The sequence below is a fragment of the Methylotuvimicrobium sp. KM1 genome (assembly GCF_044788715.1).
GTDB lineage: Bacteria > Pseudomonadota > Gammaproteobacteria > Methylococcales > Methylomonadaceae > Methylotuvimicrobium.
On sequence record NZ_CP173170.1, the window covers coordinates 2,652,166 to 2,709,836 of the forward strand.

Sequence of the window (57,671 nt, forward strand, 5' to 3'; positions counted from 1 at the left end):
ACCGGATTCGGAATCGGAGCCGGTAATCGCAAGGTAAACTCCTCCTGTATTGAGCCCCTTAAATGCCTGTCGAATCATGCTTTCGGTAGAAACTGTGCTTGACAAAATGCCTATAGGCGTTTGTGATTTTTCCTTCTTTGAGCGATAAATCGGTAACAGGAAATGAATATGTCTCTTAGCGGGTTCAATAATCGCTTTTACCAATGAATCAGAACTTTGAATACGAGCAAATTGATCAAGCCGACGCTCCGATAATTCGAGCGGTACCAAAATTGACTCATCTCGATGCTCGCTATAGACTGGAAGCAATTTGAAGTGCGCCTTCTCTTTTATGCGGTAACGCTGCCAGCGGATGGATTGTATTTCAGGAAATTCATCAAAACCTTGCCGAGCCGCCAATTTAAAATCATCGGGCCCAACAGTATAGTCGCCGATAAAAAGATTGCCCGTTGCATAAACAATACGCTGGTGCTGCTTGATTCGATGCTTAAGCGCCTCGGCTAACATTAGCGATTGATTTTCGAAATCCTGATCGTGCTGTTTGCGATCGAGTTTTTGCACATAAAAGAAAAAACCGATAATCAGCATAAAACTTAACAATAAAGGAATTCCGACAGGAAAGAAGCGTTTACGCCAAACCGACTTAGGGCTGGCAAAAACAATCAGTAGCAAGGGCGTAAACACAAAAACGCCGATACTGTCGCCAACCCATTTGATAAACCAATTGATGGGCATTTCCGAAGGCCCGAGGACTCCGCACAGCGTGAGCGCAGCAGCATCCAATGTTGCAGGAATCGAACAACTAACCGGCCCGCCGAATAACAAAAAGAGAATGATATGTTTGTCTTCCAGCAAAACGCTGGGAAACCCAACAATACGACCGATTAAATAACGACCGGTTAAAGCGCTAACTGAAGCACCGCTTGCCGAGACTAAGGAAACGGCCAACATATTGTTGTCGAAACCGAATGCCAGAACGGAAATAAAAAAATTGCCGATAAAGATTCCCGGCCAGACCCGATTACCAAGAAGTAAAAGTAAACCTAGTGCAACGCCTGCTGAAGGCCATACGGCGCTGGCTTTACTGGGTGATAGAGCCAATTCAAGGCCTAGTAGTCCAAACACAAAATAAAGAAGGCCAACCAGTATCATCAGCAAAAAAGACTGCCCTAAGTCAGCAATAGATAAACGTAGTCTCATTTTTATGTTTACAGGACTTGATTATTTTGTGTTTAATTAAAAGAAAGTTATGACTGGAGACTAACTATTCACCGCGTCTCTTGTAATATGTTACCTAAAGGGTTGTAACTATTCATTCCCCCTATCATTCCCTCGCTCTGCGTAGGAATGATAGGGGGAATGAATAATTACGGTTCGATAGTTATAGCTTCGACCGCGAAAAATGTAAGCGTTAATCTAAGGATTCAATTAAGGATTTCGTCTAACAAATATCGTTGCTCTTTTAATTTTAACTCATATCATAATTATCACCCCCCCTAATCCCTTGAACATCATCAAATTTATCAACGAAGACATCTGGAGAATTCAAGAGCATTCATTGAATCGCTATGAAGCCTACGGATTGCACGCCTTGAAAATCCTATTGCTATCTGCAAAAGGCTTCATCCGCGACCTTTGTATACTTCGTTCCACGGCTTTAGCTCTTTATACGTTGCTATCGATTGTACCGGTTTTTGCAATGCTGTTCGGCGTCGCCAAAGGCTTCGGTTTTGAAAGAATTTTGAAAGAAAAATTGTTAGAGCAAGTCCCGGAACACGATACGATGATCGTGCAATTGATCGGTTTTGCCGAGAACATGCTAGAGAATGCCAAGGGCGGCGTTGTGGCGGGAATTGGGGTGATTTTTTTGTTCTGGACGGTCATTAAGGTTATCGGATTCATTGAAGCATCGTTTAATGCCATCTGGCAAATCGATAGCGACCGGTCGTTGAATCGTAAGCTCAGCGACTATCTATCCCTGATGTTTCTCGCACCGATTTTACTGATAATTTCCAGTAGCATTACGGTTTTTTTGAAAACGCATGTCGGCTGGTTATTAGAGATCATGCATTTACCCGATTTCGGCGCCAATCTGGTATTGCAGCTATTAGGTTTGTCTCCCCTGGTTATCATGTCGGCGTTATTATCGTTTATATACATTTATATTCCGAATCATAAAGTCAAGCTAAAACCCGGATTAATCGCAGGTATTTTGGCCGCTATTGCCTATCAGACTTTTCAATGGGCCTATCTCACCTTACAAATCGGCGTCTCGGAATACAATGCGATATACGGCAGTTTTGCGGCCTTGCCGCTATTTATTCTGTCGTTACAGATCGGCTGGATGATTGTACTATTCGGTTGCGAAATCGCTTTTTATTTACAAAATTTCACCGAGTTCAAGGAAGATAAAAAATACAGCGAACCGAGCCTAATCATACAAAAGGCCTCAGCATTAAAAATGATGCAATTGATGATTCATGCATTTACCGAAGAAGCGCCGCCTTTGACAGAAGGCGAAATCAGTAAACGACTCAGGCTTCCGGTTTCAGTTGTTAGAACTGTTATAAAAAAGTTGAAAAATGGCGGCATCATTATCGAGCTAAACCGAGAGGAAGACGAAGAGACGGTATTTCTCCCAGCAGTCGACAGTCATCGACTTGATGTAGCCCGAGTCATCAAAACGCTAGAGGAATATGGCCAGCATAAACTGCCGGACATTCAAGGTATCGCAGAGAGCTTAAAGCTGATCGAGGAATCCGAAAAGCTAGTTGAATCCAGCAAAATCAATACATTAATTAAGGATATTTAAGTAGAAAATACCTTTTCCTAGCAATCTTTCGGCCTTTTGACTATGATTTCCAAAACTCATCCATATTCTGCTAGGAAGTAAAACCTTGTCTACATCTAACGATAAGAGAATTCATCCACGATTAATCCATCGAGCTCCCGTGCTGGTCATTATTCCCGCTTCAGGCAAAACCGAGCGATTACAAATGCAGGATTTTTCGGCCGGTGGCGTGTTTATCAATTGCCTCAACGAGACATTACCGCAAATCGGCGACGAAATACAAATTCAAACCTTGGAAATCGAGGATGCTCCGGTTTTATACGTCAAAGTCGTAAGAGTGATACCCCAAAAAGGCTTTGCGGTTGAGTTTATGTGAACACGATAATCCTAAATTCGGTAGTTTATCCATGAAGGACATGAAATTCATAAAGAATTTCAAGAAATAACCTAACGTTCATGAATGCCTGGCAATCGCCCCGGAAAATGAAAGTGCGGGTGAGTGGTGAAGGGTCCGGTCACTCGCCCGACAGGACGCCGTAAATACGTCCATGTAGGCTCGACGGCGGCGACTGATTGCCATGGATGGCATGAATGCAGATTTTGCAGGAGCAAAAATCTGCCCTGCCGCCGATGCCTGCCGGTCGAGCACCGCACTCTTCTCGGAACCGGCATTGCCGCAGCAGAGTTTTGTATATCGAAAAATTAGATAATAAGACTGGCTCCATGAACTTTCACAGTAAAAATTATCGCTGACCTTTCGGGTGAGGAAAAGTTATGCGCAACCGAATGACAAGAAATTAAATTAACTTCATGATCTTCATGGTTAAATGCTTTTTCTAGAATAATCGAAATTTCCAGCGTTGATGAAATTTAAGTTTCAGGATCAGTGTTATTCCTTGCCTCTCAAACGCAGCCAGCTTTTTCTAAATAAATGAGGGATCAATAGATACAGCGGCATCCTTAACCAATGCGAACGGATATACAGCAACCAGCGCGCTAATCCGGTCCACCGGTCGTTGCAGCTGGCATGATTCGGCATCAATGCTCTCAAATATAAAAAGTCCATGAAGTACCGATGAAAGCGCCCTTTCAAAAACCCTTCAGATTCATGTAATACGCTTTCCGGAATCGGGGTATCCAAAATAGCTTGGGTGTAGCGTAAAGCATAATAAAGAGGAATGCGTTGATTAAGTTCATCGGCTCTGAGCAGCAATTTATCCCAAAAACCGCTTTTTCCCGAGTGCTGTTGGATTAACGAATCCAAATCACATAAATCCCTGAAACCGTGATCCAGTTCGCCCTCATGAAACAAATGGGAAGCACTGTGTAACACCCTGTCTTCCGTAGCCAACACCCAGCAATTTCTATCGGCCACCCTCACGCAATTCGATAATAACTTAGCTGAATCGGGAGAATATCGACAGGTTTTTGGCAAGATATTATGGTGAACATCAAGCGTAGTTTGGCGCTTTAGATGCCGCATCGGCGGAATTTCGTGCATCCATTGCCGGTAATATTTTTGATCGTAGGCATCGAGCGTCGTTGTCATCCAGCCACCTTTGATCAAAGCCCGTTCGACTTCCGGTAAGCGATCTTCAGGCACTAGTATATCAATATCCGAAAACACCCTGCCATGAGCTGCTCGATCATTAGCCAGTTGGTAAGCCGCCCCCTTTAAAAACACGACGGGTATTTTTATATCCCCGAGAGCTTTGATGATGCATTCGATCTCCCTGTCTAAGGAAATCATAAAGCGCTCGGCATGAACTCGAGCCGAAATCAAGTGCCTGCGTGGTTGTTCAGGCACGGAATCATAAAGATTAGCCTGCTCTATTAATATATTTAAGGTTGCTAAAACATTGGCTTTTCGAGCCTGCCTAATGAGTAAGTCCCATTGTGGTAAATCTATTCCCAAGACTTGTTCCGGCAAGACAAGTACCGAGCTTAACAGTGGCTTAAAAACGAGCATGAAATGTTATACTCTTCGTAGATCATAATTCGGCACAGGGGTACCCGTCAAAGGGCACCGTGAATACGTCCATGTAGGCTCTATGCTGGCAAAGCTTTTGCCGCACACCTCGGCACCTCCTCGGGTACTGCAAAAAGTTGAAGTGCGAAACGTATAACTTCTTCAAATGTCGGAAAGAGGATTTGATGGTTCGATTTATACGGTCAACAGCAGGAATAGCGGTCGTCAAGCCTAGACGGATGTATTCACAGCGCCCTGTCAAGTGAATCACCGAACCATCACAAAGCTTACCGTTTTGGGAAGTTATTTTGTATAATCCCTTAATAGCCATCTGAATCAATTCGCCATATCTGTAAATAGACTTACCGCTTCATCTAAGCTGCTATATTCAAACTCATAACATTCGCATTGATCGATGAAGTCTCCCAAGCAGTTGAAGCCTTGAGCACCCAAAACATTATAGTTGAAACAGTCGCTAGCCGCGCGCACCATTGCCTTGCCCTTGCTCAAGGGCATCAACTTAGTCTCCGATGCTTGTTTGTATTTGGGGAAAATTAAAAAGCTTGGTTTAGCCTGTTTTTCAGCTAATTTCACACTACTCTCAGGCGGCTTCATATGCCCAACGGTCCCTTTTGCGGTATCCGCAACGATCCGACCAATCACAGCTTGATTCGAAAATGCTTGTATCAGTGGAATCGATTGGTTTTTAAGGCTGATTGGTCTAGGTACTGGGGAAATTAAACCATCATTTATAGAGATCAGCGCCATCTCATCGGAAAGAAGTCGCCATCCCCGGCAAACCAAAGCCGCGCATAATGTGCTTTTTCCACTTCCTGGCGTACCTGGAAAAATAAAGGCACGATCTTTCAATTCGACAACTGCGGCATGAATGATTAGATTGTAATTGGAATGGCTTGCAATACACCAATTCATTCCCCATTCGAACATTGCGGGAGCTTGCGCGTACGGTAAGGGTTTGAATGGGATATATCCGTCAAGCGAGAAAACCACTTGGCGTCGAAAGAAACGCCTAGAGATGGACGGCGAAGCTAATTGAACATGAAAATCGATAAAATCACTATCGGCCAATATTTCATAATTGCTATAAAGAGATTGAATGTGCTGAAGTACTTCGGGAATAGATGAAGAAAGAGAGATATTGAACGAGCCGATTCTAAATCTTGCGTGTTTAATAGAGCCCGGCACGATGGCATTAATAATTGATGTCACGTTATTTATAAATGGCTTCGTATTCCAACAAGCCTAACCTTTGTAATTCCGAGATCAATCTATCCAAATAGTGGCTTACATCATGATCGAGAACACCGCCTGAGTCGGCGACGATACATTCCAGTTGCTGCCCTGACTTGGGAGCTTTTTCAATTTCACCCAGAACATAGGCGGCTGTTTCATCTATAAGCAGAGTATTTCCAGAATTAATATCAAAAATAACAGCTTCATCATCCCATTGCCTAAAAATCAGCGAAACATCGCTTCGAAGTCGAAAAACTCGATCCTGGTGGCTATGGGGCTCTGGAAATCTCTGCACGCGTTATAAGATTTGCTTTGTGGAATTAGAGGTCTTCTTACAAACAACTTGACGCTACGGCCACGTTGCACTGAGAAAATGCTCCAGATTTGTATAGTTGGGAGGCACATTGATTGCGCCATTATAAAGGGCAATGACTTGATTTGGCTTGAGAATATAATTTGGATTCTGCAATGCGTTCAGATATGCCGCAATCGCATGAGATTCGATACTATCGGTAGATTCACACAAAAGCTTGCGCATAGGTTCGTCAATACCGCCGCCAAAGACCGCACTAAATGAAACACCATTCGAAAAATTGGCACAATCATTGGCTTCAGTGTTAGCACCACCATTGCCATTAGTTGTTGTTGTACCGACGGATAGTGTTTGACCCTCGGTAAGCGGATTATCGCTGAAATTAGTGCTGATACTGACGATCGTTACAATTGTCCCTTCGCTCAATGCATCATTGTTTCGTATTATTTCTATAATCGTGTCGATCTTGATTAAATCGCCATAATGAATATTGATACCTGTCCAAAGATAAGGCGTGGAAGTACTTTTGATCGTTTTCTTAATCGTAACCTGTTTGTTAGTAGTACTACCGCCACTCCCCCCCGGCCAAGTTGCATTTACTGTGGCAGAACTTTGTGATTCTTGTGTAATTAAGCTTCCAGCCGCTGACGAATCAGGAGATTTCCAATATTCAGGACTACTGCCCAACTCACAACTTCCAGCGCCGGTATACGAAGCATTACCCGACATTTCTTGCGACAAACAATTTGCGCCAAAACCCGTAACCGGACGTCCAGCCAATGTCATTATGACCGGTACCGTAAAGCCCACCTTGGTCAACGACCGTTTCGATTGATCCACTTTTTGATGATCGGAGACAACTGGCTTCGATTTTTCTGATTCTATCGTCATCACTAACACCGCCTGGTTAAATTTAATATTAGTCGAACTCTAACAAAACGCTAAAATTCTGTCTATTGTACTTTGGGACAAGATCGATCAACAGCCATTTCAGATTATTTAGCTACTTGGGCAAGGAACTAAATTTAATCAATTATTCCGCAAAAACGCCTCAAACATTAATAAAGACCAAATCGATGTGCTGTAATCCCGGATTCCGCTTTGGTGCTGATCGACGATCTTTTTGACGAACGCCTGATCAAAATAGCCGCTCTGGATCATCGTCTCGCCGAGCAGCGATTCTCGCACGCGATCTTTCAACGGCCCTCTAAACCAGCTCGCCAACGGCACCGCGAAACCCATTTTCGACCGATACAAAATATCGTCCGGTAAATAACTTTCTAAAGACTTTTTGAAAATATATTTGCCTTCGCGGCCTTTCAGTTTTAAATCCGGTTGAAAACTTGCGAACCACTCGACTAGCTTATGATCGAGCAGCGGCACGCGGACTTCAAGCGCGTGCGCCATGCTGGCTCGGTCGACCTTGGTCAGAATATCGCCCGGTAAATAAGTTTTAATGTCAAGATATTGTACTAGCGACTGAGCGTCATAGCTAGCGGCATTTTTGGCATGCCGTCTGAATACCTCGACCGCTTGATAGCCTTGCAATTCTTGTTTTAAAGTTTGGCTAAACAAAGCGTTGCGAATTTCGTTCGAATTAACCGAGACGCTGTGAAAATAACCTTCGAGCGAATCGCGCGCGATCGACTCGAATGTCGACTTGGCTCTGAATATTTTCGGCGCCCAATCGGCTTTTGGATAGGTTCTTCCTAAAAAACCGAACAGCGGCTTGCGCAATGCGTCAGGCATGATTTGCCGCATGCGGTCTTCGTAAGTATGCCAGCGGTAACGGCGGTAACCGGCCAGATTTTCGTCGCCGCCGTCGCCCGATAGCACTACGGTCACTTGCTTCTTCGCCAATTCGCAGACGCGGTAAGTCGGTAGCGCGGAACTGTCGGCATAAGGTTCGTCGTAAAGTCCGGCCAAACGATCGATCAAATGAAAATCGTCCGGATCGACTTGTTCGACGCGGTGCGCGGTATGATAGCGTTCGGCGACCAATTGGGCATATTTCGATTCGTTGAAAGCCGGGTCGCCGAACGAGATTGAGCACGTATTGACCGGCTGTTCGGAAAGCCCAGCCATCATCGCGACGACGCCGCTCGAATCGACGCCGCCCGACAAAAACGCGCCGAGCGGCACATCGGCGACCATTCTGATATCGACCGCTTCGCGAAAACGTTCGATCAGTTCTTCGGCGGTTTCCTGTTCGGTCTTGACTTGCTTCACGCCGAATTCGACATTCCAATATTGCACGGGGTGGTATTCTTGTTGACCCCGACGGATCGTCAGTTTGAATCCGGGTTCGAGTTTGTGAACGTTTTTGTAAATCGTTTTCGGATCGGGGATATAGCCGAAGCCGAAATAATCCTCGATCGCCGTGGCATCGAGCTCTCTCGGTAATTGCGGATGAACTTTCAGCGCTTTCAGTTCCGAGCCGAATATAAACTGTCCGTTCGGCAATTCGGCGTAATACAAAGGCTTTATGCCTAAGCGGTCGCGCGCTAGAAACAAAGTTTCTTTAGCCCTATCCCAAATCGCGAATGCGAACATGCCGCGTAAACGGTCGACACAAGACTCGCCCCACGCCTGCCAACCGATCAGAATCACTTCGGTATCGCAATGCGTCTTGAAGGTATAGCCCAGTCCTTCGAGTTCTTTGCGCAATTCGGGAAAATTATAGACTTCACCGTTGTAAGTCAATACGACATTGCCGTCTTGGCTGTGCATCGGTTGCTGTCCGCTCGACAGATCGATGATCGACAAGCGCCGATGACCGAATCCCAAACCGGGTTCGGTATGCAAGCCACCTTCATCGGGGCCGCGATGAAATTGCACCTCGTTCATCCGCCCCAACAACTCGCGGTCGATTTCGCGTTTTTCCTTTAGATCAAATATACCGACGATTCCACACATGGTTTTTCCTGGAAAATAAAAATTTTTGAATTGAGCGTGTTACTGTAATGAATCGTACACGCTCAGATAATTTTTAACCATCGCATCGATCGAAAATGCTTGCAAGGCCCGTTCGCGACCTTTGTTGCCGTGCTCGATGCACAGCTTCGGATCGCCGATATAGTCGCTTAGCCTACCCGCTAATTCGGACGGATTTTGTCTTTCAACTAAAAATCCGGTCTTTCCGTGTTCGACCAATTCGGGATTGCCGCCGACGCGTGTTGCGATCACCGGCAAGCCGCTCGCCATCGCTTCGAGTATCGTATTCGAAATGCCTTCGGCCTGGGACGGCAAGACGAAAATATCGAAACCGCGCATCAGTTCGGCAACGTCGCTTCGTTCGCCCGGCAGCCAGGCTTGATCGAGCAAATCGTTTTCATCCAGCAATTGCTTCACTTCCTCACGCAACGGCCCGTCGCCGATCATGATCAATCCGAGCGCATTTTTAGATTCGGGATGTCGCTTCAGCAATTCGACAAATGCCCGCGCCAACGTCATTTGATCCTTAACCCCGTGCATTCGACCGACCGTGCCGATGATCAACCTTTTTTCGGCATCGGTCCACGGACAATCGCCGGCAACGACTTTCGGACTTGCGGGCTGAAATCGCTCGGTATCGACGCCGTTACAAATGCGCCGGATTTTCGAGTCGGGTATGCCGACTTTTTCGCGCAGATAATTGTCGAGATGGCCGGAAAGCGGAATGAAGCGATCGATGATCAATCCCAGCATGCGCCGCAATAATCGATATTTTTTGTTGCTGCCGTCCGGGTCGAACACATCCCAGCCGTGCTCGCCATGCACTCTATGTTTGACACCGGCCAACAGCGCCGGAACCTGATATTCGATCGCGGCGAGATTGCGCGTATGAACGATCGCCGGCTTGATTTGTTTGAGCAAACGATACATTTTCACGAATGACTGCCAGTCCTGCCCTTCCCGTTTGTTCAATTCGTAAATTTCGATGTCTTTCCGCTGCAAGCGATTTTTGAAATCAGTGCTGTTTTTCAGGCAAATAATCGCATGCCGGTAGCGATCGGACGGCATGCGATTAATCAAATTCACCAAACCGTTCTCCAAACCGCCGACGCCGAGGCTGAAGATGATGTGGGCGATTAGGGGGGGAGCTTGATTTGGAGGCATGTTAGGTTAGCGGTTAGCGGTTAGCGGAATTAAACTGCAAGTAAAGCAGCTGTCAAGTCCTGATTTCATCTTTCATCTTTCATCTTTCATCTTTCATCTTTCATCGCTCACTGCTCACTGCTCACTAAAAATTATAATAACCCCCATACCACTCCACAAACCGCGCTATTCCAACTTCAATCGGCGTTCCGGGCTTATAGCCGACATCTTGCACCAGCGCTTCGACATCGGCATAGGTGTCGGGGACGTCGCCAGGTTGCAGCGGCAGTAATTCTTTCTCGGCGGTCTTACCGAGGCATTGCTCGAGCACTTCAATATATTTCATCAACTCGACCGGGCTTTGATTGCCGATGTTGTAAACCCGCCAAGGCGCTCTGCTGGTTCCGGGGTCGGGTTTTGCACCACTCCAATCCGGGTTAGGTTGGGCAATATTATCCAGCGTTCGGATCACGCCTTCGACAATATCGTCGATGTAGGTAAAATCGCGGCGATGCTTGCCATAATTGAAAACTTGGATTTTTTCGCCGTTCAGGATAGCTTTGGTAAACAAAAACAGGGCCATATCGGGCCGGCCCCAAGGCCCGTATACGGTAAAGAAGCGTAATCCGGTTGTCGGCAGGTTATAAAGATTGCTATAGGTATGCGCCATCAATTCGTTGGCTTTTTTCGATGCCGCATAAAGACTTAGCGGATGATCGACATTGTCGTGTACCGAAAACGGCATGCTTTCGTTCGCACCGTATACCGAACTGCTCGAGGCATAGACCAAGTGCTCGACGCCATAATGCCGGCAGCCTTCCAAAATGTTGATGAAGCCGACGATATTGCTGTCGATGTAGGCATGCGGATTTTCGATCGAATAGCGCACGCCGGCTTGCGCGGCCAAATTGACGACGCGCTCCGGACGATGCTCTTTAAAGACCTGTTCAATCCTATCTCGGTCGGCCAAGTCGGCACGGATGTCGGTATAACGCTCATGATCGAGTATGCGCGCCAAGCGTGATTTTTTCAGGTTGACATCGTAGTAGTCGTTCAGATTGTCGATTCCGATGACTTCATCGCCTCTTTCGAGCAGACGCAAAGCCAAATGATTGCCGATAAAACCGGCGGTTCCAGTTACCAGTATTTTCATAAATTACAAACGTGCGTCAGTCAGTTCGGTCGGAAAAACGTATTTCAAATCGTAAATTACCGAGTCTTTTTTACCCAGCGCTTTGATGGATGAAATATCCATTTGCTTGAATTGCTCATGCGCTACGGCTAATAGCATTGCATCGTAACGCCCGTCTTCCGGCTTGTCGATGGTCGTTATGCCGTATTCTTCAATCGCTTCTGCCGGATCGATCCAAGGGTCGTAAACATGCACGTTAACGCCGTAACTTTGCAGTTCTTTGACGATATCGACGACGCGGGTATTGCGTAAATCGGGGCAATTTTCCTTGAAAGTCAAGCCCATGATCAGCACATCGGAATCTTTGATATGGATGCGTTTTTGCAGCATCAATTTGATTAATTGAGATACGACATATTCGCCCATGCCATCGTTAATGCGGCGTCCCGATAAGATGACTTCGGGATTATAGCCGATCGCTTGCGCCTTATGAGTCAAGTAATAAGGATCGACACCGATACAATGTCCGCCGACCAATCCGGGCCGGAACGGTAAAAAGTTCCATTTGGTGCCAGCCGCCAACAACACTTCTTCGGTATCGATGCCGAGTTTATTGAAGATGATCGCCAATTCATTGATCAACGCGATGTTCAGGTCGCGTTGCGTATTCTCGATGACTTTGGCCGCTTCAGCGACTTTGATACTACTGGCCTTGTGCGTGCCGGCCGTGATGATGCTTTGATAAAGCCGATCGATGCGGTCGGCGATTTCGGGCGTTGAACCGGATGTGACTTTTAGAATATTGGTGACTCGATGTTCTTTGTCGCCGGGATTAATCCGTTCCGGGCTGTAGCCGACAAAGAAATCTTGGTTGAATGTCAACCCCGATATTTTTTCCAGAATCGGCACGCAAACTTCCTCGGTCGCGCCGGGGTAAACAGTCGATTCATAAATGACGATATCATTGGGTTTGATCAGTCCGCCCAGCAGAGTGCTGGCTTTTTCCAATGGACTCAAGTCGGGCTGTTTATATTCATTGATCGGCGTCGGCACCGTAACGATGTAAATATTGCAGGCTTTGATTTCCTCGACCGATGAGGTGTAGGTCAAATAAACGGCTTCTTTTAATTCTTCCTCGTCAACTTCAAGCGTGTGATCGCTCCCGTTTTGCAATTCTTTGATACGCTCTGCATTGATATCGAAACCGATTGTCGGGTATTTCTTGCCGAATTCGACGGCTAAAGGCAGACCGACATAACCGAGACCGATCATTCCCAACTTGACATTTTCTAACATAGATTTTTATTCCTTTTGTCTAAAAGTCGAATATTAAATATTTTACTAAGGATTTTGAACAAACAACCTCACGACTTATCATCGTTCCTATGCTCTGCATGGGAGCGATAAACTTGCGTGGGATGCTTATAAAGCGTGAGATCCATTTAGGGAAGTTATTTTTTAGCGTATTCTAAGCGGTAAAAGACTCACTTTACTAATTGTTGATAAAGCTTAGCAGAGCGTAATTTAATTTTAAGCGCGATTTATTACAGTTTCGTAATTTTTTTGACTATTAAAATAATCGAGATGGCATCTGTTATTCATTGAATTCGCTAGAGGAACTTACAATCAATTTATGAACTCATAATATTCGACACTATGTAAGGAGATACCTTATGAATAGTAATGAAACCGATAATAATAAAAGTAACGCCGAAAAAATGGAAAAGCTTAAAAACCTGACCGGCATCGTCTATTTATGTCAAGTCCTGGCATTCGGTTTTGCGGGCTTGCCTATTTTCATCGGTGTCGCGATTAACTTAATCAAGCGAAACGATGTTCGGGGCACTTGGTTGGAATCCCATTTCGATTGGCAAATCAAAACTGCTTGGGTCGCTGTCGCATTGTTAGCGGCAAGCGGTTTAACCTTTGCGATGGGCTTAGGTTGGTTTTTATTGCTATTTGCCGTGTTGTGGCTGGTTTACCGAATAGCCTTGGGCTGGCATACCCTATTCGATAATAAACCGATGATTCCCAAAGATTTCAAATAAACCAGAGCGCATTCGCCTAAACAGTAACACTCAAGTCCATTGACTTCTGAGTTTATCGCGATTCAATGCCAACCATTGAATCGCGACGATCGGAATGCCCGAGTTAATTTTACCCTGCTCCATGAGCCGATAAGCCTCATCGAAGCTCACGACCGAAACCCGAATATCCTCTTGCTCATGATCCAAACCATGAATTCCGCCGACGCCGGTACTATCGATCCTGCCGCAATACAGACTAAGCCACTCCGACGAACCACCGGGAGTCGTGTAAAACGCACTGATCGGCAGTAATTCCAGAATTTCGCAGCCGGCTTCCTCGACTGCCTCTCGGTAAGCGACTTCCTCCGGCGATTCGCCCTCCTCGACTGCCCCTGCGACGATTTCCAGTAACCAAGGGGCTTCCGGTCTTAAAATCGCGCCGACCCTGAATTGTTCGATCAAAACCACAGTATCTTTGATCGGGTCGTATAACAAGACCGCGACACAAGAACCGCGTCTGAATAATTCGCGTTCGACTTCCGGGCTCCATCCGCCGGCAAATAATCGATGTTTAAGCCGGTATTTTTCCAACCGAAAAAAACCGTGATAAACCTCATGCTTATCGAGAACTTCAAAATCCTTAGGAACAAACATGAAATAACTTCGACAAATGTAGGAAGGGGGTTCGGTGGCTCGATTGACAGGTGTCGGCGGCAGGGCAGATTTTTGCTCCTGCAAAATCTGCATTCATGCCATCCATGGCAATCAGATTCCGCCGCCAAGCATGGACGTATTCACGGCACCCTGTCAAGCGAGTCACCGAACTGCCACAAAGCGTAATGCTTGTAGAAATTATTTTGTGCATATTCCTTATCCATATTATTTTTGATAGGTTACTTTATAAATGACGCCTAAGTTATCGTCGGAAATAAACAAACTACCGTCCGGCATTTCCAAGATATCGACCGGACGCCCCAAAACCTCATCGGACGACGTTAGCCAACCGGAAATGAAAGAATGTTCGGATACAGGCCTGCCGTTTTTAAATTTAACCAAAGCAATTCGATAACCGTGAGGTTGACTCCGGTTCCATGAACCGTGTTGGGCAACGAATAGCTGTTGTTTAAAGCGTTCGGGAAATTGCTCGCCTCGATAAAAACGCATACCCAATGGCGCTTTATGAGCCTTGAATTGCCATGCCGGAGCGACGAATTCGTCGCAGCTTCGTTGCTTGCCGAATTCCGGGTCGGCAATAGTGCCGCTGTGGCAATAAGGAAAGCCGAAGTGCTGACCAGGCTCCGCCCATAGATTCAATTCATCAGGCGGAATATCGTCCCCCATTAGATCGCGGCCGTTTTCGGTAAAAAACAGCGTATTCGTTCCGGGCTGCCAATCGAAACCGACGGTATTTCTTATCCCATGCGCTAAAATTTCAAGATCGGAACCGTCTGGGTTCAAGCGAATCAACGTTGCATAGATTTCTTTATCCGGCTCGCAAACATTGCAGGGCGCACCGACCGCGGTATAGAGTTTGCCGTCCGAGCCAAAACGTAAATATTTCCAGCCGTGGTGCCGATCGGAAGGTAAACCGTCTAATACAACGACCGGCTTAGGCGGGTTCGCCAAATTGTCGATAATATTGTCGAAACGGATAATCCGGTTAACTTCTGCAACATACAGCGAACCGTTTTGAAACGCCACGCCGTTAGGCATGTATAAATCGGTCGCAATTACATAGCGTTTATCGGCCTTACCGTCGCCATTAGTATCCTGAACGGCATAAACAGCGCCTTGTTGGCGGGTACCAACAAAAATAACGCCCTTTTCGCCTCGGGCTAACGACCGGGCATTCGGAAGATCCTCGACAAATAATGAAATGGAAAAACCGACCGGCAACTGTAATTGTTTTAAAACTTCATCGACGCTTGCGGCTTGGATCGGACACGATACAATTAGCGATAGTATTAAAAAGATTTTGGCTTTCATACAGAGGCCTCCAACAAATAAACTTTTCGGTATGGTAACACTCTAAAAAGCGCTTGAAATAAAAAAATTATCCCTTATATCGTAATCAACATTCAATAAACTCAAGGTAATACACTTATGATGCGTATACTTCTTTTTTTAGCAACCAATGCCGCCATATTGGTCGTTATCAGCGTTATCTTTAATATATTCGGCATCAGCGGCGTATTGGATGCTCAAGGTGTCGATCTTAATCTGAACGCCTTACTACTGATGTCGGCTATTATAGGCGTCACAGGCTCGGCGATCTCGTTGGCGATATCCAAATGGTCGGCTAAGAGCGCGATGGGCGTGCATGTCATCGAACATCCGCAAAATCAAACCGAAAAATGGTTAGTCGATGTTGTCGCCCGTCAAGCGAGAGCGGCCGGTATCGGCATGCCGGAAGTCGGCATTTTCCAAACACCGGACCCGAATGCATTTGCGACCGGCATGAATAAAAACAACGCTTTGGTTGCAGTCAGCACGGGTTTGCTACAAAACATGAGCGCCGAAGAAGTTGAAGCAGTTCTCGGCCACGAAATCAGTCACGTCGCCAACGGAGACATGGTCACGATGGCTTTGATGCAAGGTGTGGTTAATACCTTCGTGTATTTCTTCGCGACAGTGATCGGCCATACGGTCGACCGAGTCGTGTTCAAAACCGAACGCGGTTACGGTCCGGCTTATTACATCACGCAGATAGTGATGCAAATAGTCTTGTCGATTCTGGCATCGATGCTGGTCATGTGGTTCTCGCGTTACCGCGAATACCGTGCCGATGCGGGTGGAGCTAAATTGGCCGGGCGCGACAAAATGATCAATGCATTGCGCGCCTTGCAACGGGCTCATGAGCCCGAAGAACTGCCGGGCCAATTGGCCGCATTCGGTATTCACGGTAGCCGCATGCATCGTTTGTTCATGAGCCATCCACCTTTGGAAGAGCGTATAGCCGCATTGCAAAATAGCCGCTAACCCGCAACAGACCACCGGGCCAGCCTGCTGGCCCGGTGCCTTTCGATGACCCAGTCGATTTTCATACGCTTCAGGCTCAACCTGAGCTACGATCAATATCTCGGCGTCTATCAAGGCCTGGCCAAAACCATATCGGTCATCGCCGACGACGGACGGCGCATTCAATTTCCTGCCGGCAACATACAGTCTTTTTTGACTCGACAAGGTATTCACGGATATTTCGAAATGGAACTGACGCCACAAAACAAATTCGTCGGGATCAAGAAGTTATTGAATTAACCTCTGATTCTTAGACGGTTTTTCAATCAAAAGGGAGTAGGACAAATCACCCCTCTTCTAAACTTCTCCGACGACGCTCGGGGATCGCGTCGAACTCAATGTTTTCACTGCCGTTCAATACTAAAAAGTGTTTGCCTTTTGCCCTTGAAATCATCGTAACGCCGGCTTGCCTGGCCATTTCCAGACCCATTTGGGTCGCTCCGGAGCGCGACAATAATATCGGTATACCCATTTGGGTGACTTTAATCACCATTTCCGAGGTTAAGCGTCCGGTCGTGTAAAAAACTTTGTCGGCGCCGGATAAATCATTCAGCCACATGAAACCGGCAATCGCATCGACCGCATTGTGCCGCCCGACATCTTCGACAAAAAAATCGATCCGGTCGCAGGTACATAGCGCGCAACCGTGGACCGCGCCGGCTTTTTTGTAAACTTCGTTATAATTTTTTAACGCATCGAGCATTGCGTAAAGCATCGATTGTTTGATCGACACATCCGGCACTCGGATTTGCGTGAGTTTTTCCATCAATCGGCCGAATACCGTACCTTGCCCGCAACCGGTCGTCACCGTGCGCTGCGCCATACGCTCGGAAAAATCGCTGCCACCTTGCCGAGTTACAACAGCAACCGCCTCGGTTTCCCAATCAACCTGAACGACTTTAACTTCAGCGATATCCTCGAAAAACCCCTGATTTTTTAAATACCCGAGCGTCAATAATTCGGGATGCGCGCCAATCGTCATCAAGGTTACGATTTCCTGCTTGTCCACGTAAATGGTTAATGCTCTTTCACCGACCAGTTCGATAGCTTGAGCTTCTCCTCGCTCGTCAATCGCGACGGACGGCATTGAAAAGCCTAAACCGGCATTAGTCATATCAGGCCGATAAAGGTTATTCATTGCTCTGCTCCTCCAACTCGGATAATTCAGCTAAGGTATTCACGTTGACAAAAACCTCGGGGTCGTCGCTAAAATCGACCTGAGTCATTCGATGTTTAATCAACCAACGGTCGATCTTACGCTCACCGCTGCCTAGATAATTTTTCAAGCTGGATTCGAGCGTTGTCTTGATGGCCAAAAACACCGGGTGTAAGCGCTCGCCATCGAACGCAACCGCCACATCGATTTCGGGGTTTAGACCTGCTTTTAACAATCGTTGCAAATGATCGGTCGTAATCAACGGCGAATCGCAAGGCAATACCAACAATAGTTCGGTATCGGCATATGTCATCGCGGAAAGAATGCCGGCCAAAGGCCCTTCAAAATTACCGTTTTGATCGGAAACGACCGGCAAACCGAATTGTCGATAGGCGTCGAGATTGCGATTGGCATTGATAATGAGTTGGTCGACCAGCGGCTTAATTGAATCGATCGCATAGGAGACCATTGGCCTTCGATGAAACAACACCAGCCCCTTATCTTGGTTATTCATGCGTCGGGCCAGTCCGCCGGCCAAAATAACGCCGGTCACTTTTGTTGGATTGCTCATGATGTTAAGCTGTTAATAGTGAATGGGAATAAAACTGTATGACAAGATTGATCGTTATTTTCGCAAGCCTGATGATTATTGCAAGCTGCGACACCGTGCATAAAAACGGTGAATTCATCGAATATTACCGGGTCGAAACGCTCAAACCTTACGATGATGTGCTGGCGGAGATCAAAATTGCCATTGCAGAACACAATTTACGAATTACCGCACATAGTCGTATCGGAAAAGTGATCAGAGATCGAGGAACGGTAAATTTTCCGGATTACGATACGATACAATTTTGTAACCTGACTCACGCTGAAACGCTATTGACTCTGTCGCCCCACGCGGTCAAACATATGCCTTGCAATGTCGTGCTCTATGCGTTTGAGGGTAAAACCGTCGTCAGTACGCATTTATTGTCCACCGACACAGGTAATCCTGAACTCGATGCATTCTCTGATAAAATGAACGGCATGCTCAAACAAATTGTCGATTTTGCCGTCGAAGAATAGTTTTCCGGTCGATATCCGATATTGCACCTCAATAGAACATCAATATTTCACGCACTTTACGTAAATCAATAAATTGAACATGCTTTTGTTTTATTAGCATATTTTTTCACTTAATCAAAACAGGAACTAGAGACCTTCTCATGAAAATCAAACTTCTAATCGGTTCAGTCTTTCTCTCCGCTCTTGCCGGCTGTAGTGCAACTCAAGAAAAACATGATGAAGACGCGCCTTTTGTCAGCGATTTCCCGACTCAGGAACGCGTTGATTATGTGCTGAGCTGCATCGCTCAGAAAGGCGGACTGACCTACATCACCCAATACGGTTGCGGATGCAAAATAGATAAAATTGCCGAGAAAATAAGTTTCGCCGATTACGATCAGGCTAGAACCTTCGGCTTCATGCGTAAAACGCCGGGCGAGGCCGGCGGCGTATTCCGCGACCCGCCGGAAGCTAAACGATTGAGGAAACTGATGGAAGAAGCCGAGGCTTATGCCGAAAAAAGTTGTTTCGTGAAATAACACCCTTACGATTCTCTGTTGAAAAGAGGCTTTTGACGAATCGGATGAGCTCAGACAAAGGAGGCTGTTTATGTCTGCTGTACTCAATAAAAAGTATTACTCCCAAGAAGAATATTTAGCGATCGAACGCCAAACGCAAATCAAAAGCGAATACGTTGACGGCGAAATGTTCGCGATGACCGGCGCAAGCCGCGAACATAACCTGATTAATATCAATATTGCGAGTGAACTAAGAACTCAACTGAAAAACCGCCCATGCGAAGCTTACATCAATGACATGCGGATCAAGGCTAAAAAGGCACGCAGCTATCATTATCCGGATATCGCGGTGGCTTGCGGCACGCCGCAATTCGAAGACAACCATGTCGACACATTGATCAACCCGTCGCTTATCATTGAGGTGTTATCTTCTTCTACCGAAGCCTACGATAGAGGCGCTAAATTTTCGCATTACCGCAAGATCGAATCGCTTCGCGAATATGTGTTGGTCGCTCAAGACCAGCCGTTGGTCGAGCGCTATATCCGGCAAGGCGAAGCTTGGCTTTTGACCGAAACCGCCGGCCTTGATGCAAGCGTTCACCTGGAAAGCATCGACTGCGTGTTAAGCCTAAAAGAAATTTACGACAAAGTCGCTTTCGAATCCGATCCAAGCAGCTAGACGAAACCAAGCCATGTCGGCTTTGGTTTAGGATTTCGTAAAAAATAACTTCCTGGAGCTATGAGTTTTGTAGCGGGTTCGGTAACTCGCTTGACAGGACGCCGTGAACCCAGCACCTAAATTATGCGAGATAGTTATCATAGCCAAAGGGCTATGGAATTTAGGTGCTGGGTGAATACGTCCGTGTAGGCTTGATGGCGGTTTCCCTGCCGCCGACACCTGTCAATCGAGCAACCGAACCTGCCTGCCGTGCATTAAAAATAAAGAAGTTATTATGCCTAAATCCTTAGTCAATGCCAGTCATATACTTTTTACGGTTTTACAGCCAAAGTTTCGGTAAAGCTTTGGCCTGCTTTACAATTCGCACGGCTGGTTGGACTTTGACAAGACATATCGGTAAATTCCGCTTTCAAAATGCCGCTCTTTTCCGGTATGAAATAAAACCGGAAATTCGGATCGGCACTGATCGCGATATCGGTTTTCGCCGTCAAGATCGGCTTGTCATTGAATGACACATTAACCTGATTGACGAAATGCGATTTTTTGACGAAACGCGTCACTTGATCCATCTGCATGCCGGTGATGTTGGGATGGCTAATGAATAATTGCGCCTCATTCGCTTCACCCGGCTTGATATTATCGGACAACCTGAATTTGGCTTTGCCGAGCCGTTGCATTGCCGCATCCAAATCCGCACCAATCGGTGCCGAACAGCCGCCGCTGGCTTTAACGAATTTCTTGGTCATATAAAGTTGGCCATCGTTCGTCTCGGCAATCGCGCGAACAAAGCTATAGGTATTGACACGAACTCTCATCGCTAAATCCGCTTTACCGCTATCGGGCGTGAATTCGAATTCGCCGACATAGGGAAAAGGATTCTTGTCGACCAGCACCAAAATCTTTTTGATGTATTTGTCGTTGGTTTGCGGGATTTTACTAACGATTTTCAACGGAACCAAAGCGGGGTCTTCGGCTCGATAAGGCGCATCAAGTTCAATCACGGCATCCGATTCGGTAATCGTGCGTCCGGCGAAAAATTGATCTTTCAATTGCGAAGTCCAGGCCGACTCGTCTTCGGCAGCCAAAGCTCCATTTGCGATCAAAGCCAAGCAGAGGGCCCCAATTATTTTATTTATCATTTTGTTTCTCCTGTTAGGCAAATTAACGAGTTAAACCCATCGTAGATCAAAATTCGGCACCGGGGTCCCGTCAAAGGACGCCGTGAATACGTCCATGTAGGCTTTGCCAGGCACTGCCGAAATTTGAAGTGCGAAAAGTATAATAAATCGAAATATCAATCTTCCCATTCCAATTCGGCAAACGCCGCCGTGACGTTTTTTTTATGAAATTCGTCGAACAACTGCCATTGGCCTTTAAATTCATAACCGACCTGCTCGATCGCATCTTCGATAAATTTTCCGTTTCTAATCATTTTACGAATCTCGGTCAATAAGGTTCCGAGATAACGTTTTTGCGGCTCGAGACTCTTCGGCCAATCCGTGACTACCGGCCCGTGCCCGGGAATGACCTGCTTGAACGACTTTTTTTCTAATTCCGTAAGTTCCGCCAACCAACCTTTTAAACTGCCGTCGAGAGTCGGCAAATGTCCGATAAAAAACAAATCGCCGAGCCATAAGGTATCGGTCTTCTGGTCGTAGATGCTCAAGTCGTTATCGGTATGCGCGGTAGGATGCGCGGTCAACAGCAATTCCCGCCCTCCGAGATCTAAGAGCAACGTTTTTTCAACCTCGATATCGGGCGGAATGATATGTTCGGCGGACAATGCCATAGCAATCTGGTCTTCGGCTTTATCGATATAGAATTGTCCGCGCGCGGCCATTGCTCTGGCTAGTTTATGATGTCCGACAAATTGAGTGCCCGGTTCCTTAAATGCGATATTGCCGAAAATATGATCGGGATGAACATGGGTATTAATCACATAACAAATTGGTTTACCGGTCGTTTTGGCAATCGCGCGCTTGAGCGATTTTCCTTCTTCCGGATTACCGCCGGTATCGATCACCGCGACGCAGCGTTCGCCGACGATGAAACCGATATTCGCAATCGCACCGTGATTTTTATGGTCGGGCCACTCATGTTTGCCTTGATGCACATAAATACCATCAGCGACTTGCTCAATGCTCAACACGACGCCGGCATGGGTCTCTATACAAAAAAACGACGAAATGGCAATAATCAAATAACGCAAAACAAACTCCTAAAATAAATATTTCATCGCGCGGAGGCGCAGGGGCGCAGAGAATAGTACGGATAGAGTATGCTTTCCATGGTCATAAACCAATTTCCGACTTTGGTTTCATGCTCTAAAATTTGAGTCGTAAACATAAATTCTAAATCTTTGCGCCTCTACGTGAGTCATTACAAAGTATCAACCCTCATAAACACAAATCCAAAAAAGCCTGTGTAGCTCTGGATCGTATCGCCTTTTTCGGAGCGATGATCTTAAGCTGCCAGATCAAACCGGTCGGCGCATTGAGCCTTTTCGCGACCAAACCCTGCCGCTCGTTTCGCAAAGCTTGCGACGAGGCAAAGCCAATTCCCAAGCCCGCGCGCACCGCTTCTTTGATACCCGAGACACCGGTCACTTCAATGGAGATTTTGGGTTGTATTCCCGCCGACGCCAACCACATTTCCACGGCTTGCCTGGCGCCTGAGCCCGGCTCCCGCCATATCACCTGATATTTCATGAATACATCCAATGGCACAAATTCCGGGTAATCACGGGCAATTTGATGATCTTCGGGCAAAACTAAAACAATCTCGTCTTCCTGCCAATTGATAACTTGATAATTGCCGGGCAGTTCCTGATCATGGACCGGTCCTTCGATAAAGCCTAAATCCAAATCTTCGAGATTTCGAATGATTTCATCGGTATCGCCGGTCTTCATTCTGACATTTACTCCGGCATGCGAAGTCTGTAATAACACCAAATACTGAGGCAAATAAAAACTGGCGATCGTCGTCGTCGAACCGAGTCTTAGAGTTCCGGCATTAACTTGTTGCAAGCAACGAACATACTCGCTAGCTTGATTGAAGGTATCGGTCATTTGCTGTGCATATTCCAATAAACCTTGTCCCGCAGGTGTCAACTCGATTTGATAACCTTTACGGAAATACAAAGGTTCTCCGATTTGATTTTGTAGTAATTTTAATTGCCCGGAAACTGCCGGTTGCCCCAAATAAAGATACTCGGCAGCTTGCGTAATACTTTTAAAACGAGCCACTACAGCAAAGGTCAGTAAATGCGTTGGGTTCATAAGCAATTGAATAACAAAATAATTGATAGCATCGCAAAAACCATTGTATCGATTCATAAGGCTTTCACCAATGGCTTTATCATTATTTCTGATGATTTTACTCATAAATGATGAGTTGAAACCTATATCATAGCTAAGTTAAAGTGCTCACACTGAGCATGAAGCAGAACATCCGACAACATCGCGAGTTCCTTGAGCATGAACAATTGGCTATAATTCCGCTCTATATGCGGACTATTTGGAGGAAACACCTGTGGCAGTGATCAATATTAGCCCCGAACAGATCAAAAAAAAGAAGCGTCAAGGCCCTAAAGGCCATGCAGTGGATCTTCGGGCTCTGGAAGAAGTCAAGACTCTATTGGGCGACGAACCTCTCCGAAGGGATTTATTGATCGAGCATTTGCATAAGATACAGGACCGTTTTCACCATATTTCTTCGAAGCACTTGGTCGCGCTTGCGAATGAGATGAACCTGTCCACCGCTGAAGTCTATGAGGTCGCTTCATTTTATCATCACTTCGATGTCGTTAAGGAAGGCCAAACTCCTCCCCCCGATCTAACCATCCGTGTTTGCGAATCGGTCTCTTGCGAAATGGCGGGCGGCCATGAACTGATTGATGCCTTGGAAACCGTACTCAAAGACAAGGTCAGAATCCAAAAAGTCCCTTGTGTGGGCCGCTGCCAACATGCACCCGTCGCTGTCGTCGGCCAAAACCCGATTGATGAAGCAACCACCGAAACCGTGTTAAATACAGTTGCCGAATATGAAATCACAGCGCCGGTTGCCGACTATATCAGCCTCGAACAATACCGATCCGATGGCGGTTATCAAACGCTGAAAAAAGTCATCGAAGGCGACATCAACCCCGAAAGCATCATCAAAAAAATGGAAGATTCGGGCCTTCGCGGTTTGGGCGGCGCAGGTTTTCCGGCCGGCAGAAAATGGCGCATCGTTAAAGGCTTCAAAGGCCCGCGTCTAATGGCGGTCAACATTGATGAAGGCGAACCGGGTACTTTCAAGGATCGGCACTATCTTGAACAAGACCCGCACCGTTTTCTCGAAGGCATGCTGATCGCTGCGCTGACGGTCGGTTGCGATGAAATCTATGTCTACTTAAGAGATGAATACGCCGGTTGCCGCGAAATTCTCACCAAAGAAATCGCCAATCTGCAAAACAATCCTCCGTCGACGGTCTACCGTCTTCCTCCGATTCATTTACGCCGCGGCGCCGGCGCCTATATCTGCGGCGAAGAATCGGCAATGGTCGAATCGATCGAAGGTAAACGCGGCATGCCTCGGTTAAGACCGCCGTTTTTGGCCGAAGTCGGCCTGTTCGGGCGTCCGACGCTTGAACACAACATGGAATCGGTCTATTGGGTGCGCGATATCGTCGAAAAAGGCCCCGATTGGTTCTCGTCGCACGGCAGAAACGGCCGTAAAGGCCTGCGTTCGTTCTCGGTATCGGGCCGAGTCAAGAATCCGGGCGTTCACCTGGCGCCCGCAGGCATCACGATACGCGAGTTGATCGACGAATATTGTGGCGGCATGCTCGACGGTCACGAGTTTTACGGTTACTTTCCTGGCGGCGCTTCCGGCGGCATCTTGCCGGCTTCGATGGGTGACATTCCGCTCGATTTCGATACCTTGAACCCGCACGGGTGCTTCATCGGCTCCGCCGCAGTAATCATTTTTTCCAACCAAGACAGTGCACGTAAGCTGGCATTGAACGCGATGAAATTCTTCGAGGACGAATCGTGCGGCCAATGCACGCCATGCCGTGTCGGCACCGCTAAAGCCGCAGACCTAATGATACAAGACAATTGGGACACTGACTTGCTCGAAGAATTATCGTCGGTGATGGTCGACGCATCGATCTGCGGTCTCGGCCAAGCCGCTCCCAATCCGCTACGCTGCGTCATCAAGTATTTTCCCGACGAATTAACAAGCACTAGAGGTTAACTCATGGCTGCGAATCCTGAATTTATGAATCAACCGCAAATCGGTTTCAAACTCGACGGTGAGGACGTTTTTGCTTTTGAAGGCGAAACGATCTTGCAGGCCGCAAAACGACACGGCAAAGAAATCCCACATCTATGTTATTCGGATAATCTGCGCCCCGACGGTAACTGCCGGGCTTGCGTCGTCGAGATCGAAGGCGAACGAGTACTAGCACCGTCATGCTGTCGCAAGCCGTCCGAAGGCATGAACATCAAGGCGGAAAGCGAACGTGCAGTCCGTTCGCAAAAAATGGTCTTGGAACTGCTAAAATCGGACATGCCGAAGCAGTCCCAATCTCCTTACACCCTGAAATCGGAACTGGATTTTTGGGCCGAAAAAATGGAAGTCGGCGCGCCTCGTTTCAAAGGCCGCAGCCAGCCACAAGCCGATCTTTCGCACCCGGCAATCTCCGTCAATCTCGACGCCTGCATTCAATGTACCCGTTGTCTGAGAGCTTGCCGCGAAGAACAAATGAATGATGTAATCGGCTATGCGAATCGAGGCTCTCATTCCGAAATCGTTTTCGATATCGCCGACCCGATGGGCGCCAGCAGTTGTGTGGCTTGCGGCGAATGCGTCCAGGCTTGCCCGACCGGCGCGTTAATGCCGGCCGGAAATGTCGGTCTGCAAGTAGCCGATAAAACCGTCGATTCGACCTGCCCATACTGCGGCGTCGGCTGTTTGATCAAATATCACGTCAAGGATGATAAAATCCTTTATACCGAAGGCCGCGACGGTTACACGAATCATTTCCGTCTCTGCGTTAAGGGCCGTTACGGTTTCAATTACATCCACAACCCGTTGCGTCTGACTAAACCATTGATACGGCGCGAAGGGGTTCCGAAAAGCACTGAATTGCTGGACCCTAATGACTTAGACAAGGAATTCAGGGAAGCGACTTGGGAAGAAGCGCTCGATTTTGCCGCGAACGGTTTGAAAAAAATCCGCGATGAAAAAGGTAAAAAAGCCTTGGCCGGACTCGGTTCGGCAAAAGGTAGTAACGAAGAGGCCTATTTGTTCCAAAAACTGGTGCGCACCGGCTTCGGTTCGAACAATATCGACCACTGTACCCGTCTATGCCACGCCTCGTCGGTCGTAGCGCTTTTGGAATGCTTGGGGTCGGGCGCGGTATCGAATCCGGTCTCCGATGTCGCCCAGGCCGAAGTGATCATCATTATCGGCTCTAATCCGACCGTCAATCATCCGGTCGGCGCGACATTCATGAAAAATGCGGCTAAACGCGGCACCAAAATTATCCTGATGGATCCGAACCGCACCCCGATCGCGAAATACGCGTCACATGTGCTGCAATTCCGCCCCGACACCGATGTTGCATTGCTGAACGGCATCATGCATACGATTCTGGCCGAAAATCTACAAAACGACGCCTATATCAAACAATATACCGAAGGCTTCGATCAGATGCGCACGCATCTGCGCAACTATAGTCCGGAAAAAGTCGCGCCGGTTTGCGGCATCGACGCCGAAACCATCAAAGAAGTCGCTCGGCTTTACGCGACTTCGAAAGGCTCGATGATCCTTTGGGGCATGGGCGTATCGCAACATATTCACGGTACCGACAACGCCCGCTGCTTGATCGCGCTTGCTTTGATGACCGGCCAAATCGGAAGACCCGGTACCGGCCTGCATCCGCTACGCGGCCAAAACAACGTACAAGGGGCTTCGGACGTTGGTTTGATTCCGATGGTCTATCCGGATTACGAACCGGTCGAAGATCCGAAATTCCGCGCGAAATACGAAAAACTCTGGAATACCGAACTGGATCCGAAACGCGGCCTTACCACGGTCGAAATGATCCATGCGATACTCGACGGCGAAGTGTTCGGCATGTACATCGAAGGCGAAAACCCGGCGATGTCCGACCCCAACCAAAATCATGCTCGCAAGGCCCTGGCATCGCTAGAACACCTTGTTGTGCAAGATATCTTCCTGACCGAAACCGCTGGATTTGCCGACGTCATCCTGCCGGCTTCGGCTTTCTACGAAAAGACCGGCACGTTCTCGAACACCGATCGCCGCGTACAGATGGGCCGCCAAGCGGTCAATCCTCCGGGCGAAGCAAAACAAGATCTGTGGATCATTCAAGAAATCGCAAAACGTTTGGGCTGCGATTGGAATTATCAAGGCCCCGAAGATGTATTCAACGAAATGCGCCAAGCGATGACCAGCATTGCCGGCATGACATGGGAACGACTCGACCAGGAAGACTCGTTGACTTATCCGCTCGAAAATGTCGGCGACCCGGGACAACCGGTGATCTTCACTGACGGCTTCCCGACCGCGACCGGCCGAGGCAGATTCGTACCGGCCGACTTCATTCATGCCGACGAACTGCCCGACAACGAATATCCTTTGATATTCATCACCGGTCGTCAACTCGAGCACTGGCACACCGGCAGCATGACACGGCATTCGGCGACGCTGGACTCGATCGAACCCGATCCGGTCGTCAGCGTGCATCCGCTGGACTTGGAAAAACTTGGCGTCGAACCGGGAGGCTTCATCACGGTCGAATCGCGGCGCGGCAAACTCAGCGCCTATGCCCGTGCCGAACTGGGCATACAGCAAGGGACCGTTTTCATGGCATTCTGCTATAACGAAGCCAGCTCGAACCTAGTCACAAATGACGCTCTGGACCCTGCCGCAAAAATTCCCGAATTCAAATTCTGCGCGGTTAAGGCTTACGCAGGCGGGACACCGAATAAGCGAATAAACTAAGGTCTTACCTTTCCGATTACTCATGAACTCCCCGGCTTCGTGCCGGGGCTAGCATGAGCATGGCCAAAGAATCCGACATGAAAACTCAATTCAAATTGATCTCAACACTTTTAACCATTGCCCTCGCGGCTTGCTCGGGTTCGGAACAGCAAACTGACGTTTCTCAACAATCAAAGCCACTCGAAACGCAAACCAAAGCACTTGAGGATGCTAAAAAGATGGAATCTTTGCTGCAGGAAAACGCCGACCGAAGAAGGGAGCAAATGGAGCAAGAAGGGATTTGAATACACCGACTCCCACGGAAGACCGTGAGGCCAGAGGCAAGTTGTGATCACAACAAGCAATCGAAAGAAGAGAATACGCCTGCTTTTCTTTGCGAAGCGTGAGCTTCGCGCATCGGTTTCCCAAGCTGGGGAGGCTGTGAAAGTATTGGCGAATGCATCATAAAAAATTCATTCACCATGAAGAACATGAAGACAATGAAGAAAAGACCTGAAAATTCAACAAACTAAATCTTCATGTCACGTCATGCTTTTCATGGTTAGTTCGTTATATTGAATACTTTCAAAGTCTCTGGGGTTTGGGAAAGAAGGAACCTTATGCCGGGTATTGTTAGCGCTCAAGCCAACCGACTAAACTTGGGACGGATCCTATTTGGCGAGTAACAGCGCCCACACCAGATAATCTCATAACCAAAGGTAAAGTGATCCTAAATTCGGCTATACCTATCGGAGATCAAAATTCGGCACCGGGGTGCCCGTCAAAGGACGCCGTGAATACGTCCATGTAGGCTCTATGCCAGCTCCATGCTGGCAAAGCCTTTGCCGAGCACCCCGGCGCCTCCTCCTAAGACACTGCCGAAATTTGAAGTGCGAAAGGTATAATTTCTGTGTTCCCGCTTTTTAATCTCAAAATATCTTGGAAATTGTTGGTAATCATAGATTATAAAACGCCAGGTGTAGGGTGCGCATCGCGCACCTGGGTTAGGACCTGTCGTCGGGTTCGCTGCCGTGGAAAAGTGCGCGATGCGCACCCTACGGTGATCAAAATATCTTGGCAATTGTTGATGATCATAAGTTCTAAAGCGCCAGTTATTTTCTCAAAATCCATAAAACAGTCATTTTTTCTGACCTGAAAATCGGTAAATTTCGACAGCCTCTAGAGCAAAACTATTTTACAAAAGCATGAGAAGCTATTGAATTAACTTCTTATTCTTCATGATCTTCATGGTGAAATGCTTTTTCTAGAATGATTGTTAGATTAATCTTTCAAACCCAACACATCCTGCATATCGTACAAACCGTTCGGTTTGTCTTTCAACCAAATTGCTGCTCTGACGGCGCCGTTCGCGAAGGTCATGCGACTGCTGGCTTTATGAGTGATTTCGACGCGCTCGCCCTCATCGGCAAACATCACTGTGTGCTCTCCGACGATATCCCCTGCCCGGATCGTCGAAAAACCGATCGTTTTTCGATCTCTTTCACCGGTGACGCCTTCCCTACCATAGATCGCACAATCCTTTAAGTCACGGCCTAATGCCGATGCGACCACTTCGCCCATGCGCAATGCTGTTCCGGAAGGCGCGTCGATTTTATGCCTGTGATGGGCTTCTACGATTTCGATGTCGGTATAATCGCCCATGACTTTCGCGGTCATCTCAAGCAATTTCAGAGACAAGTTAACGCCAATACTCATATTAGGCGCCATTATGATCGGCACATCTTTTGACGTCTCGGCGATGACATGTTTTTGCTCTTCACTATAACCGGTGGTGCCAATCACAATACTTTTTCCCGCTCGGCGACAAATCTCAATATAATCCATCGACGGTTCAGGCCTTGTGAAATCGATCAACACATCGAACCGGTCTACAACCGATGCTAAACTATCGACTACTTTGACCGCCAACGGGCTGATACCGGCCAATTCTCCTGCATCCTTGCCGATCGATAAGCTGTCCGACCTTGAAACGGCAACAGTTAATTCGGCATTGTCGGCAAAAGCGGCCGCTTTAATCAAGCACAAGCCCATCCTTCCGGAAGAGCCAACCACGGCAATTCTTGTCATTTGATTATCCAGTCAATTTGTCAAAAAAACTTTTTACACCATCCATCCAAGAATGTTCTTGAGGACTGTGCTGCTTACCGCCGCCGGTTAAAGACTCGCCCAGTTTTTCAATCATCTCTTTTTGTTCCTTGGTTAAATGCACAGGCGTTTCGATTTGCACGCGGCAGAGCAAATCGCCGATAGCGCCTCCGCGAACCGGCTTCACCCCTTTGCCACGCAATCGGAATAATTTACCGGTTTGAGTTTCAGCGGGAATTTTCAATTTGACCCGGCCATCTAAAGTCGGTACTTGCAATTCGCCGCCAAGGCAAGCGGTCGGGAAACTGATCGGTACTTCGCAATACAAATTGGCCCCATCGCGGGTAAATATCGGATGATCCTTAACATGAACCTGAACGTACAAGTCGCCGGCCGGTCCGCCGCCCTTACCGGCTTCACCTTCTCCGGACAAACGAATTCGATCGCCGGTATCGACGCCGGGAGGCACTTTGACCGACAATGTTTTAGTATCCTGAACCCGGCCCTGTCCATGACATTTCCGGCAAGGGTCTTTGATTTGCTTACCGGTTCCGCCGCACGTCGGACAGGTTTGTTGAACCGAGAAAAAACCTTGTTGCATCCGAACTTGGCCATGGCCATGACAGGTCGAGCATGTGACCGGAGAAGAGCCTTTTTTTGCACCGGATCCATGGCATTCGTCACACACGACCATGACCGGCACGCGAATTTTTGCCTCTGTTCCGCCTACCGCTTCTTCTAGGGTTAACTCAAGGTTGTAACGAAGATCGGCACCACGCTGAACACCGCCGCGAGTTCGTCCTCCGCCACCAAAAATATCGCCGAAAACATCGCCGAAGACATCACTAAAACTTTCGCCGCTGAATCCCCCGCCGCCAAAACCTCCGAAACCGCCCGGACCGCCACCCATCGATGCATCGACGCCGGCATGGCCGAATTGATCGTATGCGGATCTTTTTTTAGGGTCGGATAAAATCTCATAAGCCTCTTTTATTTGCTTAAATTTTGCTTCGGCTTCATCAGGATTATCCTTGTTTCTATCCGGATGGAATTTCATTGCCATGCGGCGGTAACTTTTTTTGATTTCCGCGTCGCTGGCGTTTCTATCGACGCCGAGAAGCTTATAGTAATCTTCTTTTGCCATGTCTATTAATTATCGTTCGATACAGTCCCATTATTTCCCGTAGAAATAAAGACTCGATTGAGTAGCGTTATAAAACACCATGCTTTGGTACTATCAAATTCGGCGCCGGTCAACATACCTTAAACGGCAAGTCGAACAGCGCCGGCATGGAATTATTTCTTGTCGTCGTCTTTGACTTCTTCAAACTCGGCATCGACAACACCATCGTCGGTTGCTGACGAGCTTGTCGATGATTGCTGACCGGCCTCCGCACCGCCTTCAGCTTCGGCTTTTTGCGCATAAACGCGCTCGGCCAGTTTACCGGACAATTCGGTCAGCGCATTGGTTTTGGTCTCGATCGCCTCTTTGTCATTGCCTTTGAGAACGTCTTTTAATTCATTGATCGCAGTTTCGATCGCCGATTTTTCATCGCCGGAAACCTGGTCGCCGAGCTCCTTCATCGATTTTTCGGTGGCATTCATGATCCCTTCCGCATGATTCCGTGCACTCACCAGTTCGGTCACTTTGCGGTCTTCATCAGCATGCGCCTCGGCATCCTTGACCATGCGATCGACTTCATCATCGGATAGACCGCTAGAGGCCTTGATCACGATTGATTGTTTTTTACCGGTCGCTTTGTCTTTGGCCGAGACATTCAAGATACCATTTGCGTCAATATCGAAAGTCACCTCGACTTGTGGAACGCCGCGCGGTGCGGGTGGGATATCGGCCAAATCGAAACGACCCAGTGATTTATTACCGCTCGCAACTTCCCGTTCGCCTTGTAAAACATGAACCGTTACAGCGGTTTGATTGTCGTCCGCCGTTGAAAAAACCTGTGAAGCATTGGTCGGAATCGTTGTGTTTTTCTCGATCAATTTAGTCATTACACCGCCTAAGGTTTCGATGCCGAGCGATAGAGGCGTTACATCGAGCAACAATACATCTTTAACATCGCCGCCTAATACGCCAGCCTGAATCGCTGCACCTAAGGCAACTGCTTCATCCGGATTAACATCCTTACGCGGCTCTTTGCCGAAAATCGATTTAACGAATTCTTGAACGCGAGGCATTCGAGTTTGACCGCCGACCAAAATTACATCGTCAATGTCCGACGCGGATAAGCCTGCGTCTTTTAGCGCCATTAGGCATGGGGCTTTGGTTTTATCAATCAGATCATCTACCAAGGATTCCAATTTAGACCGAGTTAATTTGACATTTAAATGTTTTGGTCCTGTCGCATCGGCCGTGACATAAGGCAGATTGATATCGGTTTGTTGCGAAGACGACAATTCGATTTTGGCTTTTTCAGCGGCTTCTTTGAGTCGTTGCAGCGCTAATGGATCGCTGTGCAAATCGATACCGTTGTCGCGTTTGAATTCGTCGGCCAGAAAATCGATAATTCTGAGGTCGAAGTCTTCACCGCCGAGGAAGGTATCGCCATTGGTCGACAAGACTTCGAACTGATGCTCTCCTTCGATCTCGGCGATTTCAATGATTGAAATATCGAATGTACCGCCGCCTAAGTCGTACACGGCAATTTTCATATCGCCTTTCGGCTTGTCCATCCCGAATGCCAGTGCCGCTGCGGTCGGTTCGTTGATAATGCGTTTGACGTCGAGACCCGCAATGCGGCCCGCGTCTTTAGTTGCCTGACGTTGAGAATCGTTAAAATAAGCCGGTACGGTAATGACCGCTTCTTTGACTTCTTCGCCTAGGTAGGCTTCGGCGTCTTTTTTCAGCTTCATCAAGACCCGAGCCGACACTTCGGGCGCGGCCATTTTTTTACCGTGACATTCAACCCAAGCGTCACCATTATCGGCCGGTACGATTTTGTAAGGCACCATTTTGATATCTTTTTGCACGACATCGTCTTTGAAACGGCGGCCGATTAAACGCTTGATAGCAAATAAGGTGTTTTCGGGATTGGTTACCGCCTGACGCTTGGCCGATTGTCCGACGAGCACCTCGTCATCTTTGGTGAATGCGATGACTGAAGGCGTGGTTCTGGCGCCTTCGCTATTTTCGATGACGCGTGCGGTGCCGTTTTCGAGCACAGCCACGCAAGAATTGGTGGTTCCTAAATCTATTCCGATTATTTTAGCCATTGATTGCTCCAGACTTGAGAGTGTATTTAAAAATTAGTTGATTACGATATGGGGGCTGTTTTAATCTGTTCAAGCCTGCTCATCGATTTTTGGTGATTCTTGCGGAGGATTGTCCTCGGCTTTGGCGACAACAACCATTGCCGGACGCAACAGCCGCCCATTCAATACATAGCCTTTCTGAAATACATTAATGACCGAGTTCGGTTCGGCATCGACAGATGGTTGCATGGCCATCGCCTGATGCAACTCAGGATCAAACGGTTGTCCTAGCGGATTAACCACTTCTATATTGAATTTAGAAAAAACGGCTTCGAATTGTTTCAATGTCAATTCGCTGCCTTCTCGAAACTTTTGCACTTCGGGGCTATCACCGATAGCGGCTTGCAAACCAAGCTCCAAACTATCGACAACAGTCAATAATTCTTTGGCAAAATTTTCCAATGCAAACTTATGGGCGTTTTCCAAATCCTTTTGGGTTCTTCTTTTCAGGTTTTCCATTTCCGCTTGTATGCGCAATACTTTATCCCAATTTTCTGTAGCCTTTTGTTCGGCTGCTTCAAGCTTTTGAGATAACTCTTCGACATTAACCTTTTGGGCCGCCTGCGGCTGACTGTTTTCGTCTATATTGTTATCAACCTGCGCATCGGCGCCTTGCTCCAAAATAGTTTCGGCTTGCTCGTCCGCTGCCTTTTCCGGCAACTCCTGCTCGTTACTCATTATTAAACTCCGGTTTAAATAAAAAACGGTCCGCATCCGCGGGAGAACTCTATTTCAAGAAATGTGGGGCTTATGTTTTGGGATTCAAGGCCGCGCCTAATAATTTTGCCGTTACATCGACAAAAGGAATCACTCTTTCATAAGCCATTCGCGTGGGGCCTATTACGCCTAAAACACCGACCACTTGTTCGTTAATCGAGTATGGTGCGGTGACCAGACTGCATTGTTCGAATGCGTGATAACCGGATTCCTCACCGATAAAAATTTGTACGCCTTCGGCATTTAAGCATTGATCGAGTAAATGAATAACACCTCGCTTTTGACTGAAAGCATCGAATAGCTCCTTGAGCCTCTCCATGTCCGATAATTCGGAAAAACCCATTAGATTCGTCTCGCCGCTTAACACATAATCTTCATCCGACTTTTCGGGATCGAGTGCCAACTTAGCCATTTGTACCGCGTCTAACATTTCCCGGTTCATTTGTTCTTGGGCGTCTTTGAGCTCTTTCAGCACGGCCTTTCTGACTGCTGCCAGGCTCAATCCGGAATAGACGGAATTTAAATAATTGGCCGCTTGCTGCAATTGTGCAGGCGTAAATTGTTTTGAGGTATGGAGGATTTTATTATGCACTTCCTGTTCATTAGTCACGAAAATGACCAATACGCGGGTGTTGGATAACGGCAAAAACTCGATATGGCGTAAACTGACCAGTTCGCGCTTGGGCAATGTCACGACACCGGCCATCCGCGTGACGTCGGATAATATTCTCGATGCCACCCCGATGACATCATTAACGTTATCTTTAGCAATTAAATTTTTGCGCAAGAGTTTAAGTTCTTCCGAGTTCAGAGGCTTTACCGTGAGCAACGAATCGATAAACAAACGATAGCCACTCACGGTCGGCACCCGGCCTGCACTAGTGTGCGGAGAACGAATCAATCCCATGTCTTCCAGATCGGCCATGACATTACGAATCGTTGCAGGACTCAATTTTAATTCGGTATCCTTAGATAAGGCACGCGAACCTACCGGTTGTCCGTCTTGGATATAACGTTCAACCAATGCTTTCAATAATTGCAGCGATCTTTCGTTCAACACCTGATTATTATTCACATTAAACCCTCTAGCTTATTAGCACTCTACCTCATCGAGTGCCAGCGGCGCAAATTAGCAGTTCACCCCCTGCTTGTCAATACTAGCAAATACAACTCCATCACAGCCCTCATCCCCCTTTAACCTTTAACCTTTAACTTTTCATCTTTCATCTTTCCCCTTATCCCTTGACTTATTGAGTATAATTCGATCAAATCCTTTCTTAAATTAACGACAATGCACAGCTCATTCAAAACCATCGGCATTATCGGTAAAGCCAGCGACCCCGGAATTGCCGAAACTTTAGCGATTCTTTACCGTTATCTTAAACAGCATGACTATACCGTCATAATAGACCGCTTGAGTGCTAAATTTATAACGGAATCCGGCGTTGAAAGCTCGGCCATCGAGACTATTGGACAGCGCTGCGACCTGATTATCGCCGCTGGTGGCGACGGTACGTTTTTATCTGCCGCGCGTGCAATCGCCCAATACGACATTCCACTAGTCGGGATCAATTTGGGACGCCTCGGGTTTTTGGTCGACATTTCGCCCTATGAACTATTGCCTAAGCTCAATAACATTTTAACAGGCCATTATAGCGAGGAAAGGCGTTACTTATTAAGGACCAAAATCATACGCGACCACCGCGTCTTTAACGAGCAGACTGCCGTTAACGAAGTCGTCGTACATCGATGGGTAACACCCAGCATGATAGAAATCGTCACGCACATTAATGGCGTCTATCTAAACTCTCAGCGTTCAGACGGCATGATCGTCTCGACTCCGACCGGTTCGACCGCTTATTCGTTGTCGGCGGGCGGCCCGATTTTGCACCCCTCTCTGAATGCCTTGGTTTTGGTACCGCTTAATCCTCATACGCTATCGAATCGCCCAATCGTCATTGACGATTCGGCCGAAATCGAAATCAGCTTCTGTCAAACTAAACAAATCAATGCCTTAGTCACCTGCGATCATCTCGAAATACCCGAAGTATTGATCAGTGATAAAATTTTGATAAAAAAAGACCCGAAACCGATTAGAATTCTCCATCCCGAAGGACACGATTTTTTTGAAATCCTCAGAAAAAAACTCAACTGGAGCGGCGGTTATCCTTAACTCATTCTCATGCTATTAAATCTTTCCATTAACGACCTAGCTGTCGTCAAAACATTAGACTTGGATATGAACGGCGGAATGTCGGTTTTGACAGGCGAAACCGGCGCCGGAAAATCGATTTTATTGACCGCACTGGGTTTAGCACTCGGCGATCGAGCCGATTCCGGCTATATTCGACCGAACAGCAAACGTGCTGAAATCAATTTAGAATTCGATTTATCCGATGCTCCTAAGGCGAAAACATGGCTTGAAGAAAACGAACTGGATGATGAGCAACACTGCCTGATTAGACGAGTTATCAACCATGACGGTCGATCAAAAGCCTATATCAACAATCGCCCGGTTACATTACAAACTTTACAAGAACTGAGCGAAAAGCTAGTTGAAATACACGGACAGCATGCACATTTGACTTTACTCCATAGCGAAGAGCAACGCCGATTGTTGGATGTGTTTGCCGGCAATCAAGCCCTATTGGAGCAAGTCAATGCCTGTTTCCAACAGTGGCAGCAAAGCAATCGGGAGTTACAAGCCCTGAAAAAAGCCAGTGTCGATAGTATCGAGCGCGAGGAATTATTACGTTACCAACTCGACGAATTACAACAACTCGACTTGAACAAATTCAATTATGCCGAAATTGTGGATGAACACAGTAAACTAGCGCATTTGGAAGAGATTCTATCGACCGGACATCGGCAACTCGATTTGCTCTATGAAAACGACGAACAATCGCTCAATCGTCTGCTGCTGCAATCGACTCATGCTTTGAATGATTTAACGCGTTTTGCGCCGGACATCGAATCTATCAACGGCATTTTAAACGAAGCACAAATTCAGATTGAAGAAGCCGCTCACCAATTGCGTCGTTATTTGGACAACCTAGAAGCCGACCCGTTAAGACTGGAAGTGCTGGAAAATCAAATCGGCATGATTCAAAGTCTCTGCCGTAAGCATCATGTTCAGCCGGAAGAATTGCCTGAGCTAGCTACCAATCTCGAACAAGAACTCAACAACCTGACACACAGCGGCGAACGAATCGATAGCTTGACCGATAAAGTTGAAAAACTGCTCGCTAAATACGGTGAAATAGCAGATCAATTGACACGACAACGCCAACAAGGCGGCCAGCAGTTGCAAACCCGAATTTCGGCGATGATCAAAGAACTCGGCATGCCTCAAGGCGAATTTATCGTGAAAATTTCGCCGCTAAATAGCTCGCTCCCGCGCACCGATGGACAAGATAAAGTGGAATTTCTAGTGAGCGCCAACCCGGGGCTTCCGGCCAAACCGCTGGCTAAAGTTGCCTCCGGCGGAGAGTTATCGCGCATTAGTTTAGCGATTCAAGTCACGACTAGTCACGACAAAACCACGCCGACGATGATCTTCGACGAAGTCGACTCCGGAATCGGCGGCAGCATTGCCGAAATTGTCGGACAAAAGCTACGCGCCTTGAGCCTCAATCGACAAGTTATGTGCGTTACACATCTGCCACAAGTCGCATCGCAAGCCCATCATCATTTGTATGTGTCTAAAAATAACCGAAGCGATATCACGACATCCAATGTCAGGCCGCTCAACACCGAAGAACGCGTCGAAGAAATCGCTCGCATGCTCGGCGGCGTTAACATTACCGAGAACACCTTGGCCCATGCCCGAGAAATGCTTTTTCAATCGATCACCGACACTTCGTCGGTTTCATAACATAGGAAAAACAAAGAATGATCCGTTTTCCAGCAGAATGGGAAAAACAATCCGCCGTACTGATTGCATGGCCCGATCAAGCCGGCGATTTCGGAGCGAATCTCAACGACGTCGAACAAAGCTATCGCTTCATCGCGGAAACGATCAGTCGTTATGAATCGTTGATCATCGTGTGCAAGAATGCGGCCCACCAGCAGCTCATTGAAACGCTATTACAAAACGGCAAATCCGCGATTCGCTTCATACACGCCGAGTACAACGACATTTGGGTTCGAGACACCGCATTTCTGACCGTCGAAAAAGACGGCAAGCCGCTGTTACTGAATTTCCGTTTCAACGGCTGGGGCGGAAAATACGAGTACGCGGCTGACAACGCTTTGAATTGGAATATGCTGAAAAACGCTCCGTTCGCAAACAACCCGCATCTCGATATCGATATGGTACTCGAAGGCGGCAGCGTCGAAAGCGACGGCAAAGGCACGATATTGACGACCAAACAATGCCTGCTCAATCCGAACCGAAATCCGGATTTGAGCAGGGAGCAAATCGAGGCGCAATTACAAAAGCATTTCGGCGCCGAACGCGTGTTGTGGATCGATCAGGAAAATCTTGACGGGGATGACACCGATGCCCATATCGACACGCTCGCTCGCTTCTGTAGCCCCGATACGATCGCCTATACCAGCAGCAACGATCCGTCCGAGAAGCATTACCAAAGCCTGAAAAACATGGAGACTCAGCTTAAGGCGCTAAAAACCGCCAGCGGCGAACCCTACAAATTAGTTGCTCTGGATTTGCCGAAGCCGATTTTCGATGAAGACGGCAAGCGTTTACCCGCCAATTATTCGAACTTTCTGGTCATTAATGATGCTGTCATGGTCCCAGTCTACGATGACCCAATGGATCGAACCGCCGTCGATAAACTAGCTGAATGTTTTCCGCAACACGAAATCATTGCCACGCCCTGTCGGCCGATCGTGCATCAATACGGCAGCCTGCATTGCATGACGATGCAATTTCCGGCAAATATCGCGATAGATTAAGGAATAAGGATTTCGCGATAAATAAAGTCCAGGAACTATAAGCTTTGCTGAGGGCTCGGTAACTCGCTTAATAAAGCGCCATGAATTTTAACCTGCAAAGGGTATAACTGTATAACTGGGCCCGGCGATTGGCGATATAATATTGAATTTTTAGAACCGCAGTCATATCTCACAATTATGAAATCGAACATTATCGTCAGCGCGATTCAACAACCTTGTAATGCCGACAAAGCCGACAACCTGGATCTTTCGATCGACTTAATCAAAGAGGCCAAACAATCCGGTGCCAACTTGGCCGTATTGCCGGAGTTACATTTAGGTCCGTATTTTTGCCAGAATGAAGATTTCAACTCCTTTGCCACAGCCGAACCGATTCCAGGGCCGAGCACCGAAATACTGTCTCAGGTCGCCAAGGATCAAGAAATCGTCATTGTATCGACAATATTCGAAAAGCGCGCGCCTGGTCTTTATCACAATACTGCCGTGGTTTTCGACATAGACGGTTGCATCGCCGGTAAATACCGCAAGATGCATATTCCCGACGATCCCGGTTATTATGAAAAATATTATTTCACCCCCGGCGACATCGGTTTCAAACCGATAGAGACCTCGATCGGTAAATTGGGGGTTATGGTTTGCTGGGATCAGTGGTATCCGGAAGGCGCGCGCCTGATGGCCTTGGCCGGCGCCGATATTTTGATTTATCCGACCGCGATCGGTTGGGATCCTGCTGATACTAACGAGGAAAAGCAGCGCCAACTCGACGCCTGGATCACAATTCAACGCGCGCACGCGGTCGCTAACGGACTACCGGTCGTTGCCTGCAACCGCATCGGATTCGAAGCATCGCCCGATGACGCCTCGACCGGTATCGAATTCTGGGGCAACAGTTTTATTACCGGGCCGCAAGGCGAATTTCTCGCGCAAGCCGGATCCAGCGAGCAAATCATCCTAACCCAGGAACTGGACCGCGGGCGTAGCGAGCGCGTCAGACAAGTTTGGCCTTATCTACGCGACAGAAGAATTGACGAGTACGGCGATTTAATTAAACGATTTATTGATTAATTAGCTTAGAAAAAGCATTTCACCATGAAGGGCATGAAGATAATGAAGGAAAGAGATTTAGTACTTTATGAACTATCACAATATAACAGATGAACTCAATAGATGAACTCAATGCAGTAATACAGCGCTTTCAAATCCAGCTAGGATTTGGTCGTAAATAACTTCCTTATTTTAAGGAGGTTTCGGGGGCTCGATTGGCAAGTATCGGCGGCAAGGAAAGCCGCCGCCAAGCCTACAAGGACGCTTTCACGGCGTCCTGTCAAGCGAGTCGCCGCAAAGCCTACTACTTGTAGCAGTTATTCTGTGCATATTCCTTAGTTACCCATTTAAAATTGAAAACACTGTATCTTCAAGTCCTTCATGCTCTTCATGGTAAAAAATAAATGACATTTTTTGAAATCAGCGCCCTTTATGTATAGAACTTTCGCTCACCCAAGAGGTTAGCGGTAATGTTTAGGCAATCTCTTGAAATACTTAATAGACTTCATGTGCTTCATGGTTAAACTGCCGAATTCTGTATTATCGGCATATCGAAAAGTATAACTTTCGCACATCAACTTTCGGCATTAGCTCATAGAGGCACAAAGTGTCGGCGGATTTTTGCTCCTGCTCCTGCTATCTCTTATTATCAGACGTTCCATCATCGATGAAAAATATCTGTTCGACAACCCAACCGATCTTTCCGGCAATTCTTGGCTTGCTTATTTTTACTTTACTAAGCAGCTTAATGCCTCAAGTCGTTTTGGCTCAAAGCCAAAACGGCAAGCCTGTAACTTCCGAATATGACCCGGAGAACCTACGCAACAAAATCGAAGTACTCACCGCCCGGGAAGGTCTCGACGAAGGCGTCAAAACCAAAACGCTTAAATATTATCAGTCCGCGTTAGACAATCTCGCCAATACCGGAGAGTTTAATTTTCGCAGTGAAAACTACCAAAAAGCACTGCAACTAGCACCCGATAGAATTAAAAACTTACAAAATGAAATTAAGCAAACCCAACAAAAACTAGAGAAACAAAAGATAGAGGACTTCAGTCACATCCCTATCGAAGAGCTCGAACAACGCCTGATTATCGAAAAAGGCAAAATTAGCAACCTTGACCAACAAATCAAAAGACTCGACGCGCTATTGGCCGAACAGAACAGCCGTCCACAGCAAATTCGCCTAGAAACGGTTGAGGCCAAACAAGACCTCGATGCCGCCCGAAATAAGCTCGAAATCCCGCCAACGTCAGCAGAATCGAAGTTGGAAATTGAAGCCCGGCACATTCATTTAAAAACCTTGATCGAATCACGCACGGCCGAATTAAAAAAGCTGGAAATCGAGGCCGCCAGCAATCCGCTCAGGACCGAAGTCATCAAATCCGAACTGCAATTGTTGGATATGCAGAAGAATCTGCTCGCCCCTGTTATCGCTGCGATAGAAAGCACCCTGTCCGAACGCCGCCAACAAGAAGCCAAGGAAATGCAGAAGGCCCTCGATCAAGCGGAACAGGAGCTAGCCGATAAGCACCCGGTCATACAGCTTGTTACCCGCGAAAACATCCAATACAGTCGGGATCTTCAGGCCATCACAACCAAGATTGAACAAAGCGGCGAACAGAAAAACAAAATCGATAGCAAATCCGCCGAAATTGAGACCGATTTCAAAAGCGCCGAACGCAAAATCAGCTTAGCCGGACTCAGTCCTGCGCTTGGCAAAATACTGAGAGAACAACGGCGTAATTTACCGACCGCCGGGCAATTCTCATTGCAATCCCAGACCATACAGGACGAAACTGCTCAGACCGGCCTTGCGCAATTCAAGATTGAGGATCGACTTAAAGAATTAGCCGATATTGATTTGGAACTAAATAGAATCATGAATTCGGAAGTCGACAACAAGCTACCGGCTAATGAACGAATGATGATACAGGCCGAATTGCGCGTATTGCTCAATAACCAAAAAGACTTACTGAACCGATTATCGGTTGCTTACACGGCTTATTTGCGAACCCTAGGCGATCTAGATTTCGCAAGACAACAAATGCTTAGTCAAGCTGAAAAATTTGCCACTTATCTTGATGAACGTTTGCTGTGGGTGCCGAGTTCCGTTCCGATCGATACCGAATACCTCATCGACTTATTCGGTTCATTCCAATGGCTGCTGTCGCCTCTAAACTGGTTAAGCTTTACAAAAGACATCGTTAAAGCCGCAATATCAAAACCGCTGTTAAGTGCCTTTTCGATTATGATTTTAATTGTACTCATGACGGTCAAGGCTAAAGTCAAACATCAATTAACAGCCATTTCAAACCGAATCGGAAAAATCTATACCGACAAATTTTCCTATACATTGATCGCGATGGGCGACATTTTTGTTTTAGCGCTGCCCCTGCCCCTCCTGATTTTTTTGGCCGGCTGGTTATTGGCCGACAATCCTCATGTTACCGATTTTAGTCAAGCTATCGGAGCAGGATTACAGGCCGCCTCCATCCCGTTACTCACTCTTGCGGTATTTTATCGACTGTTCGCGCCGCAAGGTGTTGCTCAAAAACATTTTCTATGGCAAGCGAAAAATGCCGGGATATTTCGTAAACAAATTGCTTGGGTACGCTTTGTTGCTGTGCCTGGCGTGTTTCTGACCGAATTGAATGGAAGCTCCGCTATAGCATCGCATAGTGATAATCTCGGGCGATTGGCTGTTATTATCATAATGCTGTCTCTCGCCGCATTTTTATTCAATATCTTAAAGCCATCGAAAGGTGTGTTGCAGGATTATCTTGAAGCGAACCCGAACGGATGGCTTTATCGATCGCGCTATATTTGGTATCCGGCCGCGGTCATCGCCCCCTTAACTATCATTGGGTTTGCGACAGCCGGCTATTATTTGAGCGCACTGGAATTGCAGAACAAATTAATTGTAATGCTGAGGATGATATTTATCAGTATTATTATCTATGAGTTGGTGCTGCGTTGGCTAACCCTGGCTAACCGCCAACTGGCCCTGAAAAACGCACGGCAAAAACGCAAGACTGCCGCTGCCGCGCAAAGTTCGAAACCTACGACTACAGGCTCCGAAGATAATGTTGTAGTCGCCGAAGAAGAGCTACTGGATATTCCTAAAATCAATGCTCAAACTAAGGCGTTACTCAATGTCTTTATCGGCTTTACGCTTATTGTCGGCTCGTGGATGATATGGCGAAATATTCTGCCGGCCTTCTCGTTTTTCGACAACATCACGTTATGGCAACACCTCGTCACGGTAGATAATCAAGAAGTCTATCAGCCGATAACCCTAACCAATCTGTTTCTGGCCGGCCTCTATGCTTTCATAGCCGGTGTGGCGATCCGCAATTTTCCGGGGGTCATGGAGTTATTGATTTTTCGGCGCGTAACGGTCGACGCCGGCTTTCGTTATGCCGTCAATCACTTGGCCAAATATTTCTTAGTTTCGATCGGCTTTATCGTGGTTGCGAATGAACTGGGCGGCAGCTGGTCGCAAGTGCAATGGCTAGTCGCAGCACTCAGTTTAGGTTTAGGTTTCGGTCTACAGGAAATCTTCGCGAACATGGTTTCCGGCATTATTATTTTGTTCGAGCGACCTATCCGAGTCGGAGACGCCGTAACGATCGGCGATATCAGCGGCAAAGTTAGTCGCATCCAAATGCGTGCCACAACTGTTATTGATTGGGACCAAAAGGAATTAATCGTACCGAACAAAACATTCATCACCGAACAAATGATCAATTGGACCTTGACCGATCCGACGACACGGTTAGTGATCCCAATCGGTATAGCCTATGGTTCCGATATCGAACTAGCCCATAAAGTCATGCTGGAAACGGTTCGATCTACACCCTTGGTTTTGCAAGATCCAGAACCCAGTGTGCTGATGCTTGGCTTCGGCGACAGTTCTTTAGATTTTTCGATCCGGGTTTATGTTAGCGAATTGGCGCACCGACTACCGGTTACCCATGACATCCATTTCCGAATCGATCATGCCTTTCGCGAAAATCATATTGAAATTCCATTTCCGCAACGCGACCTTCATATCCGCTCGATCGTGGAAAACCCGGCAAATGGGCAAATAGTGCCGCCGTATCAGGCCACTTCGGAAATTCCGATATCTCAAACAACTTGAAATAAATATTCAACCTAGAAAAAGCATTTCACCCTGAAGACCATGAAGAGTAGCAAGTTAATTCAATAACTTGTTACGCGTTCGCATAAAACTTTCGCTCACCCGATAGGTTGGTAGGGGCTCAGACAACCTATTGAATTACTCAATGAACTTCATGGGCTTCATGGTTAAACTGCCGAATTTAGTTTTCACAAACTTGTCATTCTCCGGTCCATTCCTGCAATGCGGCAATAATACTTTTGGCTTGATCCGTACTGGAAATATTGAATTTGGATTTTTGTTGATATTCGCCGTTGCGTTTTTGATAACGGCGAATTGTATATTTATCCGGGCCGTAGGATTCTTTCTTGCGATCCCAATCTTGGTAACGATAGATCACCGTCGCCCAAGCGCCTTTACTCAATACTTTTTTATCAAGTTCCTTGACGGTTTCAATACCACCATCTTCGTAGGTGACAGTCAATTCATCTACAGTTTCAGCCATACAATCTCCAATAAGTTAAGTTTAAAAAACGTCTATCCTGTATATCGTTTCTTTGTCATAAAAAGATTCGGTATATCCTTACGCCGAATCATGCGATATTTTATGAAGCGTTCGGTTACTCACATAACAAAGCTAATAGATCCAAGAGGTTATTTACTCCCTTTATATACCTATCGGAGATCAAAATTCGGCACCGGGGTGCCCGTCAAAGGACGCCGTGAATACGTCCATGTAGGCTCTATGCCAGCTCCATGCTGGCAAAGCCTTTGCCGAGCACCCCGGCGCCTCCTAAGACACTGCCGAAATTTGAAGTGCGAAAGGTATACTCAAAAATTAGCTAACTTTATGAAGGTATGGGGGTGTGGCTAGCGAGGATGTCGGCAGCAGGGAGCGCTGCCGTCAAGCCCCCATGGACGGGTTTACCCAGCACCTAAATCCATAGTTCATTGGCTATGATTAGCTATCTAGGATAATTTAGGTGCTGGGTTTACGGCGTTCCTCGATAGATACATCCCATACCTTTTATTCTTAGACGGTTTTTCAATCAAAAGGAAGTATCACGAAATCCTTAGCTAGTCGGGTTTGCCGTCGATTCTAGGTGCCAATAAAATTGGCGCGTATACAAACACAAACAAGGCAAAGGCCGCCAGCCAAGCCAGTGTCGAAATATAAACAAACTGACCATACCAAGTAGGTAACAAAGCGGGAAGAATAACCCTAACGAAAGCAGATAAATTCAATAGAACAAAAGCGATGACGATAATATTCGAAACCTTCATAACTCGCCCCGTATGCCCCAGTGACACTCTGACCATCATGCCCAAGGTCAATACACCGATTCCCCCCAGCGTAAACGCATGCAAAACCAAAGAATAGGAAATTATTGCATAAGCCGCCAAAACAGTTAAGCCGAACCCCAAAATGATCCATCCGTAACCGATATATAATATCCATAACAACGGCACATACCAAACTTGCCGCACATGCCAACCGGCAATACGCACAAGATTGACTACCAAAGCGGCAATCGCACTCACAGCAAGAATGTGCCCGGATATACCGGCCATTTGCAACAAGAAAACCGAGGCGGCAGAAACAATCGACAAGACATCTAAAAGCGGATTGCGAATCGCGATAACGCCCTTTAAACCGCGTTCGGTAAAAAAAGGAAAAACACGTCCGGCAACGACCAAAATCATCACGATGATAATAGCCAAAAGCATATTAAGCCCCAGCATCGCCGTACTTTCATAAATATCAAGCATTTCAAGATGAACTAAAGCATTAGCCGCCGTCATCAACGCCAATAAGACTATGAAAACCAAACTCTTGTTATGACCTGATCGCATAATCGGTTGACTGACCGAATAAGCCAACACCGGTAAAAATGCAAAATCGGTCAACGCGATCAAAAAATCCGGTAATAACTCGGCATAAAAAGGCAAAATTCGGCCGTACAACCAAAGCAAACAAAGTCCGGCCAAACGATCACCGCTGGCCGTTGCCTGTCCGGTCCAATTTTTCACGGCAGTTAACAAAAAGCCGGCAATGACAGCCACCGAATAACCAACCAGCATTTCATGCGCATGCCAGATATTCGGTGCATAATAATTTTGAACCGACAACTCGCCTTTATAGATGGCATTCCATAACAAAATCAGCAATAACGCGAATAAACCGGCCAATATAAAAAATGGCCTGAATCCCAAACCAAAGACCGGGTAATCAAATACAGGCGTCGAATTACTATTGTTTTTGTTCATATTCCAGCCAATCCAGTTCAGCATCCGAGAAGCCTGCGATTATACGCATTTCGCGATTAAATGGGCCTTTCGGTTTGCCTTTGAAGTAATGATTGATAAGTTTTTTATAGGTTTCACTAGGGTCGAGCGATTGTTGGCGGCACTGATATTCCAACCATTTCGAACCTAATTGCACATGACCGACTTCATCATTCAAAATTCGGGTTAAAATCGTCACGCCTTGAGTATGACCCAGCGCTTCAAGTTTTTCGATCATCGCCGGCGTTACATCCAGGCCGCGCGCTTCTAAGCAGCGCGGCACAATAGCCAATCTTGCCAATAAATCGCTATGGGTATCTTGAGCATGATCCCATAAACCGCCATGTGCCGGCAAATCGCCATAATCGCAACCGAGTGTCGCAAGATGGTTGCTTAATAACGTAAAATGTTGCGCCTCTTCATCGGCTACGCGTAGCCAATCCCGATAAAATTCGTTAGGCAAGCCGCGAAATCGATAAATAATATCCCAGGCCAAATAAATTGCAACGAACTCGATATGCGCCAAGGCATGAAAAAATGCCGCAAGGCCTTCCGGAGTCGTCAATTGCCGTCGCGGCATCTGTTTCGGCGGCAACCATAGCGGCTTATCGGGAAATTGCGTGGCATTTATAGGTTTAGGCTTGTCTATCGATTCATAACTGAGTAAGCCGTCTTTGCAAAATTGCCAAGCCTGGTGAGTTTGCGACAACTTTTCCGGAATCGAGGCATGGAACAAGCAGTTTTCGGCTGTTCGAAATATGTTTTTCATTACCAAGGAATTCAAACGATGACTAAATTTAGGGATTTTTTACTCTTGGCTTTGTACTGCGGCTTTATTTTTTGGCTATCGCATCAACCTTCCCTGCCTGCGCCAATGTGGTTCGAGCATCAAGACAAACTGTATCATGCCGGCGCCTATTTTATTCTGGCTTTTTTCACCTGGCGTTTATTAACACACTTTATTTCGACTCCTCGGCACTTGGCTGTTGTGAGCCTTTTATTCTGCAGCATATACGGAATCAGCGACGAATGGCACCAATCTTTCGTCGACGGACGTTCTTCGGATGTTCTCGATTGGCTTGCCGATACGTTAGGCGCCGCAATTGCACTATTCATTCTGTATCAATTCACATCCCGCAGTCGCTTCCGTTAAAATATCCGTTTTTTTAAAAGCAGGTTAACACGATGTCTAACAACATACGCATTGAAAGATGGAGCGGAAAAGATTTGGAGAAATACATCTCCGACCTTGCTCGCCTTCGTATCGAAGTCTTTCATGATTTTCCCTATCTTTACGATGGCGATTACGACTATGAGAAGAAATATTTGCAAACCTATATCGATTGCCCGGAAAGCGTGATCGTATTGGCATTCGACGGCGATAAAATCATCGGCGCATCAACCGCGATTCCCATGAAATATGAAACCGACGAAGTCAAAAAGCCTTTTATCGAGCACGGCTATAATCCGGATGAAATTTTTTATTGCGGCGAGTCGGTTTTGAATAAAAATTATCGAGGCCTCGGCATCGGCGTCAAATTTTTCGAACAACGCGAAGCGCATGCCAGTGATCTGGGCGGTTTCAAACATATTTGTTTTTGTTGTGTCGAGCGCCCCAACAACCATCCCCGCCGCCCCGCCGATTACGTCCCGCTCGACAAGTTCTGGAACAAGCGCGGCTATGTTAAGCACCCGGAGCTACAAACAACTTATACTTGGAAAGACCTGGACGATGAAACCGAAACCCCTAAGCTGATGACATTCTGGTTGAAACATGACGATTAAAATAGCGGCTGCGCAATACGATATCGGCTTTCTCGAAACCTGGGCCAATTATCAAAGCAAAATCGAACGCTGGGTTCGGGAAGCCGCCGATGAAGGCGCAAAAATTTTAGTATTTCCGGAATACGGCAGCATGGAATTAGCTTCGCTTTTTTCGGAAGAAATATACAAGTCGTTGGAAAAACAACTGGATGCCATACAAAGCCTGCATGACGCTTATGTCGACTTATACCGATCGCTGGCACAGCAATATTCTTGCTATATCCAGGCTGGAACGTTTCCAGTCAAAATCGAAAACGGAGACTATCGGAACCGCGCATATTTATTCTGGCCCGATGGTCGCTACGATTTTCAGGATAAATTGCAGATGACACGCTTCGAAAACGAGCAGTGGTTGATCAAAAGCGGTGAAGCATTAAAATGTTTCGACACCGACTACGGCAAGATCGCGATCAATGTTTGCTATGACAGCGAATTTCCGCTGCTGGCCAGAAAACAAGTTGAAGCCGGCGCAAACCTGATTTTGGTACCGAGTTGTACCGATACCGTGGCGGGTTATCATCGTGTGAGAATCGGCTGCCAGGCAAGAGCCTTGGAAAATCAATGCTTTGTCGTACAGTCGCCGACAGTCGGCAACGCTCCATGGTCAGAGGCGGTCGATGTCAATGTGGGGGCTGCAGCGATTTATACGCCTGTCGATCGAGGGTTTCCAGACAACGGTATTGCGGCGATCGGTGAATTGAATGCCACGCAATGGGTCTATGCCGATATTTCATTGACCGGGATTGCAAAAGTCCGTGCAGAAGGCCAAGTCTTTAATTACAGAGATTGGCCTTTGCAAGAAAGATTCATTTAAATCAAACCTATTAGTGAAAAATAGACTCAAAGGAATAGCCGCCGAATTCCAATATTTCTTTGAGTCTTTTTAAACCGTCCATCTGAATCTGCCTGACTCTTTCCCGGGTGACCCCCAGCTCTTGAGCAACTTGTTCCAGAGTCGCTGACTCATGACCGCACAACCCATAGCGCCGACAAATGACTTCGCGTTGCTTTTCCGAAAGCTGATAGATCCAGTTCGTGACATTATCCTTGATACCTTCTTCTTGCAGGGTTTCGGTTGGAGACATGCTCCATTCATCAGAAATCGATTCAACCAACGGCTTATCAAAATCCTTTCCGGCCGGAACATCCACGGAGCTAACGCGCTCGTTTAATTTAAGCATTTTTTCGACGGTTTTGACTGGCTTATCAAGATGACGGGCGATATCTTCGGCATTCGGCTCATGATCAAGAATTTGCGCTAATTGTCTTTGCGCTTTGAGATAAACGTTCATCTCTTTAACAATATGGATCGGAAGCCTAATCGTACGAGTCTGATTCATGATCGCTCTTTCAATGGTTTGTCTTATCCACCAAGTGGCGTAAGTCGAAAACCTGAATCCTCGCTCGGGATCGAATTTTTCAACCGCCCTAATCAAGCCGAGATTGCCTTCTTCGATCAGATCCAGTAAAGGCAAGCCTCGATTTAAATAACGGCGAGAAATTTTTACGACTAGCCGAAGGTTGCTTTCGATCATGATTTTACGAGCCTCTTCATCGCCCCGTAAAACCCTTTTGCCGTACATTTTTTCTTGATCGGCAGTCAGTAATTTCGATCGACCCAGTTCATTCAAATAAAAACGTGTTGCATCGAATGTATAATCATTCTGGGAATCGTCAACGACTACATCTTCTATAACAGACACTTCCTCGAGACACAAACTTTGATCATCTTCATCTTCGAAAACGAGATCATCTGAGAGCGCACCGTGCGGTTTAATGGAAGTAACCTCAACGAATTCTTCTTTCATTATTATTAACCCCCAGGTTAATCGGCTATTGCCGAAGTGGTTTCGTCAATTTTTCGGCAAATACTCGAGTGGATTTACCGGATTTCCGTTTTTTCTTATTTCGAAATGCAGCGCGGCTTGCCCCGACGCTGATTTACCTAATTCAGCTATTTTTTGGCCTTTTTCCACATATTCTCCCTCTTCGACCAGCAATAGACTGTTATTGGCATAAGCACTCATGTACATTTCATTATGTTTAACGATGAGTAGATTTCCATAGCCGATTAAACCTGTACCGCTATAAACGACTTTACCTGTTTCCGTCGCCTTAACCGACTGACCTAAACGACCTGAGATATCTATTCCTTTTCTTCCGGATTGAGAAAAGTTTTTTAGTACTTTTCCGGTAATCGGCCACTGCCAGTGCAACTTTAACAGTTTTTTCTTATCATTTGAAACTATTGATTTTTTTTGTGACGAATTTCTCTTTTTAACTGGGGCCCGCACTAAGCTTCCCGGGTCATTTGATGGTTTGACGACAGTAGGTTTTTCGGGACCTGAATCAAACATTTTGAGCGTCTGACCGACCAATATTTTGTAAGGCGGTTTAATCCCGTTCCAGGCAGCAAGCACCTGATAACCATGTCCCGATCGAAACCCGATTGAATAAAGCGTATCTCCTGGTTGGACGATATAATAAGCGGAGTCAATCGTTGCTTTAGTCGGTTGGGGCCTTGATATGGAGGGGGTCGTCGCAACTTCCGAATCCGGTAAAACGACCTGCCCACAAGAAACAGCAACCCCGGCAAGCATCAATACCCAGCAATCGAGACGTGCAACTAATTTAAATAAAAACATTAGGCTACATACTTTAATAATAAATCTTTTGCTTGATTGATCTTAGACGACAAATAACCCGAGCCCCCCCGATCCGGGTGTAGTTTTTGCATTAACTTTCTATGCGCGGCAATAATATCCTGACGAGTTGCCCCTTGTTTTAATCCTAAAATCTCGTAAGCTTCTTCAACCGACATCGCGGCATTGCTAGAGCTCGAATAACGGCGTCCTTCGCTGCTTTGCTTGCCCGATTTAAACATAAACCAAAGTTTCTGTAATGCTGGGGCATAGTACAGCAAAGCGGGAACAAACCTAGTCAAGACAGCAACCAAGATACCCAAAAATGCTATCAACCAATTAAGCTTTCCTGTCGCGCCAAGATATAGCAGAACCAATCCGATGAAAACGGCGATTATCAGTTTTATATAACGAGCCACAACTTCAGGTGGACGGCTTAAAAACCCGCGTAATAACCAAAAAAAGACCGCTAGCGCCAATATCGCCAAATAGATCCGAATCAAAAATACTCTCCGATTAAAATGATCCGCTTATTGAAATAATTGCATATTAAACCTTAAGACCCTATCTTAGTTCCGAATTTTTCCAGATTACAGTAATTAGTCAACCATGCTACAAACTCATATTCCTATTCTCGGTTTCGCAGCATTCAGCGGAACCGGTAAGACTACCTTATTGACACAATTGATACCCATTCTCAAAAATCATAAGCTACGAATCGGTTTAATCAAACACAGCCATCATAATTTTGAGATCGACCAACCGGGCAAGGACAGTTATCGACTGCGCAAGGCGGGGGCCCTAACCGTGCTATTGGCATCAAAACACCGGCGCGCAATCATTACTGAAATCGAACCGGCACAAGAACCTAAGCTAGCCGACCAGCTACAAGTTATTGATCAAAGCAACCTGGATCTCATTTTAGTCGAAGGCTTCAAGGCTGAATTATTTCCAAAAATCGAAATCCATAGACCGGCGCTAAACAAACCGCTAATCTACCCGAACGACTCTAATATTATCGCCGTTGCATCGGATAGCCCGCTCGAATTACCAAAACATTTACTCGGTTTCGACTTAAACAATCCGAACATGATAGCCGACTACATTTTAAACCAATTCTTGGAGCGCAAGCATGATTGATGCCTGCATTCAAACAGAAAACCGCCTGCTGACTCTTGAGGAGACGCTGACTCGAATCGAATCGTCAATAGAACCGATAATCGACGCTGAGAAGGTTAATTTACACGATGCGTTAGGCAGAGTTTTGGCGGAATCGGTCATGTCTCCTATCGATCTGCCTTATCACAATAATGCTTCAATGGATGGATATGCGCTAGCCAGCTCCGATATCAATCCCGACCATCCGTTCAGCTTGAACCTAATCGGTACTTCATGGGCGGGTCGTCCCTATGACGGAAGTATTTTACCCGGGCAATGCGTCAGAATTTTTACCGGCGGAGTTGTACCGGAAGCACTTGATACCGTCGTCATGCAAGAGCATGTGCAAAGAATCGGCGAAATCGTGCATTTTCCGGCCAAGGTTCAAGCCTTGCAACACGTCAGAATTGCCGGAGAGGATATCGCAAAAAATGCTCTCCTGATAACCGCACCGAAACGACTGTCCGCTATCGACCTTGGTTTGCTGGCTTCTGCCGGCATTTATCAAGTCAACATAAAACGCAAAATTAAAATCGCCTTCCTATCGACCGGTGATGAATTGACGCCGCTTGGCCAACCCTTGGCTCCTGGAAATATATACGACAGTAATCGCTATATGCTGAGTGCATTACTAAAGGAAGAAGCCTTCTCAACTACTGATTTGGGCGTTGTGCAGGACGATAAGGACCGGCTCGAAAACCTATTGACTGCGGCTGCCGAGACTCATGATGCGATCATAACCACCGGCGGCGCTTCAGTTGGCGAAGCTGACTTTATCCAAGAAATACTGGACACAATCGGACAGGTAGAACTTTGGAAAATAGCGGTTAAACCCGGAAAACCGCTTGCGTTTGGTTCGATCGGCAATTGCCGACTTTTCGGATTACCGGGAAATCCGGTCTCGGTAGTTTTAGCTTTTCAGCGTATTGTCATACCGGGGCTCCGGTTCATGACTGGATTATCACCGGAAAAACCACTGCAATTAACTGCCATTTGTCAGGAATCGATTAAAAAATCGCCCGGTCGACTTGAGTTTATAAGGGGGGTTTTATCGCAATCCGATAACGGCGAGCATCAAGTCCGGTCGGCGGGAAAACAAGGATCACATATACTATCAAGCATGAGTCACGCAAATTGCTTCATTGTACTTCCCGGCGATTGCCAAGGCATAAAAAAAGGCGATAGAGTGGTCGTCGAGCCTTTATCAACTTGGATCGATTAACCTAAAAGCGGCATTTTAACCATGAAGTACATGAAGTATTTCAGAAAACTGTAAGCATTGGCTTAAATATCAATATCTCGGTACCGAGGCGTCGCATTCACAAGACCATGCATCGATTCCGCCTTGTAGGTTCAGCAATTTTCGAAACGAATGGTGCTCTAAAAAAGATGCCGCCTGCTGACTACGTATGCCATGATGACATATCACAACAATTTCCTGCTCTGCATCCAGCTCATCCAACCGTTCGGGAATTTGATGTAGCGGAATCAGCACGCTGCCTGCAATCCGGGCATAAGCAAATTCATAGGGTTCCCTTACATCAAGCAAAAAAGGCGGGGTATCGCTTTGCAGCTTAACATTTAAGTCGGTGGGTGAAATTTGTTGTACCGGCATATTTATCTTGTATTTTTCAACTTTATTCAAAAAACGATCGCCATTGTAAGCCTTTTATACTTCTCATCAAATTTCTGATTAATGCAACGAAGCACTGAGCGCGGCTTAAACGCCAACTAAGGGCACCGCGAAGGATTGACGAATATATACAGCGCCAGGAAAGCAAGCGTAGCTTTACATTCATGTAACCTGAATACCGACAATCCATACCGACAAAACGAAAAATGCCGAAAATACACTAAGCACTAAGTGGTACTTATGACTGGGTACGATGCCCTTAGACGTCTCTCCTGCACCGAAATTTTACTAGCAAAGTGCAAAAACACCCAATTGCGATAACTATAATCGCCCTGTATGAAAAGTTCATTAAACATTAGTACTGCTTTGGTAAACAATCCGTCTATTTTTAATGGTATTGTTTACATCAACCCTGTTCAGTATAGTTAAACCGTAATTTAAACCTTTAACTAGATAAACGAGGATTCATCTAATGAGCGATTTTCAAAAAGACATTTTAACTGGCGCAGTATTTGTCACTGGCGTGCTTGGTTTTGTTTCCGGAGAATTTATACTCTCTTCTACTTTATTCGCCACGGCAGCTATTGCTGGAAACATTAACGCAACCCACAAACGTAATAAAAGCGAGCGTCTGTGATACATATGACTAATAGATGCAAAACCGACAATTCAACATTTAACCTTCGAGCTTCCAAGGCTAGCTTCTTGGAAGCTCTTTCTCATTAAGCTATTACGTTATCATTCCCGGCAACAAATAGATATTTTCTATTTCTGGACCTTACACATCCACAAAATCCCCCTACCGGCTTAGCAATTATTAATAATCCTAATTAGCAGCCACCTCATAAAAAGCGCTAAAAACTTAACACAAGGCTTTATAGGATTACGTTATAAATAACTTAATCAATTTCGAATTCCGAACGGTCATGACCTTGTTCAACTAAAGTCTGAAGCCATTTAGGCATAACTCCTCGTCCAGTCCATGTTTTGCTAGGGTCGTTTGGATGCCGATATTTAACAGGTACCTTAATGCCTTTTCTAGCGGATTTTTTTTGATCATCAATAAACTCAACCGCCACATTGATCGAGGCGGCAAGTTCTTTTATCTGATTCATAACTTCTTTACGTTTATCTGCTTGCTTAGCTTTAAGTGCTTTTTCAGCATTTAAAATAACTGCCTGCAATTCATCTTCTGAAAGATTCTGAAAATCGGTCATACGTAAATTCTCACTTAATGTAAAAGTTTCAATTAATTTTATTAGGACCCAAAGCAACTCAATTAAAAAATAACAAATGCTTAAGTCGCCGGTTTAATAAAAATCACATGAGACAAATAATCATGCTTTTTTTAATAGGTTTTCCAGTGATCAAAGATTAATAGACCCAAAAAGAGATTTTTCTTTATTCAAGGAATTATAGCTATTAATTGTAACTAAAAAAACATTAAATGAGCAACAACTCAAAGCATTAACAAAAAAAAGAGATTATGCTTGATGAGTTTTAAATCAAACTTGGTCTGTTGATCAGATAATCTCGCCTTATTCCAAAAACTGCATTCTTAATTAGGAATATGCACAAGATAACTTCCCGAGACGGTAAGCTTTGTAGAGGCTAGGTAATCTCGCTTGACATAATCCCTGCGCCGACCCTGTCAATCGAGCCACCTCCTCATAAGCGCAAAATCAGTATCTCTATATGCATTTTCGGCTTTATTCGTCAGACAAGAAAAGGGTATAGCTTAGTCAGTTATGACCTCGAATTTAATTTCGTTATAAATTAATCCATTCTTATCTATTAACTGAACCATCCAATGCCCTGCATCCGTATAGGTCAATACTCTATTAGTCGAGACTCTCCAACGATTGCCTTTCGGATTGATTGGTATTTTCCCAACAAGTACGCCATCTTTAATCCACTGATGAAAAAAAGATTCGCCTTTCAAATCTTTGAGCTCAGTAAAATAATAAAGATGAATTGGCTTTTTTTCTCCGAGACTGAAGGGTGGAATCAACTCTTTTACCGGTTCTTTATTAACGATGGCATTAGTTAATAAGCCCCGGGTAATCTTATAATGATTGATTGTCTTAAATCGCCGGTCAATTGGAGCTTCTTTTGTCAACTCAGGAATAACCTCTTTAATCCGATGATTTTTTTCGGAAATCGGTTGATCTTTTGTTTCAATAAGAGAGGATTCTTTCACCATTACTTCAGACGAAGTCTGTTCAGTTTTTTTGTCGACTTTATCTTCTAATCCATTACTTAGATAAAAATAAGGAATCACAATAAATGCAATAGCAATAATCACAGCCAATACGATTCGCCTGACATTCCAAATAACAATTTCGGAAGACGCCGAGTTTCTCGGCATATTGCTTTGTTCGCTTCCGGATCGATTAATTTTGATTACAATTTTTTTTGCATTTGCCATAAACTTTTCCCGGTCTTCGTAAGTCAGAACCTTGTGCCGCCACCATCAGTCATGTAGGCTGATTTTTTATAACAACGGCACTTTACTACTTGGTAATATAGCATTTTCCCCCTAAGATATCGGCATCAGCTTCAGATTAAACGGAAATCATCCATGAGCGACCTCCTCAAGTTATTTCAAGAATCTTCCGCACTTTATGGCGGAAACGCCGTATTTATCGAAGACTTATATGAAAAATATCTGCAAAACCCCGACTCGGTCGACCCGAGTTGGAGACACACATTTAAGAAGCTGCATAACGGCATGGCACAGGAGATCATTCATAGTCCTATTGTTGACAGATTCGCCAGCCTAGCCCAGCAATCTCAAGGCCGTCTGGCTAAGCTGCAAGGCTTTACCGAAGAAAGCGTAAAAAAACAATCTGCGGTCGCGCGACTTATCAATCATTACCGGGTTAGAGGCCATCAAATTGCCAATAATAATCCACTGAATAAATCGATTCCTTCCGTTCCGGACCTTGAGCCAGCATATTACGGACTGACCGAACTCGATATGGATACGCTATTCGATACCGGCACCTTATATGGAGAAGACAGACTTCCGCTCAGAGAAATTCTCGGTAGATTGAAAGAAATTTATTGCGGAAGCATCGGCAGCGAATACATGCATATCGTGGATACCGATGTCAAACGTTGGATCAAAAACCGGCTTGAAGGCACCCGCGCCAAGCCAAACTTAACAGCCGAAGAAAAACTCTCCATCCACAAGCAGTTGACCGCGGCGGAAGGCATCGAAAAATATTTGCATCGTACATTTGTAGGGCAAAAAAGATTTTCTCTGGAAGGCAGCGAGTCTCTAATCCCTTTTTTAGATAATATCGTACAGCGTGGCGGCGATAAGCAAATCAAAGAGGTCGTCATCGGCATGGCTCATCGCGGCCGCTTAAATGTCCTGGTCAACATCCTGGGAAAAAACCCGAGCGTCTTGTTCGACGAATTCAAAGGGATGCACACCTCAACGCCCGGCATGAATTCCGGCGACGTTAAATATCACATGGGCTTTTCCTCGGATATCGCCACTCCCGGAGGACCCATTCATGTCACGTTGGCATTCAATCCATCGCATTTGGAAATCATCAACCCGGTCGTCGAAGGCTCGGTTAAAGCACGCCAAGATCGTTACGGTCCCAATAGCTTCAATACCATCCTACCTATTTTAATCCACGGCGATGCCGCTTTTTCCGGACAAGGCGTTGTCATGGAAACCTTAAATATGGCGGGAACCCGTGCCTATTCCACTGGCGGAACTATTCATGTCGTCATCAACAATCAGGTTGGATTCACCACCAGCAACCCCCTAGATGCCCGTTCGACTTATTACTGCACCGATATTGCCAGCATGGCGCAAATCCCAGTCTTCCATGTCAATGGTGACGACCCGGAAGCCGTGTCGTTCGTCGCTCAGCTTGCCTTAGACTTCCGCATGACTTTCAACCGGGATGTTGTCATCGATCTAATATGCTATCGGCGACTAGGTCACAATGAGGC

General features: G+C 46.4%; 54 protein-coding genes (2 of these 54 only partly in view). 23 read left to right on the forward strand and 31 right to left on the reverse strand.

The window, feature by feature from the left end; genetic code table 11:
- A protein-coding gene (locus ACINK7_RS11340; RefSeq protein WP_404355200.1) for an ATP-binding protein crosses the window boundary here: on the reverse strand, nucleotides 1–1,200 show its beginning. Its footprint begins 1,383 nt before the window's first position; the window shows 1,200 of its 2,583 coding nt (coding positions 1–1,200); it begins with the start codon at nucleotides 1,198–1,200; its stop codon lies off the left edge, out of view.
- Between the two features lie 304 nt (nucleotides 1,201–1,504).
- On the opposite strand from ACINK7_RS11340, the gene ACINK7_RS11345 reads away from it, so the two are divergent.
- Both ACINK7_RS11345 and ACINK7_RS11350 read left to right on the forward strand, forming a co-directional pair.
- Entirely contained in the window at nucleotides 1,505–2,812 is a 1,308-nt protein-coding gene (locus ACINK7_RS11345) for a YhjD/YihY/BrkB family envelope integrity protein (protein ID WP_404355201.1), read from the forward strand.
- Between the two features lie 85 nt (nucleotides 2,813–2,897).
- Nucleotides 2,898–3,167 (forward strand): PilZ domain-containing protein, encoded by a 270-nt coding sequence (locus ACINK7_RS11350; protein ID WP_404355203.1) that lies wholly within the window; start codon nucleotides 2,898–2,900, stop codon nucleotides 3,165–3,167.
- A gap of 139 nt (nucleotides 3,168–3,306) precedes the next feature.
- On the opposite strand, the gene ACINK7_RS11355 is transcribed toward ACINK7_RS11350, so the two are convergent.
- The 9 genes from ACINK7_RS11355 to tviB form a co-directional block, all read right to left on the reverse strand.
- Nucleotides 3,307–3,516 carry a hypothetical protein gene (locus ACINK7_RS11355; protein ID WP_404355205.1) on the reverse strand — a complete coding sequence of 70 codons (210 nt, stop codon included), beginning with the start codon at nucleotides 3,514–3,516 and terminating at the stop codon, nucleotides 3,307–3,309.
- 164 nt (nucleotides 3,517–3,680) lie between these two features.
- Entirely contained in the window at nucleotides 3,681–4,760 is a 1,080-nt protein-coding gene (locus ACINK7_RS11360) for a nucleotidyltransferase family protein (RefSeq protein ID WP_404355206.1), read from the reverse strand.
- Between the two features lie 336 nt (nucleotides 4,761–5,096).
- Complete coding sequence (locus tag ACINK7_RS11365) at nucleotides 5,097–5,990, reverse strand: HprK-related kinase A (RefSeq protein ID WP_404355208.1); 894 nt, start codon at nucleotides 5,988–5,990, stop codon at nucleotides 5,097–5,099.
- Between the two features lies 1 nt (nucleotide 5,991).
- Nucleotides 5,992–6,309: an HPr-rel-A system PqqD family peptide chaperone gene (locus ACINK7_RS11370; protein ID WP_404355210.1), complete on the reverse strand. Its 318-nt coding sequence runs from the start codon at nucleotides 6,307–6,309 to the stop codon at nucleotides 5,992–5,994.
- 54 nt (nucleotides 6,310–6,363) lie between these two features.
- Complete coding sequence (locus ACINK7_RS11375) at nucleotides 6,364–7,221, reverse strand: hypothetical protein (protein ID WP_404355212.1); 858 nt, start codon at nucleotides 7,219–7,221, stop codon at nucleotides 6,364–6,366.
- A 135-nt stretch (nucleotides 7,222–7,356) separates the two neighbouring features.
- A complete protein-coding gene (locus ACINK7_RS11380; RefSeq protein WP_404355214.1) occupies nucleotides 7,357–9,243 on the reverse strand; it encodes an XrtA/PEP-CTERM system amidotransferase in 1,887 nt (628 codons plus the stop codon).
- Between the two features lie 39 nt (nucleotides 9,244–9,282).
- Nucleotides 9,283–10,425 carry a TIGR03088 family PEP-CTERM/XrtA system glycosyltransferase gene (locus tag ACINK7_RS11385; protein ID WP_404355216.1) on the reverse strand — a complete coding sequence of 381 codons (1,143 nt, stop codon included), beginning with the start codon at nucleotides 10,423–10,425 and terminating at the stop codon, nucleotides 9,283–9,285.
- Between the two features lie 124 nt (nucleotides 10,426–10,549).
- A complete protein-coding gene (locus ACINK7_RS11390) occupies nucleotides 10,550–11,557 on the reverse strand; it encodes an NAD-dependent epimerase (RefSeq protein ID WP_404355218.1) in 1,008 nt (335 codons plus the stop codon).
- Nucleotides 11,558–11,560: 3 nt separating this feature from the next.
- The gene (gene tviB, locus ACINK7_RS11395) at nucleotides 11,561–12,832 is read right to left on the reverse strand and encodes a Vi polysaccharide biosynthesis UDP-N-acetylglucosamine C-6 dehydrogenase TviB (RefSeq protein ID WP_404355220.1); all 1,272 of its coding nucleotides are present in this window, start codon (nucleotides 12,830–12,832) and stop codon (nucleotides 11,561–11,563) included.
- 377 nt (nucleotides 12,833–13,209) lie between these two features.
- Between tviB and ACINK7_RS11400 the strand changes: the two genes are divergently transcribed.
- Nucleotides 13,210–13,584 (forward strand): DUF4870 family protein, encoded by a 375-nt coding sequence (locus ACINK7_RS11400; protein WP_404355221.1) that lies wholly within the window; start codon nucleotides 13,210–13,212, stop codon nucleotides 13,582–13,584.
- A gap of 30 nt (nucleotides 13,585–13,614) precedes the next feature.
- Here ACINK7_RS11400 and ACINK7_RS11405 read toward each other — a convergent pair whose 3' ends face one another.
- Nucleotides 13,615–14,217, reverse strand: a complete 603-nt coding sequence (locus tag ACINK7_RS11405; RefSeq protein ID WP_404361442.1) for an NUDIX domain-containing protein — start codon at nucleotides 14,215–14,217, stop codon at nucleotides 13,615–13,617.
- A gap of 225 nt (nucleotides 14,218–14,442) precedes the next feature.
- Nucleotides 14,443–15,549, reverse strand: a complete 1,107-nt coding sequence (locus ACINK7_RS11410; protein ID WP_404355223.1) for a PQQ-dependent sugar dehydrogenase — start codon at nucleotides 15,547–15,549, stop codon at nucleotides 14,443–14,445.
- A gap of 117 nt (nucleotides 15,550–15,666) precedes the next feature.
- On the opposite strand from ACINK7_RS11410, the gene htpX reads away from it, so the two are divergent.
- Together htpX and ACINK7_RS11420 are read left to right on the forward strand one after the other, a co-directional pair.
- Nucleotides 15,667–16,542 (forward strand): protease HtpX, encoded by an 876-nt coding sequence (htpX, locus tag ACINK7_RS11415; protein ID WP_404355225.1) that lies wholly within the window; start codon nucleotides 15,667–15,669, stop codon nucleotides 16,540–16,542.
- A 45-nt stretch (nucleotides 16,543–16,587) separates the two neighbouring features.
- A complete protein-coding gene (locus ACINK7_RS11420; protein WP_404355227.1) occupies nucleotides 16,588–16,821 on the forward strand; it encodes a DUF2835 domain-containing protein in 234 nt (77 codons plus the stop codon).
- Nucleotides 16,822–16,867: 46 nt separating this feature from the next.
- On the opposite strand, the gene ACINK7_RS11425 is transcribed toward ACINK7_RS11420, so the two are convergent.
- Together ACINK7_RS11425 and mobA are read right to left on the reverse strand one after the other, a co-directional pair.
- On the reverse strand, nucleotides 16,868–17,719 hold the full coding sequence (locus ACINK7_RS11425; RefSeq protein WP_404355228.1) for a formate dehydrogenase accessory sulfurtransferase FdhD: 852 nt from the start codon (nucleotides 17,717–17,719) through the stop codon (nucleotides 16,868–16,870).
- Nucleotides 17,712–18,308 carry a molybdenum cofactor guanylyltransferase MobA gene (gene mobA / locus ACINK7_RS11430; RefSeq protein WP_404355230.1) on the reverse strand — a complete coding sequence of 199 codons (597 nt, stop codon included), beginning with the start codon at nucleotides 18,306–18,308 and terminating at the stop codon, nucleotides 17,712–17,714. Before mobA ends, ACINK7_RS11425 begins: the two co-directional genes overlap by 8 nt.
- Before the next feature lie 38 nt (nucleotides 18,309–18,346).
- On the opposite strand from mobA, the gene ACINK7_RS11435 reads away from it, so the two are divergent.
- From ACINK7_RS11435 to ACINK7_RS11445, 3 genes are all read left to right on the forward strand, one after another.
- Nucleotides 18,347–18,805 (forward strand): DUF302 domain-containing protein, encoded by a 459-nt coding sequence (locus ACINK7_RS11435; RefSeq protein ID WP_404355232.1) that lies wholly within the window; start codon nucleotides 18,347–18,349, stop codon nucleotides 18,803–18,805.
- Between the two features lie 140 nt (nucleotides 18,806–18,945).
- A complete protein-coding gene (locus ACINK7_RS11440; RefSeq protein ID WP_404355234.1) occupies nucleotides 18,946–19,323 on the forward strand; it encodes a hypothetical protein in 378 nt (125 codons plus the stop codon).
- A gap of 70 nt (nucleotides 19,324–19,393) precedes the next feature.
- A complete protein-coding gene (locus ACINK7_RS11445) occupies nucleotides 19,394–19,981 on the forward strand; it encodes a Uma2 family endonuclease (RefSeq protein WP_404355236.1) in 588 nt (195 codons plus the stop codon).
- 311 nt (nucleotides 19,982–20,292) lie between these two features.
- On the opposite strand, the gene ACINK7_RS11450 is transcribed toward ACINK7_RS11445, so the two are convergent.
- The 3 genes from ACINK7_RS11450 to ACINK7_RS11460 all read right to left on the reverse strand — a co-directional run bounded on the left by ACINK7_RS11450 (nucleotide 20,293) and on the right by ACINK7_RS11460 (nucleotide 23,364).
- Entirely contained in the window at nucleotides 20,293–21,120 is an 828-nt protein-coding gene (locus ACINK7_RS11450; protein ID WP_404355238.1) for a quinoprotein dehydrogenase-associated SoxYZ-like carrier, read from the reverse strand.
- Nucleotides 21,121–21,275: 155 nt separating this feature from the next.
- The gene (locus ACINK7_RS11455; RefSeq protein ID WP_404355240.1) at nucleotides 21,276–22,190 is read right to left on the reverse strand and encodes a quinoprotein relay system zinc metallohydrolase 2; all 915 of its coding nucleotides are present in this window, start codon (nucleotides 22,188–22,190) and stop codon (nucleotides 21,276–21,278) included.
- A gap of 187 nt (nucleotides 22,191–22,377) precedes the next feature.
- Complete coding sequence (locus ACINK7_RS11460) at nucleotides 22,378–23,364, reverse strand: LysR family transcriptional regulator (RefSeq protein WP_404355241.1); 987 nt, start codon at nucleotides 23,362–23,364, stop codon at nucleotides 22,378–22,380.
- Nucleotides 23,365–23,512: 148 nt separating this feature from the next.
- On the opposite strand from ACINK7_RS11460, the gene ACINK7_RS11465 reads away from it, so the two are divergent.
- The 3 genes from ACINK7_RS11465 to ACINK7_RS11475 are packed head-to-tail and all read left to right on the forward strand — an operon-like array spanning nucleotide 23,513 to nucleotide 28,281.
- Nucleotides 23,513–25,219 (forward strand): NAD(P)H-dependent oxidoreductase subunit E, encoded by a 1,707-nt coding sequence (locus ACINK7_RS11465; protein WP_404355243.1) that lies wholly within the window; start codon nucleotides 23,513–23,515, stop codon nucleotides 25,217–25,219.
- A 3-nt stretch (nucleotides 25,220–25,222) separates the two neighbouring features.
- Complete coding sequence (gene fdhF / locus ACINK7_RS11470; protein WP_404355245.1) at nucleotides 25,223–27,997, forward strand: formate dehydrogenase subunit alpha; 2,775 nt, start codon at nucleotides 25,223–25,225, stop codon at nucleotides 27,995–27,997.
- 53 nt (nucleotides 27,998–28,050) lie between these two features.
- The gene (locus ACINK7_RS11475) at nucleotides 28,051–28,281 is read left to right on the forward strand and encodes a hypothetical protein (RefSeq protein ID WP_404355247.1); all 231 of its coding nucleotides are present in this window, start codon (nucleotides 28,051–28,053) and stop codon (nucleotides 28,279–28,281) included.
- A 976-nt stretch (nucleotides 28,282–29,257) separates the two neighbouring features.
- Here the strand turns inward: ACINK7_RS11475 and dapB are convergent.
- From dapB to hrcA, 5 genes are all read right to left on the reverse strand, one after another.
- The gene (gene dapB, locus ACINK7_RS11480) at nucleotides 29,258–30,064 is read right to left on the reverse strand and encodes a 4-hydroxy-tetrahydrodipicolinate reductase (RefSeq protein ID WP_404355249.1); all 807 of its coding nucleotides are present in this window, start codon (nucleotides 30,062–30,064) and stop codon (nucleotides 29,258–29,260) included.
- A gap of 4 nt (nucleotides 30,065–30,068) precedes the next feature.
- On the reverse strand, nucleotides 30,069–31,226 hold the full coding sequence (gene dnaJ / locus ACINK7_RS11485; RefSeq protein ID WP_404355251.1) for a molecular chaperone DnaJ: 1,158 nt from the start codon (nucleotides 31,224–31,226) through the stop codon (nucleotides 30,069–30,071).
- A gap of 152 nt (nucleotides 31,227–31,378) precedes the next feature.
- On the reverse strand, nucleotides 31,379–33,313 hold the full coding sequence (gene dnaK / locus ACINK7_RS11490) for a molecular chaperone DnaK (RefSeq protein WP_404355252.1): 1,935 nt from the start codon (nucleotides 33,311–33,313) through the stop codon (nucleotides 31,379–31,381).
- A gap of 69 nt (nucleotides 33,314–33,382) precedes the next feature.
- Nucleotides 33,383–34,030 carry a nucleotide exchange factor GrpE gene (grpE, locus tag ACINK7_RS11495; RefSeq protein ID WP_404355254.1) on the reverse strand — a complete coding sequence of 216 codons (648 nt, stop codon included), beginning with the start codon at nucleotides 34,028–34,030 and terminating at the stop codon, nucleotides 33,383–33,385.
- A gap of 70 nt (nucleotides 34,031–34,100) precedes the next feature.
- Nucleotides 34,101–35,144, reverse strand: a complete 1,044-nt coding sequence (gene hrcA / locus ACINK7_RS11500) for a heat-inducible transcriptional repressor HrcA (RefSeq protein WP_404355256.1) — start codon at nucleotides 35,142–35,144, stop codon at nucleotides 34,101–34,103.
- A gap of 216 nt (nucleotides 35,145–35,360) precedes the next feature.
- On the opposite strand from hrcA, the gene ACINK7_RS11505 reads away from it, so the two are divergent.
- The 5 genes from ACINK7_RS11505 to ACINK7_RS11525 all read left to right on the forward strand — a co-directional run bounded on the left by ACINK7_RS11505 (nucleotide 35,361) and on the right by ACINK7_RS11525 (nucleotide 44,174).
- Nucleotides 35,361–36,242 carry an NAD(+) kinase gene (locus ACINK7_RS11505; RefSeq protein WP_404355258.1) on the forward strand — a complete coding sequence of 294 codons (882 nt, stop codon included), beginning with the start codon at nucleotides 35,361–35,363 and terminating at the stop codon, nucleotides 36,240–36,242.
- A gap of 9 nt (nucleotides 36,243–36,251) precedes the next feature.
- Complete coding sequence (gene recN / locus ACINK7_RS11510) at nucleotides 36,252–37,943, forward strand: DNA repair protein RecN (RefSeq protein WP_404355259.1); 1,692 nt, start codon at nucleotides 36,252–36,254, stop codon at nucleotides 37,941–37,943.
- Nucleotides 37,944–37,960: 17 nt separating this feature from the next.
- Nucleotides 37,961–38,986, forward strand: coding sequence for an agmatine/peptidylarginine deiminase (locus ACINK7_RS11515; RefSeq protein ID WP_404355261.1), 1,026 nt, complete (start codon nucleotides 37,961–37,963; stop codon nucleotides 38,984–38,986).
- 177 nt (nucleotides 38,987–39,163) lie between these two features.
- Entirely contained in the window at nucleotides 39,164–40,051 is an 888-nt protein-coding gene (locus tag ACINK7_RS11520) for a carbon-nitrogen hydrolase (protein WP_404355263.1), read from the forward strand.
- A 727-nt stretch (nucleotides 40,052–40,778) separates the two neighbouring features.
- A complete protein-coding gene (locus ACINK7_RS11525; RefSeq protein WP_404355265.1) occupies nucleotides 40,779–44,174 on the forward strand; it encodes a mechanosensitive ion channel domain-containing protein in 3,396 nt (1,131 codons plus the stop codon).
- Nucleotides 44,175–44,373: 199 nt separating this feature from the next.
- Here the strand turns inward: ACINK7_RS11525 and ACINK7_RS11530 are convergent, their stop codons facing one another.
- The 3 genes from ACINK7_RS11530 to ACINK7_RS11540 form a co-directional block, all read right to left on the reverse strand.
- The gene (locus ACINK7_RS11530; RefSeq protein WP_404355267.1) at nucleotides 44,374–44,658 is read right to left on the reverse strand and encodes a hypothetical protein; all 285 of its coding nucleotides are present in this window, start codon (nucleotides 44,656–44,658) and stop codon (nucleotides 44,374–44,376) included.
- A gap of 572 nt (nucleotides 44,659–45,230) precedes the next feature.
- On the reverse strand, nucleotides 45,231–46,445 hold the full coding sequence (locus ACINK7_RS11535) for an NnrS family protein (protein ID WP_404355269.1): 1,215 nt from the start codon (nucleotides 46,443–46,445) through the stop codon (nucleotides 45,231–45,233).
- Entirely contained in the window at nucleotides 46,405–47,208 is an 804-nt protein-coding gene (locus ACINK7_RS11540; protein ID WP_404355271.1) for a ferritin-like domain-containing protein, read from the reverse strand. The genes ACINK7_RS11535 and ACINK7_RS11540 overlap by 41 nt, the downstream gene beginning before the upstream one ends.
- 18 nt (nucleotides 47,209–47,226) lie before the next feature.
- Here ACINK7_RS11540 and ACINK7_RS11545 point away from each other — a divergent pair, with 18 nt between their 5' ends.
- The 3 genes from ACINK7_RS11545 to ACINK7_RS11555 are packed head-to-tail and all read left to right on the forward strand — an operon-like array spanning nucleotide 47,227 to nucleotide 49,077.
- Nucleotides 47,227–47,592, forward strand: coding sequence for a VanZ family protein (locus tag ACINK7_RS11545; RefSeq protein WP_404355273.1), 366 nt, complete (start codon nucleotides 47,227–47,229; stop codon nucleotides 47,590–47,592).
- A gap of 32 nt (nucleotides 47,593–47,624) precedes the next feature.
- The gene (locus ACINK7_RS11550; protein WP_404355274.1) at nucleotides 47,625–48,224 is read left to right on the forward strand and encodes a GNAT family N-acetyltransferase; all 600 of its coding nucleotides are present in this window, start codon (nucleotides 47,625–47,627) and stop codon (nucleotides 48,222–48,224) included.
- On the forward strand, nucleotides 48,214–49,077 hold the full coding sequence (locus ACINK7_RS11555; protein WP_404355276.1) for a carbon-nitrogen hydrolase family protein: 864 nt from the start codon (nucleotides 48,214–48,216) through the stop codon (nucleotides 49,075–49,077). Before ACINK7_RS11550 ends, ACINK7_RS11555 begins: the two co-directional genes overlap by 11 nt.
- A gap of 10 nt (nucleotides 49,078–49,087) precedes the next feature.
- On the opposite strand, the gene rpoS is transcribed toward ACINK7_RS11555, so the two are convergent.
- The 3 genes from rpoS to ACINK7_RS11570 are packed head-to-tail and all read right to left on the reverse strand — an operon-like array spanning nucleotide 49,088 to nucleotide 51,408.
- Nucleotides 49,088–50,071, reverse strand: a complete 984-nt coding sequence (gene rpoS / locus ACINK7_RS11560; RefSeq protein WP_404355278.1) for an RNA polymerase sigma factor RpoS — start codon at nucleotides 50,069–50,071, stop codon at nucleotides 49,088–49,090.
- Between the two features lie 45 nt (nucleotides 50,072–50,116).
- Nucleotides 50,117–50,908, reverse strand: coding sequence for a peptidoglycan DD-metalloendopeptidase family protein (locus ACINK7_RS11565; protein ID WP_404355280.1), 792 nt, complete (start codon nucleotides 50,906–50,908; stop codon nucleotides 50,117–50,119).
- Nucleotides 50,908–51,408 (reverse strand): DnaJ domain-containing protein, encoded by a 501-nt coding sequence (locus tag ACINK7_RS11570; RefSeq protein WP_404355281.1) that lies wholly within the window; start codon nucleotides 51,406–51,408, stop codon nucleotides 50,908–50,910. The genes ACINK7_RS11565 and ACINK7_RS11570 overlap by 1 nt, the downstream gene beginning before the upstream one ends.
- Before the next feature lie 106 nt (nucleotides 51,409–51,514).
- On the opposite strand from ACINK7_RS11570, the gene mobB reads away from it, so the two are divergent.
- Both mobB and glp read left to right on the forward strand, forming a co-directional pair.
- Entirely contained in the window at nucleotides 51,515–52,045 is a 531-nt protein-coding gene (gene mobB, locus ACINK7_RS11575) for a molybdopterin-guanine dinucleotide biosynthesis protein B (RefSeq protein ID WP_404355283.1), read from the forward strand.
- Entirely contained in the window at nucleotides 52,038–53,285 is a 1,248-nt protein-coding gene (gene glp, locus ACINK7_RS11580) for a gephyrin-like molybdotransferase Glp (RefSeq protein ID WP_404355284.1), read from the forward strand. Before mobB ends, glp begins: the two co-directional genes overlap by 8 nt.
- A gap of 69 nt (nucleotides 53,286–53,354) precedes the next feature.
- On the opposite strand, the gene ACINK7_RS11585 is transcribed toward glp, so the two are convergent.
- Nucleotides 53,355–53,708 (reverse strand): rhodanese-like domain-containing protein, encoded by a 354-nt coding sequence (locus ACINK7_RS11585; RefSeq protein WP_404355286.1) that lies wholly within the window; start codon nucleotides 53,706–53,708, stop codon nucleotides 53,355–53,357.
- 460 nt (nucleotides 53,709–54,168) lie between these two features.
- On the opposite strand from ACINK7_RS11585, the gene ACINK7_RS11590 reads away from it, so the two are divergent.
- Nucleotides 54,169–54,333, forward strand: a complete 165-nt coding sequence (locus tag ACINK7_RS11590; protein ID WP_017839339.1) for a hypothetical protein — start codon at nucleotides 54,169–54,171, stop codon at nucleotides 54,331–54,333.
- A gap of 262 nt (nucleotides 54,334–54,595) precedes the next feature.
- Here the strand turns inward: ACINK7_RS11590 and ACINK7_RS11595 are convergent, their stop codons facing one another.
- A complete protein-coding gene (locus ACINK7_RS11595; RefSeq protein WP_341325171.1) occupies nucleotides 54,596–54,913 on the reverse strand; it encodes an H-NS histone family protein in 318 nt (105 codons plus the stop codon).
- A gap of 521 nt (nucleotides 54,914–55,434) precedes the next feature.
- The gene (locus ACINK7_RS11600; RefSeq protein WP_404355289.1) at nucleotides 55,435–56,124 is read right to left on the reverse strand and encodes a DUF2914 domain-containing protein; all 690 of its coding nucleotides are present in this window, start codon (nucleotides 56,122–56,124) and stop codon (nucleotides 55,435–55,437) included.
- Nucleotides 56,125–56,277: 153 nt separating this feature from the next.
- Between ACINK7_RS11600 and ACINK7_RS11605 the strand changes: the two genes are divergently transcribed.
- Nucleotides 56,278–57,671 carry the beginning of a 2-oxoglutarate dehydrogenase E1 component gene (locus ACINK7_RS11605; protein ID WP_404355291.1) on the forward strand. Its footprint extends 1,432 nt past the window's final position, so only the first 1,394 of its 2,826 coding nucleotides appear in the window; the start codon lies at nucleotides 56,278–56,280; the stop codon falls past the right edge of the window.

Excerpts from the sequence above, each read along its gene's own strand:
- ACINK7_RS11445 (WP_404355236.1), top strand. The coding sequence starts at position 19,394 with ATGTCTGCTGTACTCAATAAAAAGTATTACTCCCAAGAAGAATATTTA.
- ACINK7_RS11410 (WP_404355223.1), bottom strand. The coding sequence starts at position 15,549 with ATGAAAGCCAAAATCTTTTTAATACTATCGCTAATTGTATCGTGTCCG.
- ACINK7_RS11525 (WP_404355265.1), top strand. The coding sequence starts at position 40,779 with ATGCCTCAAGTCGTTTTGGCTCAAAGCCAAAACGGCAAGCCTGTAACT.
- ACINK7_RS11425 (WP_404355228.1), bottom strand. The coding sequence starts at position 17,719 with ATGAATAACCTTTATCGGCCTGATATGACTAATGCCGGTTTAGGCTTT.
- ACINK7_RS11550 (WP_404355274.1), top strand. The coding sequence starts at position 47,625 with ATGTCTAACAACATACGCATTGAAAGATGGAGCGGAAAAGATTTGGAG.
- ACINK7_RS11440 (WP_404355234.1), top strand. The coding sequence starts at position 18,946 with ATGAAAATCAAACTTCTAATCGGTTCAGTCTTTCTCTCCGCTCTTGCC.
- ACINK7_RS11505 (WP_404355258.1), top strand. The coding sequence starts at position 35,361 with ATGCACAGCTCATTCAAAACCATCGGCATTATCGGTAAAGCCAGCGAC.
- dapB (WP_404355249.1), bottom strand. The coding sequence starts at position 30,064 with ATGACAAGAATTGCCGTGGTTGGCTCTTCCGGAAGGATGGGCTTGTGC.
- ACINK7_RS11515 (WP_404355261.1), top strand. The coding sequence starts at position 37,961 with ATGATCCGTTTTCCAGCAGAATGGGAAAAACAATCCGCCGTACTGATT.
- ACINK7_RS11390 (WP_404355218.1), bottom strand. The coding sequence starts at position 11,557 with ATGAAAATACTGGTAACTGGAACCGCCGGTTTTATCGGCAATCATTTG.
- ACINK7_RS11360 (WP_404355206.1), bottom strand. The coding sequence starts at position 4,760 with ATGCTCGTTTTTAAGCCACTGTTAAGCTCGGTACTTGTCTTGCCGGAA.
- ACINK7_RS11460 (WP_404355241.1), bottom strand. The coding sequence starts at position 23,364 with ATGAGTAAAATCATCAGAAATAATGATAAAGCCATTGGTGAAAGCCTT.
- ACINK7_RS11565 (WP_404355280.1), bottom strand. The coding sequence starts at position 50,908 with ATGTTTTTATTTAAATTAGTTGCACGTCTCGATTGCTGGGTATTGATG.
- ACINK7_RS11355 (WP_404355205.1), bottom strand. The coding sequence starts at position 3,516 with ATGGAGCCAGTCTTATTATCTAATTTTTCGATATACAAAACTCTGCTG.
- ACINK7_RS11555 (WP_404355276.1), top strand. The coding sequence starts at position 48,214 with ATGACGATTAAAATAGCGGCTGCGCAATACGATATCGGCTTTCTCGAA.
- ACINK7_RS11530 (WP_404355267.1), bottom strand. The coding sequence starts at position 44,658 with ATGGCTGAAACTGTAGATGAATTGACTGTCACCTACGAAGATGGTGGT.
- ACINK7_RS11435 (WP_404355232.1), top strand. The coding sequence starts at position 18,347 with ATGACAAGATTGATCGTTATTTTCGCAAGCCTGATGATTATTGCAAGC.
- ACINK7_RS11595 (WP_341325171.1), bottom strand. The coding sequence starts at position 54,913 with ATGACCGATTTTCAGAATCTTTCAGAAGATGAATTGCAGGCAGTTATT.
- ACINK7_RS11400 (WP_404355221.1), top strand. The coding sequence starts at position 13,210 with ATGAATAGTAATGAAACCGATAATAATAAAAGTAACGCCGAAAAAATG.
- ACINK7_RS11475 (WP_404355247.1), top strand. The coding sequence starts at position 28,051 with ATGAGCATGGCCAAAGAATCCGACATGAAAACTCAATTCAAATTGATC.
- ACINK7_RS11520 (WP_404355263.1), top strand. The coding sequence starts at position 39,164 with ATGAAATCGAACATTATCGTCAGCGCGATTCAACAACCTTGTAATGCC.
- ACINK7_RS11405 (WP_404361442.1), bottom strand. The coding sequence starts at position 14,217 with ATGTTTGTTCCTAAGGATTTTGAAGTTCTCGATAAGCATGAGGTTTAT.
- tviB (WP_404355220.1), bottom strand. The coding sequence starts at position 12,832 with ATGTTAGAAAATGTCAAGTTGGGAATGATCGGTCTCGGTTATGTCGGT.
- ACINK7_RS11590 (WP_017839339.1), top strand. The coding sequence starts at position 54,169 with ATGAGCGATTTTCAAAAAGACATTTTAACTGGCGCAGTATTTGTCACT.
- mobB (WP_404355283.1), top strand. The coding sequence starts at position 51,515 with ATGCTACAAACTCATATTCCTATTCTCGGTTTCGCAGCATTCAGCGGA.
- rpoS (WP_404355278.1), bottom strand. The coding sequence starts at position 50,071 with ATGAAAGAAGAATTCGTTGAGGTTACTTCCATTAAACCGCACGGTGCG.
- ACINK7_RS11540 (WP_404355271.1), bottom strand. The coding sequence starts at position 47,208 with ATGAAAAACATATTTCGAACAGCCGAAAACTGCTTGTTCCATGCCTCG.
- dnaK (WP_404355252.1), bottom strand. The coding sequence starts at position 33,313 with ATGGCTAAAATAATCGGAATAGATTTAGGAACCACCAATTCTTGCGTG.
- ACINK7_RS11385 (WP_404355216.1), bottom strand. The coding sequence starts at position 10,425 with ATGCCTCCAAATCAAGCTCCCCCCCTAATCGCCCACATCATCTTCAGC.
- recN (WP_404355259.1), top strand. The coding sequence starts at position 36,252 with ATGCTATTAAATCTTTCCATTAACGACCTAGCTGTCGTCAAAACATTA.
- ACINK7_RS11450 (WP_404355238.1), bottom strand. The coding sequence starts at position 21,120 with ATGATAAATAAAATAATTGGGGCCCTCTGCTTGGCTTTGATCGCAAAT.
- glp (WP_404355284.1), top strand. The coding sequence starts at position 52,038 with ATGATTGATGCCTGCATTCAAACAGAAAACCGCCTGCTGACTCTTGAG.
- ACINK7_RS11380 (WP_404355214.1), bottom strand. The coding sequence starts at position 9,243 with ATGTGTGGAATCGTCGGTATATTTGATCTAAAGGAAAAACGCGAAATC.
- fdhF (WP_404355245.1), top strand. The coding sequence starts at position 25,223 with ATGGCTGCGAATCCTGAATTTATGAATCAACCGCAAATCGGTTTCAAA.
- ACINK7_RS11600 (WP_404355289.1), bottom strand. The coding sequence starts at position 56,124 with ATGGCAAATGCAAAAAAAATTGTAATCAAAATTAATCGATCCGGAAGC.
- ACINK7_RS11535 (WP_404355269.1), bottom strand. The coding sequence starts at position 46,445 with ATGCTGAACTGGATTGGCTGGAATATGAACAAAAACAATAGTAATTCG.
- ACINK7_RS11420 (WP_404355227.1), top strand. The coding sequence starts at position 16,588 with ATGACCCAGTCGATTTTCATACGCTTCAGGCTCAACCTGAGCTACGAT.
- grpE (WP_404355254.1), bottom strand. The coding sequence starts at position 34,030 with ATGAGTAACGAGCAGGAGTTGCCGGAAAAGGCAGCGGACGAGCAAGCC.
- dnaJ (WP_404355251.1), bottom strand. The coding sequence starts at position 31,226 with ATGGCAAAAGAAGATTACTATAAGCTTCTCGGCGTCGATAGAAACGCC.
- htpX (WP_404355225.1), top strand. The coding sequence starts at position 15,667 with ATGATGCGTATACTTCTTTTTTTAGCAACCAATGCCGCCATATTGGTC.
- mobA (WP_404355230.1), bottom strand. The coding sequence starts at position 18,308 with ATGAGCAATCCAACAAAAGTGACCGGCGTTATTTTGGCCGGCGGACTG.
- ACINK7_RS11545 (WP_404355273.1), top strand. The coding sequence starts at position 47,227 with ATGACTAAATTTAGGGATTTTTTACTCTTGGCTTTGTACTGCGGCTTT.